Source organism: Sulfuriferula sp., from assembly GCF_054605375.1.
Genome location: NZ_JBTSEG010000020.1, coordinates 1 through 54,289, shown reverse-complemented (window position 1 = coordinate 54,289; position 54,289 = coordinate 1). Strand labels below are relative to the sequence as shown.

Below are 54,289 nucleotides of genomic sequence, written 5' to 3'. Positions count from 1 at the left end.
CCTCGACATGCTTGCCGCATTTTTGGCAGAAACTATCCAGCGTGGAAACGCTGATGGCTCGATACCGTTCGGTTTTGAGCCGGCGCACAGCGCCGATATGCTGCTTAATTTGATTGCCGGTATCCAGGTGCTGGCCAAGGGTGGTGTGGAGCCGCACAGACTGGCGGCCATTATTGATGTGCAATTGGAATGCCTGCTAGGGCCTTCGCATTAAGTAATACGGTTTTTTTAATCATTTTGGACTGTTCAGTCCGTAACTACAGGAGCCAGTAATGACTACCCAGCACCCAGGCAATCCCGATGTATCGACCATGACTGACCTGTTTCAACCTTACAATCTGGGCTCGCTGACGCTGGCCAACCGTATTGTCATGGCACCGCTTACCCGCAGCCGCGCACTGGCTGGCGATGTGCCCGGCCCGCTTGCGGTAACGTATTACACGCAGCGTGCCAGCGCCGGATTGATTATCAGCGAGGCGACACAAATTTCCCAGCAGGGCAAAGGCTATATCCAGACGCCCGGCATCTATAGCCCGGAACAGATCGCTGGATGGCGCAAGGTGACGAATGCGGTGCATGGCGCGGGCGGAAAAATATTCCTTCAGCTCTGGCATGTCGGACGCATTTCGCACCCCGATTTTCAGCCTGACGGCGGACTGCCTGTTGCGCCTTCGGCGATCAAGCCGGTCGGCACGGTGTATACCGACAAGGGCAAGAAGGATCTGGTCACGCCAAGAGCGTTGGAAACAGCCGAGATTGCCGGCATCGTTGCCGATTACCGCAACGCGGCCCAGAATGCCCGCGATGCAGGTTTCGACGGCGTGGAGATTCATGGCGCGAATGGTTACCTGCTCGACCAGTTCATGCGCGACAAAACCAATCAGCGTACCGATATTTACGGTGGCAGCATCGAAAACCGCGCCCGCCTGTTGCTCGAAGTCACCGATGCCGTGCTCTCGGTTTGGGATGCCGATCGTGTAGGGGTGCGCCTGTCGCCGCTGAGCACGTTCAATGACATCGACGACAGTGATCCTGTTGCTCTGTATGGCTATGTCGTTGACCAGCTAGCAGCTCGGAAACTGGGTTTTCTGCACATGATCGAGGGCAATACCGGCGGCCCGCGCGAAACCGGCCGCGATTTCGATTTCAACGCCCTGCGCAAGCGTTTCCCGAATACCTATATGGCCAATAATTGCTACACACGCGAGATGGCGCTCGCTGCAAGGGCTGACAATGCGGTTGATCTCATCGCCTTCGGCCGGCCGTTCATTTCCAACCCGGATCTGGTCGAGCGCCTGCGCCGCAATGCGCCACTCAATGAGCTGGACCCCGCGACGCTTTATGGTGGTGATGAGCACGGCTACACCGACTATCCTTTTCTGGATCATTAAGCAGGGCTGAGTGATAGCCGGGCAGTGACGTCAGAAACCATGCTGCAATGCCCGCGCAACAACCCAGCATTGCACTTCCGCTGCACCGCCCTTGAGCAATGTCTCCGCCAGCGCATCCAGTGTGCTGCCGCTGGTCATCACGTCATCCACTATCGCGAGGCGCTTGCCGCGAATGCGGCTGTCGCAGGCAAATGCGCCGCGCAGGTTTTTGCGCCGCTCCTTGAGCGGCAGACTGGCCTGCGGTGGTGTGTCAAGGATGCGTGTAGCGGCGTGTGGCCATACTGGCAGATGCAAGTTGCCGGCAATATGCCGGGCGATTTCGTAAGCCTGATTAAAGCCGCGCTGTCTGAGCCGGTTGGGGTGTAGCGGCATGGGGATGAGTGCATCGGGTAAGGGCAGGCTCGTGGCGCGCGCCGCCAGCGCGTCTGCCAACACCGAGACGATGGCGAAATTGTGGCTGTATTTGAGCGACTGAACCAGGCGATCCAGCGGAAAAGCATAGGTAAAGGCGGCGCAGGTACCGGCAAAGTGGGGCGCACGTTGAAGGCAGTGTCCGCATATCTGGGCATCCAGAGCAGGAAGTGCGCAAACCGGGCAACAGGATCGCGGATGCCAGGGCAGGTCGTTCGCACATTTTAAGCAAAGCTTGCTGTGGCCAGAGAATGTCCCACATAACAGGCAATCCTGAGGCAATAAACGTTGTATAAAGTTTGTGCAGATGTTCAATATGGCTTTGGCTGAAATTGACTATCGAGCCGGAATAAAAGACAATTCATCATTCTAACGCGCCAACACGTGCATGAAAGTCAAAAAGCTTATTACCGCTGAGCAATCCCGATTTGCCGCACAGCTATTCAGTATCGCCAGCGTGATTGCCACGCTGTTTCCGCCTTTGCTGATGATCTGGATTGCGGCCTCGATTTTTGTCTATGCCTCGATCGCCCATCATCCGAACCCGCGCACGGCTGAATACAACCGTTTTTCCGGCTATCGATTCTATGGCGCAGCCGGGACGATGATGGTGTTCGGTCAGCCGATATATGTCCTGTTCGGCAACTGGCATGGCCTGGTGGCAGTATGGGCGATCCTGGTCATCGTGGTGGTGCCGTGGGGGCTATGGAGTATTTACAAGGCAGGCCATGAACCATGGCAGGATATGATAATAGAGGTAGACACCAATGAATGATATGACCCAACCCGCAGCCTTGAGCGCTGCCGCAAATGAAAAATGGCGCGTGGCCGATGTGGAGGCCTTGTTCGGGCTGCCATTCAGCGATTTGATGTTTCGCGCGCAAAGCGTGCATCGCGAGCATTTCGATCCCAATACCGTGCAGTTGTCGACTTTGCTGTCCATCAAGACCGGTGGCTGTTCCGAGGACTGCGGCTATTGTCCGCAGGCCGCGCGCTACGATACCGGTGTGGAAAATCAGGGCTTGCTGGAAATGGATGCCGTGCTGGACGCAGCGCGCGCTGCCAAGGCCGCCGGTGCGACGCGCTTTTGCATGGGCGCCGCCTGGCGCGGGCCCAAACAGCGCGACCTGGATCCGGTGCTGGACATGGTGCGCGAGGTCAAGGCGCTCGGGCTGGAAACCTGCGCCACGCTGGGCATGCTGAAAGACGGTCAGGCCGAGCAGCTCAAAGACGCCGGGCTGGATTACTACAACCACAATCTCGATACCGCGCCGGAATTTTACGGCGAGGTCATCACCACGCGCGCCTATCAGGACCGGCTCGACACGCTGGATCGCGTGCGCGGTGCCGACCTGCATGTATGCTGCGGCGGCATTGTCGGCATGGGTGAATCACGCACCCAGCGCGCCGGGCTGATTGCACAGCTCGCCAACCTCGACCCGCAGCCGGAATCGGTGCCGATCAACATGCTGGTGCAGGTGGAAGGCACACCGTTGCAGGACACCGAGGCGCTCGACCCGCTCGAATTCGTGCGCACCATCGCGGTGGCGCGCATCGCCTTGTCGAAAAGTTATGTGCGGCTATCCGCCGGGCGGCAGGAGATGTCCGAAGCCATACAGGCGCTGTGTTTTCTGGCGGGCGCCAACTCGATTTTTTATGGCGAAAAACTGCTGACTACCGGCAACCCGGATGTGACGCGCGACCGTGATCTGCTGGCCAAGCTGGGCATACGGCCGCAGGGCGAAGCGCATTGATACAGGCAGGTTGAAGGCCGCATGCGGCTGGATGTTCTGACGCCTGCCACCCTGGTGGTTTCATGGATCAAGCGATGACAACGCCTCCCTCCTTCAATGCGCTGGAGCGCATTCGTACCGAACTGGCGCACCTAGAGGCGCAAGGTCTGCGGCGTAACCGGCGTTTGCTCGAATCGCCGCAAGGCGCGCATGTGCGTGTTGACGGCCGCGACTTGCTGTCCTTTTGCAGCAATGATTATCTCGGGCTGGCCAACCACCCTGCGCTGAGTGCGGCGGCCAGCCAGGCTGTACTCAGCATGGGTGTGGGTGCTGGTGCTTCGCATCTCATCACCGGCCACCATGCGCTCCATCATGCATTGGAAACGCGCATTGCCGAATTCGTCGGCTTGCCTGCCGCGTTGCTATTTTCCACCGGTTACATGGCCAATATCGGCGTGGTGACGGCGCTGATCGGGCGCGACGGCGAGGTATTTGCCGACCGTCTCAACCATGCCTCGCTCAACGATGCCGCGCTGTTATCGCGTGCAAAATTCACGCGCTACCCGCACAACGATCTGCTTGTGCTGGAACGCCAGCTGGCGGCCAGCCGGGCGACGCAAAAGCTGGTGCTGGTGGATGCCGTCTTCAGTATGGACGGCGATCTGGCACCGCTGCCCGATCTGCAGGCGCTGTGCGAACGTTACGACGCCTGGCTGCTGGTGGATGATGCGCACGGTTTTGGTGTGCTGGGCGAGGGTGGGCGCGGTGTGTTGTCGCACTTCAAGCTGGCTTCGCCGCGCATCGTTTATATGACCACGCTGGGCAAAGCCGCGGGCGTGTTTGGAGCGGCGGCGGCGGGTGAGGAGGAGGTGATTGAATACCTGCTGCAAAAGGCGCGAACCTACATCTACACCACTGCCACACCACCGCTGTTGTCTGCGAGCTTGCTTGCCAGTATTGATCTGATCGAAGCAGGCGACGAACGACGCATGCATCTGCAAAAATTAATCATGCAACTGCGTAGCGGTTTGCGTACCCAAAATTGGCAACTCATGGATTCTTTTACACCCATCCAGCCGTTGCTGATCGGTGGTAATGAAGCCGCCTTGGCAGCCAGTCAGCGCTTGCTTGAATGCGGCATTCTGGTACCGGCGATTCGTCCGCCCACCGTCCCTGCCAACAGCGCGCGTCTGCGCATCTCGCTGAGTGCCGCGCACACAGAATCCGATGTAGCGCAGTTGGTGGATGCGCTGAACAATATTCATGCACGGGGCTGAATTGCATATCGAGATGCACGGTCAAGGCGCACCGTTGGTGCTGCTGCACGGTTGGGGCATGCACGGGGGTGTCTGGGCAGGAGTAGTCGATGAATTGGCCCGGCATTATCAATTGCATGTTGTGGATTTGCCCGGCTATGGCGGCAGTGCGGCGCTTACTCCTTACACGCTGGAAATCTTGGCAGCGCGTTTAATCGATACATTGCCGCCGCATTTCAATGTGTGTGGCTGGTCGCTGGGCGGTCAGGTGGCACTGACCTTGGCGCATTTATATCCGGCGCGCGTGAGCGGACTGATTACCGTGGGTACCACTCCATGCTTTGTGACGCGCGCCGGCTGGCCGCATGGTATTCAACGCGAAGTATTGCAGCTTTTCGCGGAAAGTCTGGTTGCCGATTATGAAGGTACGCTGAAGCGTTTCCTTGCATTGCAGGCCAGAGGAGACGAGTCGGCGCGCGCTGTGCTGGCCCACCTGCGCGAGTTGCTGTTTGTTCGTGGGCGGCCGGATCAATCTGTACTTGAGGCGGGGCTGGATATTTTACTCAATAGCGATCTGCGTGCGGCGGTGCCAGACATCGCTCAGCGTGCATTGGTGATACACGGTACGCACGATGCGCTGGCTCCGGTTGCCGCTGGCGAATGGCTGGCGCAGCACTTGCCAGGCGGTCACTTGTGTCGCATTGCCAGTGCTTCACACGCCCCTTTTCTCTCGCATAGCGCCGAGTTTGTAACGGCCCTGACGGATTTTTTGCATGACTGACACAATTTACGATCTTGACAAGCGGCGCGTGCGTAGCGCCTTCGGCCGCGCTGCAGTGAGCTATGACGCCCATGCGGTGTTGCAGCGCGAAATAGGCGACCGCATGCTGGAACGGCTCGATTATGTGAAGCACACGCCGGGCATTTTGCTGGATGCGGGTGCTGGTACGGGTTACGGCGCGACGGCTTTGCGCAGCCGGTATCCTGAGGCGCATCTGGTAGCACTGGATCTGGCTGAATCCATGTTGCAGATCGCCCGGCCCAAACCCAGCCTGTGGCAGCGCATCAGCCGTGCTGCCCCGTTTAGCGCAGTGTGCGCGGACATTGACCGGCTGCCACTGAAAACTTCCAGCGTGGATATGGTGTGGTCCAATCTCGCGCTGCAATGGTGCAACGATCTCAACGTGAGCTTTGCGGAATTGCACCGGGTACTGGCGCCCAATGGTTTGCTGATGTTTTCCACTTTTGGTCCGGATACGCTCAAGGAATTGCGCCAGGCGTTCAACACGGTGGATGGCTACAGCCACGTCAACCGTTTCGTGGATATGCACGACATCGGCGATGTGCTGGTACATGCGGGGTTCAGTACGCCGGTGATGGACATGGAATACATCACGCTGACTTATGACGATCTGAAAACGCTGATGCGGGAGCTCAAGGCAATCGGCGCGCACAACGTCACGGCGGGGCGCAATCCCGGACTGATGGGGCGCGCGCGCTGGCAGGCGCTGGAAACGGCATATGAAAAATTTCGTCATGAAGGCCGCCTGCCGTCAACTTACGAAGTGATCTATGGCCACGCCTGGGTGAACCAGAAAACCCGTAGCGCCGATGGCCAGCAAATCATCCAGATGAACATCCAGCGGCGCCGCACGGAGAAAGGTCTGCCATGACGGCGCGGGGCTACTTCGTCACCGGCACCGACACCGGTGTGGGCAAGACGCTGATAACGGCTGCCTTGCTCCGCTTTTTTGCCCAGCGCGGATTGCGCGCGACCGGAATGAAACCGGTGGCGGCGGGATGCGAGTGGCGTGATGGGGTGGCGTATTGGGATGATGTAGAGCAACTGCGCGCCGCAGGCAATGCGGATGCAGCGCAAGCGCTGGTGAATCCCTACCATTTCGAGGCTGCCATCGCGCCGCACATCGCGGCTGCGCAGGCCGGGATGACAATCCAGCTGGATGTGATCGCGCGGACTTGTGATGCGTTGCACGCGCAGGCTGATGTCGTGATAGTGGAAGGCGCAGGCGGTTTTCGCGTGCCGTTGAATGATCATCAGGATATGGCCGATCTCGCGCGCAAGCTGTCCTTACCGGTGATTCTGGTGGTTGGAATGCGCCTGGGTTGCATCAACCATGCGTTGCTTAGCGCCGAAGCCATCCGTCAGACCGGGCTGCCACTGGCGGGTTGGGTGGCCAACCGGATTGATCCCGCCATGGCGCAATTTGACGCCAGTCTGGCGACGCTACAGCAGCGCCTCAATATGCCTTTGCTGGGCGTAGTGCCGTGGCTGGCCAGTATGGATTTTTCAGCGCTTTCCACCCATCTCACGTTCGAAAAATTGATCTAACAGCAAATTCGAATAGTGTTATTTAATTAATAAATTACATAGATATTTCAAATGCTTGCATAATATATTTGATTGTTTTCGCCGTTATGCTGTGCTACTTTAGCCAGCGCGACACAAAGATCGCAGGGCATCCGACTTAAAACGGCAATAAGCGGGATTTGCAACAGAATGTACGGCGGCATACAAATCACACAGACTGGCGCAGTGGATTGTTGTATCACTGCGCGACCCAATTGCTCGCTGTCGCGGTCGGGCAAAATTCTTGTTTTAGCTTCTCTCTTTCTGATTCTGTCGGTCACCGCCTGGGTGTTTGCCATGATGGGCGCTTGGCCGGTTCTGCCTTTTGCCGGGCTGGAAATGCTGGTTGTCTTGCTGGCGTTTTATCAAATTTCCTGTCACGAGCGCGACTACGAGCGCATCACGATAGCCGGCAACAGACTGGTGCTTGAGCGCCGCGACAATGTGCGTGTTGAGCGTTCCGAGTACAACCGTTGCTGGGCGCAGGTCGTGCTGCAGTGTCAGACGGTCGGCCAGCAGTGCCGGGTGGCGCTGCGTTCGCACGGCGCCGAGCAGGAATTGGGACGTCATCTTAACGATGAGCAACGTACCGAACTGGCACACCAGCTGGAATGGCGGCTTGGGTGTCAATAAATAAGCAGAATCATGAGGATAGGGGAGAAGGCATGAAAATAAAACGAATGTTGGGATCGGCCGCAGGTATGGCGCTGGGTTTGACGACAAATTTGGCGCATGCGGCTTATGAACTGAATCTGCAGGCACCGGAATCGCCCATTGCCGACCAGATTTATCATCTGCACACGCTGATAATGTATGTTGTGCTGGCGATATTTGTGGTGGTGTTTGGCGTCATGTTTTATTCGATATATGCGCATCGAAAATCCAAGGGCCATCAGGCCGCCCACTTCCATGAAAATACGACGGTCGAAGTCATCTGGACCATTATTCCGTTTTTTATTCTGATCGGTATGGCGTTCCCAGCGAGCAAGACCATCCTGGCCATGAAAGATACTTCCAGCCCGGACATGACGATCAAGGTAACCGGCTTTCAATGGAAATGGGAATACGATTATCTGCAGGAGGGCATACATTTTTTCAGTACGCTCTCTACGCCACGCGACCAGATTGATAATAAGGCACAGAAAGATGCGCACTATCTGCTTGAGGTGGATCACCCGCTGGTTGTACCCACCGGTAAAAAAATTCGCATGCTGGTCACTGCCGATGATGTCATCCACTCCTGGTCGGTGCCGGCCTTCGGGGTGAAGCAGGACGCGATCCCGGGATTTATCAGGGATACCTGGTTCAAGGTTGAAAAGCCCGGTATTTACAGGGGGCAGTGTTCCGAGCTATGCGGTAAGGATCACGGCTTCATGCCGATAGTGGTCGATGCCAAAACCCCGGAAGACTATGCCAAGTGGCTGGCCGGCCAGAAGGCGAAACAGGCGGCTGTGGTAGAGGATCCCAACAAGGTCTATACCCTGGATGAAATGAAGAGCAAGGGCGAAAAGGTATTCACCGCTCATTGCGCGGCTTGCCACCAGGCCTCCGGCATGGGCATCCCCGGCGCATTTCCGGCGCTCAATGGTTCCAAAATTGCAACGGGTGACAAGGCCGCGCATATTCATATTGTGATGAACGGAAAACCGGGTACGGCAATGGCTGCGTTTGCGGCGCAATTGACCGATACAGAAATTGCTGCGGTGATCACGTATGAACGCAACGCCTGGAGCAATCATACCGGCGATGTGATTCAGCCGTCTGAAATCAAGGCACTGCGTAAATAATCAAGCGAGCAAGAAGAGGAGACTCGATATGGATGCGACACACGCTCACGACCATGGTCATGATCATCACCCCAGGGGTTTGATGCGCTGGGTAAAAACAACCAACCATAAGGACATCGGTACGCTGTACCTGTGGTTTGCGCTGATCATGTTCTTCTTTGCCGGCAGTCTGGCAATGCTGATCCGTGCTGAGCTTTTTGAACCGGGCATGCAGTTTGTGCATCCTGAATTCTTCAATCAGCTCACCACCATGCATGGCCTGATCATGATTTTTGGTGTGATCATGCCGGCCTTTACCGGATTGGCTAACTGGCAAGTACCTTTGATGATTGGTGCGCCGGATATGGCGTTCCCGCGCATGAACAACTGGAGTTTCTGGTTGTTGCCAGTGGCTGCGATCTTCCTGATTGGCTCGTTTTTCCTGCCGGGCGGCGCTGTGGCGGGTGGCTGGACCATGTATCCGCCGCTGTTCATTCAGGGCGGGATGTCTTATGACCTGACCATCTTCGCCATACATATCATGGGCGCTTCGTCCATTATGGGTTCGATCAACATCATTACTACCATTCTTAACATGCGTGCGCCCGGCATGACCATGATGAAGATGCCGATGTTTGTGTGGACCTGGCTGATTACCGCGTATCTACTGATTGCTGTGATGCCGGTACTGGCTGGCGCGGTGACCATGCTGCTGACCGACCGCCACTTCGGTACGCATTTTTTTAATGCGGCGGGCGGCGGCGATCCGGTCATGTTCCAGCATATTTTCTGGTTCTTCGGACACCCCGAGGTGTACATCATGATTTTGCCGGCCTTTGGCATCATCTCCCAGGTCATCCCTACTTTCGCGCGCAAACCGTTGTTCGGTTACTCATCCATGGTGTATGCAACGGCATCGATTGCCGTTCTGTCGTTCATCGTGTGGGCGCATCACATGTTCACCGTGGGCATGCCGGCCGCTGCGCAGTTGTTCTTCATGTACTCCACCATGCTGATTTCAGTACCCACCGGCGTGAAAGTATTTAACTGGGTCGCCACGATGTGGAAGGGTTCGATGACTTTCGAGACGCCGATGCTGTTTGCGGTGGCTTTTGTCTGTCTGTTCACCATAGGTGGATTCTCCGGACTGGTGCTGGCCATTACACCGGTCGACATCCAGCTCCAGGATACCTATTACGTGGTGGCGCATTTCCATTACGTGTTGGTATCGGGTGCACTGTTCTCGATTTTTGCGGCCGTGTATTACTGGCTGCCCAAATGGACTGGGCATATGTATGATGAAAAACTGGCTAAACTGCATTTCTGGCTCTCTGTCATCGCGATGAATGTCCTGTTCTTTCCGATGCATTTCCTTGGGTTGGCGGGTATGCCTCGACGTGTTCCAGACTATGCGTTGCAGTTTACCCAGTTCAACCAGATTGCTTCCATTGGCGGATTCGTCTTTGGCGCGAGCCAGTTGATTTTCCTGGTCGTGGTATTGAAAGCAGTGCGCGGCGGTGTCAAGGCAACCGACAAAGTCTGGGAAGGCGCTGAAGGGCTGGAATGGACGGTGCCCTCTCCGGCACCGTATCACACGTTTGAAACTGCGCCGATGGTGAAATAAATGTTGCCGGGCAGGGCGTCCGCCCTGCTCAAACCGGAATGGGTGAATACGTTGAACAATGAAGTTAAAAAGTATTTCACGGCGATTGCGCTTGCTTTGATAGCGGTCGGCTTGTTTCTTTACACTATTTTTGATCATTGGCAATGACCACGGAGAAGGCCAACCGGGTAATGCTGAGAAAACTGGGCATTGTTGCCGTTGCAATGTTCGGGTTCGGTTTTCTGCTGATACCGTTCTATAACAAGATTTGCGAAGTCAGCGGTTTAAACAAGGGCGGAGAGCAGGAACTGGCCAGAAATACCCAGATAGATAAAAGCCGGAAAATCCGGCTTGAACTGGATGCCAATATCAACGAAAACATGCCGTGGAGATTTACCTCGACGCGGCCCATCGTGGAAGTGCATCCGGGCCAATTGATGCAGGTAGACTACAAGGTGGTCAATAACAGCGATTTGCCAGTTACCGGACAGGCTGTGCCGAGTTATGCACCTGCGCTGGCTGTGCAGTATTTCAAGAAAATCGAGTGTTTTTGTTTTACGAAGCAAGTGCTTCAGCCGCATGAAACCAGGATCATGCCAGTACTTTTTGTGATTGATCCAATGTTGCCGAAGGATGTGAAGACCATTACTTTATCGTATACGTTTTTTAATTTGAATCCGAATGCCCAGGCTGTCGCGGTAAATGACAAGGAATTGCGTGGTTAAGGATGAGCAGCGCAAAACACTCACTGGCTGGCGTGCAGCCAAGACGGTGTTCTGGAGTTTTCTGGGCATCCGGCGCAAATCGGATTACCAGTCAGATGTAAACCATCTGAAGCCTGCGCAGGTGATCGTCGCAGGGTTGATTGGTGCCGCGTTATTGGTAGGTGCGATTTTATTATTGGTCTATTTGGTGACCAGGTAAAATAAATTTTAGGCGTGTGAAAAAATAAAATAGCGAAGGAGGAACACAGTCATGGAAACGCATCAGGATAGGTATTACCTCGCACCACCATCGCATTGGCCTATTATGGGATCGATAGCATTGATGTTGCTGGCATTCGGATTTGTCATGGTTCTCAATCACATGGGTCACGGCAAGCTGGTCATGCTTGCCGGAACAGGCGTGTTGCTGGTGATGCTGTTTGGCTGGTTCGGTACGGTAATTCGAGAAAGCGAAGCCGGAAAATATAACGATCAGGTGGATTTGTCATTTCGCTGGGGCATGAGCTGGTTTATTTTCTCCGAAGTGATGTTTTTTGCGGCTTTTTTTGGCGCCCTGTTCTATACGCGTACGATCTCGGTTCCGGGTTTGGGCTCAGGTGAAACGATGCAGCAACTATGGCCGCACTTTACTGCGACCTGGCCAACCGCCGGTCCTGGTTTGGCAGCGAAATTTACCCCGATGGAAGCTTGGGGTATCCCTGCGATCAATACATTATTACTGCTGACCTCAGGTTTGACCGTGACCTGGGCGCACTGGGGATTGAAGAAAAACAACCGTGCCCAGTTGATACTGGGCCTGATCTTGACGGTAGCGTTAGGTATAGGCTTTCTGAGTTTACAGGCGCATGAATACCATGTGGCTTACACCGAGTTGGGTTTGACGCTAGGGGCGGGGGTGTATGGTGCAACATTTTTTATGCTGACTGGTTTTCATGGATTACATGTAACCATTGGCACAATCATGCTGATTGTGACCCTGTTCCGTTCCATGGCCGGCCACTTCAAACCAAGTCATCATTTTGCATTTGAGGCGGTATCCTGGTACTGGCACTTTGTGGACGTGGTCTGGCTGCTGCTGTTTGTGGTGGTGTATTGGTTATAAGGGCAGGACGGGGATAAAGGGGACTGCGCCGCACGCGTATGTGTGCGGCGCTTTTATTCCGGGTTATACACTGCGTTGCGGCAACCAGCCGAAATGGAAGCCGAGCATCAGTAGAGCGAACAGGGAAAGTGACAATACAATCCGTACCGTGAGTGCCTTGACGGTACGTTCAGATTGGCCTTTGTCCTTGATGAGGTAGTAGAGTGCGCTGAACAGACTGGTGAGAATCAGGAAAATAAAAATCAACACAATGATGCGCATGACGGTCTCCCGGTACAATTGTTTTAGTCTATCCCAGCCCACCGAGACATGCCAGTGAGACATTAGCAAGATGAGATTTGGAGTATATCAATTCAAGCCGACACTGGTGCCAACTGTGGCGATGATCATAATGATCGCGTTGACCTTGTTTTTAGCCAACTGGCAGTTGAATAGAGCAGATCAAAAGCGAGCGCTACAGGCACGCTACGATTTGATGCAGAAAGACCCCGCAGCGACGCTGCCCGGCAGGCAGGCGGATAGTTCGAGTCTGTTATATCAGAAGGTATCGTTATATGGCCGTTTCGATTTCGGTCATCAGATTTATATCGATAACAAACTGTATAAGGGGCGTGCTGGTTATTATGTCATTACGCCGTTTCATGATGACAATAGTGGAGGTTACGTGTTGGTCAACCGTGGATGGCTGGCCGCAGGTAATCGCGCCATTCCGCCGCAGGCAGAACAGGTGCCCGGGCAAGTGACTATCGAAGGTATCGTAACCAACCCGTACAGTCGTTTCCTGGAATTGTCGGCGGCAACGATACAAGGGCGAGTGTGGGAGAACCTGCATTTCAAGCGCTACGCGGCAACCTTGCCTTATGCCGTACAGGCGGTGCTGATACAACAGCTTAATGACACCCGGGATGGTTTGGTGAGAGTATGGGACCGCCCTGATGCCGGCGCAGCAATGCATATGGGTTATGCCGTACAGTGGTTCGCAATCGCAACGGCAATTCTAATTATTTATCTGGTGCTCAATGTCAAACGTATCCCCACCTGAGAACAAAATTTCCCGCATCAAGCTGCTATTGTTGTTTGCGCTTTTTGCATTGCCCGTAATGGTTTCATATGTTGCGTATTATTTCTGGACACCCAGCGGAAAAACATCCAACTATGGCGAATTATTGCCGGTGAAAATGTTGACGGGTGTGACGGGCGTACAGGCAGATGGAGCGCCATTCAGTCTTGAGCAATTAAAAGGCAAGTGGGTAATGGTGGAATTCGATAGCGGAAAGTGTGATGAGTATTGTCGCGAAAAACTTTATACCCTGCGCCAGGTGCGTATGGCGCAGGGGGCAGAACGCGACAGAGTGCAGCGGCTTTGGCTGATCACGGATAATGTAGTACCGGCTGCGGAACTGATGACGGATTATGCGGGTACGATAGTGGCCACTACGGGCCAGAGTGTCCGCGAAAAATTTCCTGCGAATGGGCATATAGAGAATTATATTTATCTGGTCGACCCGTTGGGCAACCTGATGTTGCGTTTCCCTAAAAATCCGAATCCGAGCGGCATGATCAAGGACATCAAGCATTTGCTCAAGACATCACAAATAGGCTGAATAAAAACGCGCGGTGCGATTTAGCGCCCAATGGATGGAGGTAAAGAAGGATGACAAGCAGCCTGATTTTGCAAGTAAGCGTTTGTCGCTGTCAGCAGTTTTTGCGGTTATGCAAACTGCGTGTGGTATCGCTGATTGTGTTTACCGCAGTAATTGGTATGTTTCTCGCGGTCCCGGGATGGCCGCCGTTACTGCCGATGCTGGCCGCCACGCTGGGCATCGCATTGGTGGCGGGTGCTGCCGCTGCATTCAACTGTCTGGTTGAGCAGAAGATCGACGCTAAAATGGCGCGGACGCGTGCCCGCCCGCTCCCTACCGGCGAGGTGAACAGTACACAAACCCTGATATTCGCCGGTTTGGTAGGTGGTACGGGTATGTATTTGCTGCATGCCTACGTTAATCCGCTGACGGCCTGGTTAACCCTGGCCACATTTGTAGGCTATGCGGTGGTGTATACAATATTTCTAAAACCGGCCACACCACAGAATATTGTGATTGGCGGCGCATCGGGCGCGATGCCGCCCGTGCTGGGTTGGGCCGCAGTGACTGGCGAGGTGAGCAGCGATGCGCTGCTGTTATTCCTGATTGTTTTTGTCTGGACACCGCCACATTTCTGGGCTCTGGCCTTGTATCGCCGCAAGGAATATGAGAAAGCCGGATTGCCCATGCTGCCGATAACGCATGGAGAAGAATATACGCGCCTGCAAGTGTTGCTCTATACCGTGGCACTGACTGCGGTCACGCTGCTGCCTTTTGTGACCGGAATGAGCGGCCTGATTTATCTGGTTGGTGCGTTAATGCTGGATGGCATCTTCCTCTATTATGCCGTGTCCATTTATCGGCATTACAGCGATGCACTGGCGCAGAAGACATTTCGCTATTCCATCCTGTATCTGAGCCTGTTGTTTGCGTTGTTATTGATCGACCACTACTGGATCATCAAGTTTACGCGACCCATCGGCTGATTTTGCCCGGGGTTTCCCTCATCCGGACAGCAGGAATACAATCGGAAGATGTCCGATTACTAATCGCGGCAAACTTTCCTGAGTCCGATGAGGCAATATGATTAACCGGCGTCTGACCTATTTCCTGTTTTTGTTTGTGGTGCTTGTTCTGGGCGGATGCGAGACGAAACAGGCGCCCCAATATCATGCTACGGATATCACCGGTGTCGATTACGGGCGTGATTTTCGCCTGACTGACCAAACCGGCAAGGTGAGGACACTGGCCGATTTTCGTGGCAAGGTCGTCGCTATTTTCTTTGGCTACACGCACTGCCCGGATGTGTGTCCGACAACACTGTCGGATTTTGCCATGGCGATGAAACTGCTCGGTAAGGATGCGGCGAACGTACAAGTCATTTTTGTGACAGTGGATCCCGAGCGGGATACCCGCGCCGTGCTTGCCCAGTATGTGCCTGCTTTCAATCCCAGTTTTCTGGGGATGTATGCCAGTCCCGCAGATACCGCCGCATTGGCCAAATCGTTCAAAATCTTCTATCAAAAACAGCCGCCAGATGGGCACGGGGGCTATACGGTAGACCATAGCGCCGGGACTTATATCTATGATCCACACGGCCGTCTGCGACTCTATATGGCCTATGGGCAAGGGCCGCAGGCCATCGCGCACGACATCGCATTATTGCTCAAAAACTGAACATATCTTGCGCGTGACAACAGGTCGCTGGTAAAATCCGAAAATTCGTAATATTCCAATTTACTAACACTAGCTATTTAGACTAGGCGCGCAGGAGAGTACTCATGGCGGTTACGGCACTAAGCAGTACCGAACAATACAATTTCGATATTGTGAAAAAGTTCTCCATCATGACCATGGTGTGGGGCGTGCTTGCCATGACGGCGGGCGTCTACATAGCGTCCGAACTGGCATGGCCGTTCCTGAATTTCGATATTCCATATATCACATTCGGACGCCTACGTCCGGTGCACACCACCAGTGCGATATTCGGTTTCGGGGGCAGTGCGTTGTTTGCAACGTCCTATTACATTGTGCAGCGTACCTGCCAGGCACGTCTGTTCAGTGATGGCATGGCCAGCTTCACCTTTTGGGGCTGGCAGGCGATTGTTGTACTGGCAGATATCAGTTATATGTTGGGCCACACCCAGTCGCGCGAATATGCGGAAATGGAGTGGCCGATCGACATCCTGATCGAGATTGTATGGGTTACTTATCTTGCTGTGTTCGTCGGCACCATCATGCGACGCAAGCAGCCACATATCTATGTAGCAAACTGGTTTTTCCTGGCCTTCATTCTTGCCACAGCATTGCTGCATACCTTCAACAATCTGGCAGTGCCGGTCAGCCTGTTCTCAATGAAATCCTATAGCCTGTTTTCGGGTGTGCAGGATGCGATGACGGAATGGTGGTATGGCCACAACTCGGTTGGTTTCTTCCTGACAGCAGCGTTCCTGGGCATGATGTATTACTTCGTGCCCAAGCAGGCTGGCCGACCGATCTACTCTTATCGCTTGTCGATTGTTCACTTCTGGGCGCTGACTTTCCTGTATATGTGGGTCGGAGCGCATCACCTGCACTGGACCGCGTTACCTGACTGGACTTCCACGTTGGCGGCGACATTCTCCATCATGCTGTTGCTGCCTTCCTGGGGCGGTATGATTAACGGCATCATGACTTTGTCCGGCGCGTGGGATAAATTGCGCACCGACCCGATCATGCGTTTCCTGATCGTCGCACTCTCGTTCTATGGTATGGCGACCTTTGAAGGGCCGCTACTGGCGCTGAAAGATGTGAATGCGCTGTCGCATTACACCGACTGGACCATCGGTCACGTGCACTCCGGTACTTTGGGTTGGGTATCAATGATCACGTTTGGTTCCATGTATCACATGATTCCAAAACTGTGGGATACCAAAATCTGGAGCCAGAAGATGGTGAGCGTGCATTTCTGGTTTGCCACCATTGGTGTGCTCCTGTATATCACTGCAATGTGGATATCCGGCATTCTTCAGGGTCTCATGTGGCGCGCCTTTGATCAATACGGGAATCTTCAGTATTCCTTCGTCGAGTCAGTGGCTGCCGTACATCCGTTCTATGTGATGCGCGCAGTGGGTGGCATGTTCTTCCTGACGGGTATGGTGATGATGTTCGTGAACGTCGCCATGACTATTCGCCGTGCTAAAGGCGAAGCCGCTGCATTGGAAGCAAAAATGTCCGCCAAAATGGTGAAATCCGGCATGGCCGGCGCTTAAAAGTTCAAGGAAACAGCTATGTTCAATTTCAAGCACGAATGGATTGAAACCAATGTGGGCCTTCTGCTGGTGCTTACCATGCTGGCCGTCAGTATTGGTGGTCTGGTCGAGATCGCGCCGTTATTTCTTATCAAGAGCACCGTGGAAAAGGTGGACGGCGTGCGTCCTTATACACCACTGGAATTACGCGGGCGCGATATTTATCAGCGTGAAGGTTGCTACCTGTGTCACTCCCAGATGATACGCCCGTTCCGGGATGAAGCGTTGCGTTACGGTCACTATTCATTAGCTGCCGAGTCGGAATACGATCATCCATTCCAGTGGGGTTCCAAGCGTACCGGCCCGGATCTTGCGCGCGTCGGCAAAAAATATTCTAACGAATGGCATGTCGCTCACTTGATTAGCCCGCGCTCCATGGTGCCTGAATCCGTGATGCCGAATTTTCCATGGCTGGAAAAGAACGAATTGAATATCTCCGATATCAAGGAACGTATGGAAGCCTTGCGTAAAGTCGGTGTGCCCTATTCTCTTACCAAGTCTGAATACCAGGCTAACGTTAAAGAATTCGGACCGGCAACGGCGGAGATGCTGAGCATTCCTGATGCACGTAAAAACCTGATCGCTCAAGCAGAGTCCGGCAATTATGACGGTGATCGCAGCAGGATTACGGAAATGGATGCGCTGGTCGCCTACTTGCAAGTGCTGGGTACCATGGTCGATTTCAGCAAGTATGACGACGATGCGTTTGTGAAATACCGTTAATTATTAGGGCCGCCCATGGACATGAACTGGTTGAACTGGTTTGCTTCATATGAGCATACCAAGCCCTTGGCGCTAGTGATTCTGTTCGTCACTTTTGTATTGATAGTGCTGTATGTATACGGCAGCAAGAAACGCGGCGAGCGTTTGGAGACCTATAAATACATGCCATTCATGGACGATGAATCTGAAAGCAAGGAAGACAAGAAATGAGTCAGGAAAAATTACAGTCGCATACCGTGCAGACTACCGGCCATGCGTGGGACGGTGACCTGCAGGAATACAACAATCCGATTCCGGACTGGTGGCTATATGCATTCTATATCTCGGTGCTGGCTGCGGTCGTGTACTGGTTCATATACCCGGCCTGGCCTGTAGGTAAAGGTTTTACTACCGGTTTTGATACGATTACCTACGTTAATGACAAAGGAGTGAAAAAAACCACTCACTGGAATACGCGTGCCTTGTTCATCAAGGAAAATAACGAAGCGATCGCAGCCCAGAAGCCTTATTTCGACAAGGTTGCGTCGATGCCGTTTGACCAGATTGCCAAGGATCCTGAATTAAACAGTTTTGTGTTATCTGCCGGCAAGCAGCTATTTTCCGACAACTGCGCTGCCTGTCATCAGCAGGGTGGCGGTGGCAAAATGGACTTTGCTCCCAACCTGACTGATGACGATTGGCTCTACGGCGGTCATTACGCGAACATCCAGCAGACCATTACCAATGGGCGGCATGGATATATGCCGCCGTTTGCCGAGGTATTGACGGATACGCAAATGACCCAACTGGCTGATTATGTGCTGAGCCTTTCGCACAATGCAGTCAACCCGGAAAGTGCAAAGGCGGGTGACGTGTTGTTTCATTCCGAGACAGCTGCATGTTATTACTGTCATGGAGTCGATGCGAAAGGGCGGCAGGTACTGGGTTCCGCCAACCTGACCGATAGTATCTGGTTGTGGGCCGATGTGCCCGATGCCAAAACGATTCCTCTGAAAGAAGCGGCAGTGAAGAATGTAATTCGTACGGGCCTGAATAAAGGTGTCATGCCCACGTGGAAAGATCGCCTGTCAGCTGAACAAATCAAGTTGTTGACGGTCTATGTTCACGAATTGGGTGGTGGTAAGTAAGAAGTCATTGACCCCTGACCCGGTTTCGACCGGTCTCGCGGCCTCAATAAAACCCCTGCCAAACCGCGGGGGTTTTTTCATGGAGAACATACTTGAACGTTGGTATTGAAGAACCACGGGCGCTATATCAGAAGCGTATCCCAATTGTTACACGTTCAGTCAAGGGGCGTTTCCGCAATTTCAAATGGGGGGTGATGGTACTCGCCTATACGGTGTACTTCGGACTGCCATGGTTGCCATGGACGCGAGAAGGCGTGGCTTCCCAGGCAATCATGTTCGACCTGGCGCAACGCCGGTTTTTTATTTTTGATCTGGTCATGTATCCGCAGAATGTTTTCTGGCTGGCATTGCTGCTATTTATTGCGGCAGTCATGCTTTTTTTTGCCACCACCTTGATTGGCCGGGCGTTTTGTGGCTACTTTTGCTTTCAGACTTTGTGGACGGATATATTCGTCCGGATAGAAAAACTTGTTCAGGGTGAACGTCCGGCACGTATTCGCCTGCAGCGCCAACCCTGGGATAAAGAAAAAATCCTGAAATTGGGTGCGACGCATGCCCTATGGGTATTGTTGTCATTCTGGACGGGTATGACATTCGTGCTTTATTACGGATATGCGCCCGATATATTAGTACGATTCTTTACTGGTCATGCCGCTTATGCGGCCTATGTCACGGTATTTTCACTGACTGTTAGCACCTACGCTGCCGCGGGGCTGATGCGTGAGCAAATCTGCGCTTACGTATGCCCGTATGGCCGCTTCCAGAGTGTGATGTATGACCCTGAAACGATGGCCGTTGCCTATGATGCAAAACGTGGAGACGCCAAGCTTGGCAGGGCCGCTCCGAAAGGTGAACTGAAAATACACGAAATCCGCCAGAATAAAGGCTATGGTGACTGCATTGATTGCGGGTTCTGCGTCCAGGTCTGTCCCACGGGGATCGATATTCGGGACGGTTTACAATACGCATGCATCTCTTGCGGGTTATGTATCGACGCGTGCAATATCATTATGGACTCAGTGGGCTATCCGCGTGGCCTGATCCGCTACGATTCAGAAGCCAATATGGCTAAACCTGTACCTGCCAAGCCCCATATTCACTGGATGCGGCCCAAAGTTCTGGGTTATTCCATCATTCTCAGCGTAATGACAGGTGCACTGATATACAGTATTACCTCACGTACCACTTTCGAACATGATGTCCATCAAATACGCCAGCCGCTCTATGTGGTGCTATCCAATGGCGACATCCGCAATCGCTATCAGATTCGGTTGACCAACAAGAGTGGCAAAGATATGCGCTATCGCATTACGACGCAAGGCTTGCCGCGTGGTGCTCTGGATCTGGATGAGGGCCAGGCGGTCACCGTCCACAGTGGCAATAGTGTCGTGGTACAGGCCAGTATCAAGCTCACGCCACAGCAGGTGGGCAAATACCCCCGTTTTGATTTCGTAATCACGCCATTATCGCAGCCGAAAGACAAGGCGATAGAGCAGGTAAACTTTTATTCAAGGAAGAACGAACAATGAGCTTGCTGGAAACACTGTTTGGCGGCACTGTAATCGTGGTGATACTGCATTTGTTGTTGGGTCGCCTGGGTTTGGCGAATTACTGGCGCGGGGTGATTTCCGGTGCAATTCCTACCATTGCTTATGCCTTTTATGCGGTAATGAATGGTGATGAGCTGGATGTGATTGCCATTCACGTCGCAATTTTCCTGGCTACGGCGACAGTGCTCAGCTTGCTTGCAAGCGATAAGCGCAATTCCGGCAAGCGCATGCACTGGGCGCCGAAAGCATTAATGACATTTTTTGCGATCCTTGCCATCACCGATGGCATTTTTGTGACGATATCCACCCAGGGGGTGCCACCCTGGGTGGCGAGCCTGATCATGCCGCGTGCCAAGAATCACACGGTTTATTCGGGCTTCTCGGGTGTGACTGAACATACTGACCAAGCGTCGAAAGCGATCAACTCACATCTTAAAATGCTTTCGGATGAACAAAAGCTGGGCTGGGATGTGGAGATAGCGGGTCTGGATACCCTGAAGGCAGGTACCGTAGCCAATAAGCTTGTGATGAACCTGCGTGACAGCCAGAAACAGCCTATACAAAATGCTGTCATTACGCTGCATTTCTTCCGTCCAGGTTATGTGCAAACACTTCCTCTGATGCATCTGCAACAGCGTAATCCGGGTGAATATACGGGTGACATCAGTATTGCTGGCGCAGGCTCATGGGTGATCAAACTGGAGATAGAGGCAGATGGTCAACGCATCGAACGCGAGCATGATGTGACTGTGTCTGCTTCCTGAGCAACGGATGGCATCGCCAGAATCCTGCTACCACTGTGGCCAGGTTGTTCCTGATGGCATAGAACTGAGCGTCAATATCGCACAACAATCCCGGATCATGTGCTGCCGCGGTTGTCAGGCGGTCGCCCAGGCGATTGTGGATAATGGACTCGGCGAGTATTACTCCAATCGTACCGCGTTGCCGGGCCAGGGGCACGAAGTGTTGCCGGACGAACTGAAAAAGCTTGCGCTTTACGACCATCCGGATATCCAGCGCAGCTTTGTAATAGACAGCGGTGAGGATCAGCGCGAAGCGGTGCTGATACTGGAAGGCATCACTTGTGCCGCCTGTGTGTGGCTCAACGAACGTCATCTCAAGCAGTTACCCGGCATACGCATGGTGCAGGTCAATTATGCCAATCATCGCGCCCGGGTTGCCTGGAACAGCAGTGAAATCTCATTGTCGCGCATACTCCAGGAAATCCAGTTACTCGGTTATAACGCTCATCCTTACAGCGCTTTGCAAGCCGACGCCCTGCGCCAAAAAAAACGCAAAAAGGATTTGCAGCGACTTGCCATTGCCGGGATCGGTTCGGCACAGGCAATGATGCTGTCGGTGGGCCTCTATGCGGGCAAGTGGGAGGGCATTGATCCCAATACCGTCATGTTATTACGCTGGTTCGGGTTGTTGCTGACGCTGCCGGTAGTGACCTTCTCCGCCATGCCTTTTTATCGCGCCGCATGGAGTGGCCTCAAGTCCGGCCATCTGAATATGGATGTGCCGGTGGCGTTGGCACTGATTACTGCATTTGCCGGCAGCGTGTGGGTCACCGTGTTTGGGGGAACGCATGTTTATTACGATTCCATCGGCATGTTCGTTCTGTTCCTGTTGGGTACGCGTTTACTGGAGGCGGGTGCGCGCGGGAAGTCGGTAGAAGCCGCGGAAAATCTGCTCAAGCTGCAACCCACCATGGCTGTCCGGCTCCGTGCCGGCCAGCAGGAATATATTCCGGTTATGGACTTGCTGAGTGGTGACAGTATTCTGGCCAAGCCGGGTGAAACCATTGCCGCCGACGGCATCGTGGCAGAAGGTGTGTCCACAGTGGACGAAGCGCTATTAACCGGCGAGCCGCGCCCGGTCGTCAAGCAGCCGGGGGATAGCGTGATCGCCGGCAGTATTAATCTGGAAAGCCCGCTTACGCTGACGGTCACCGGCGTGGGCGAAAATACCATACTGGCCGGTATAGTGCGGATGGTGGATAAGGCGCAATCGGAAAAACCGCGCATAGCCACGCTTGCCGACCGGGCTGCTTCCTGGTTTACCGTTGCGCTGCTGGTTTTTACGGCGGTGGTCGGGGTGGCCTGGTTATTCATTGACCGCTCACAGGTTCTGGACATCGTGCTTGCCGTGCTGGTGGTCACCTGTCCGTGTGCATTGTCACTGGCAGTGCCTGCGGCACTGGCAGCGGCGGGTTCCCACCTCATTAAACGCGGTATTTTGGTGACACGTGGCCATGCACTGGAAACGCTGGCAAGAGTGAATCATGTGGTATTTGACAAGACCGGCACGCTGACGCAAGGCAAACCCGTTATCGTGGACGTGATGGCATTGTCGGATATGCCGGTAGCACAGTGCGATGTTTTGGCTGCCAGCTTGGAGCAAGCCTCGGAGCATCCTCTGGCGGTGGCATTTAAGGGTCGCGTATTGTCAGCCGATTTGCGGGTGGTGCAAAATGCGCGCAACCATCCCGGTCAGGGTGTATCGGGTGAGGTGAACGGGCAAACTTATTACTTGGGTAATCAGGATTTTTCTCCAGCCAGCCAGGTCATGGCTGAAGATTATGCCCTTCGCCATCCCAGTGCGACATTGGTGTGGTTGTGTGATGCGAAGCTCGCATTGGCCGTGTTCGTGTTGGAGGACCCGCTGCGGGAGGATGCCGTTCAAGCCATGGCGAGGCTCAAGGCACGCGGTATCAACATCAGTATTTTGAGCGGGGATAATGAAACCACTGTGCGCCATGTCGGGAATGCGCTCGGTGTGGACAATCTCCACTGGCAGCAAAAACCGCAAGACAAACTGGCTACTTTGCAGGCTCTGCAGCGGGATGGTGCTATCGTGGCAATGGTGGGGGACGGTATTAACGATGCGCCGGTACTGGCCGGTGCCCAGGTATCTTTTGCGATGGCAGCGGGTACCGATGTGGCTAACCAGAGTAGTGACATTGTGTTGCTCTCCAATCGCCTGGACGATGTGTCACAGGCACTGGAAACAGGACGTGACACCCTGGCCGTGATGCGCCAGAATCTGTTTTGGGCAGTGGCGTATAATGTAATTGCATTGCCATTTGCCGCACTGGGTTATATTTCGCCGTGGCTGGCTGCGTTGGGGATGTCCATCAGTTCCATGGTGGTGGTGTTAAATGCTTTGAGGCTCAAATGACTTCTACGTTGGTGTTTTTGCTGGGCTTGACGGTCATATTTATTTTATTGATCGGGTTCGGCATTTTCTGGGCGATTAAAAACGGACAGTTCGAAGATATGGAAGGTCCTGCGCAACGTATTTTGATGGACGAGGATGATCCGATGCTGCCTTCTAATCAATTGAGCGACAAAACGAAATAGTTTAAAATGAATCCAATTTTATATATTCGTGTAAGGATGCATCATGACTCAGCTGTTCAATAAAACCAATCTGCCGATGACCGTGATCGTGAGTCTCATTGTGTTTGCCTGGCTCAGCTTCTTCTCGGTTCTCCTGTTTGCGTGACACGCAAATGTGACCCATAAAAAACCCCGCAAATGCGGGGTTTTTTATGGGTCAGAGCAAGTCTGATAACAACTTAAACCAGCGCAGCCTTCATTTTCTGAAATGCCTTTTGTTCGATCTGGCGTACGCGTTCTGCGGAGATATTGTATTCCGCAGCCAGATCATGCAGGGTGGCATTATCCTCTTCACGCAACCAGCGCGCTTCGACAATGTGACGGCTGCGTGCGTCCAGCGCGTCCAGTGCGGACATCAGGCCGGTGCTGGTCCGTTGCTCGCTTTCGTCACGCGCCAGTATCGTGGACGGCTCATCGTCAGCGTTGCTCAGATATGCCAAAGGCCCGTAACCATCCTCACCATCATCACCCAAAGGCTCCAGATTGATGTCCTGGCCGGAGAAACGCGCTTCCATTTCCAGTACTTCCTCGCGTTTCACGCCCAGCTCTTTAGCCATGGCGCTGGCTTCATCAGGACTCAAACTATTGGAGCTAGTCTTATGACTGCGCAGGTTAAAAAACAGTTTGCGCTGACCTTTGGTGGTGGCGATTTTGACCATGCGCCAGTTGCGCAGGATGTATTCGTGCATTTCAGCCTTGATCCAGTGCATGGCAAATGAGACCAGCCGCACACCGCGTTCCGGGTCAAAGCGCTTGACCGCTTTCATCAGACCGATGTTGCCTTCCTGAATCAGGTCAGCCTGGGGCAGACCGTAGCCGACGTATTTGCGGGCGATACTCACCACGACACGCAGGTGCGACATCACCAGGTGACCGGCTGCTTCCAGGTCATTATTGTCGCGCAGGCGACGCCCCAGTGAAATCTCTTCTTCCAGGCTCAGCATCGGGTAGCTATTGATGGTGTGGATATAGCTGTCCAGGCTGCTGGCACTGTTGCTTAATGCAGGCAATGCAAAAGTGGGTGACATAGCATGTTCCTCCTTGAACTCATTTTAGCACTCTGTATAAGAGAGTGCTAATCGTGTAAAGTTCACCGAAAATATGGATTACCTGGATTCTATCAGGCGCAGGCTGCGGTTTACTGCCAGGAAAGCGCCCAGCCAACCCAGGGCAGCAGCGATTGCCAGGAGTATCCCGGCCTCCATCCAGCCAAGGCCGGCCAAATGTGATGGGGAATTGTAAAGTGCGGCCAGCTTGCTTGCCTGCTGGTCGAGCAACTGTACCGAGACCACTACAATCAACCAGGCGATGAATCCGCCAAATAACCCCTGAATCACGCCGAAATACAGAAATGGGCGACGGATATAGCGATTGGTGGCGCCGATCAGGCGGCTGACTTCGATTTCTTCGCGGCGGGTGAGAATCTGTAACCGGATCGTATTTCCGGATACAGCTACCAGCGCTGCGCCCAGCAGGCTTGCCAGCACCCATACCAGATTCCGCCCCAAGTCCAGCAGCGCGGTAAGGCGCTGGGCCCACTGGCTGTCGTCCTGAACTTCCGCGACTTGCGGCCAACCGCGAATATTCGTGGCGATACGCGCCAGATTTTGGGCATCCGGCTGCGCCGGGATGATGATCCATGAATCGGGCAGCGGATTGTCGCTCAAACCCGCTGTCAGGTCACTGATGCCGGCCTGTTTTGACAAGGCGGCCAGCGCGTCCGCGCGTGGCACAAAACGTACGCTGCTGAGATCGGTGCGCGCCTTCAGGCGTTGCCGTATGGCACTGATATCGCTATCGCTCGCATTTTGTTGCATGAACACGCTGATTTCCGGCTGGGCAGGCAAGCCCGCCGCAAGGCGGGTAACATTCTGCAGCAATACAAACAACCCGGCAGGCAAACTCAGTGCGACGCCAATGGCGATAATGGCAAACAGGGTGGCATAAGGGGTTTTCCCCATGCGCATCAAGGTTACCATGAATGCCTGGCGATGGTGGGAGAGCCAGGTCATCATGGCAGTATCGCCCCTTGTTCCAGATGAATTACCCGGCTGCCGTAGCTCCGGATGGCATTTTCATCATGCGAAGCGATGACCAGCGTGACACCCACCTGGTTGAATGCCTTGAACATGTCCATGATGTCACGCGCATAGTCAGCATCCAGGTTACCGGTGGGCTCATCGGCCAGTACCAGGCTGGGGCGCGATACGATGGCGCGGGCTATGCACAGGCGCTGTTGCTCGCCGCCAGAAAGGGTAATGGGATTGGCTTTCTCGCGTTTAAGTAGCCCCACCTTGTCCAAAGCAGCGCGCGCTCGCCCGGCAGCTTCCTGGCGCGGAAATCCGGCAATCAGCAAGGGCAGCAGGACATTGTGAATAACGCTGCGGTCAAACAGCAATTTATGATCCTGGAATATCAGGCCAATATTACGCCGCAGGTAGGGGACGGCGGCACGCCGCATTTTGCCGACATTCTGGCTATTGACCGTTACCGTGCCGGATGTGGGGCGCTCGATTGCGGCGATCAGCTTGAGCAGCGTGGATTTGCCCGCTCCCGAGGGCCCGGAGAGAAAAACTATTTCGCCGCTGGTAATTTCAAAGCTCGCTTTGGACAGTGCCTCATGGCCGCCCGGGTAGCGTTTAGTCACAGCCTCAAAACGTATCATGGTGCGGGTGCCTCGAATAGTGCATCAACAAAATCCTGCGCCACGAAAGGACGCAAATCATCCAGGCTTTCCCCTACACCAATAAAGCGAATCGGGTGCGGGCGTGTTTTGGCGATGGCCGCAATCACGCCGCCTTTGGCTGTGCCATCCAGCTTGGTGAGTACCAGGCCGGTAACACCCAGCGCATCGTCAAACGCTTTGACCTGGGTGACTGCGTTCTGTCCGGTGTTGGCGTCCAGCACCAGCAAGACTTCATGCGGGGCAGAGGGTTCGGCTTTCTGGATGACGCGTTTGACCTTGCGGATTTCCTCCATCAGGTTGAGCTGGGTGGGCAGCCGTCCGGCCGTATCAGCCAGCACGATATCAATACCGCGGGCGCGCGCTGCGGCAACCGCGTCAAAAATGACGGCTGCGGAATCGCCACCATCCTGGGCAATCACCGCCACATTGTTGCGCTCACCCCAAACCATGAGTTGTTCGCGTGCAGCGGCACGGAACGTATCGCCTGCCGCCAGCAATACCGATTTACCTTGGGCTTGGTAATATTTGGCCAGCTTGCCTATTGTTGTGGTCTTGCCAGCGCCGTTTACGCCCGCCATCATGATGACAAAGGGTTTGTGAGTGCTGATATCCAAAGCTTGTTCGAGTGGCGCGAGCAGGGTGCACAGTACGTCATGCAATGCGGACTGTAATTGAGCAGCATCGGTGAGATGATCTTTTTTGACGCGTTGGCGTAGACTGCCGAGCAGATACTGGCTGGCATCCACGCCCACATCGGCAGTGAGCAAAATGGTTTCCAGTTCGTCGTAAAGATCGGCATCGATTTTCCCGCCACGTGAAAACAGACTGGTCAGTTGTTTGCCAAACTGTTCGCGGGTACGGCTCAAACCCTGTTTCAGACGTTGCGCCCAGGATGGTTTGGGCACAGGCTCGGTGACTGCAACGGGCGCAGCAACGGCTACCGGCGTAGTTGGCTCTGGCGTGGTTTCAGCTGGGGTGGGCTTGTTGCCGGATTTCTTGAAGAAGCTAAACACGATTTTGGCAGTCTTTAAACAGTGTGCGGAAACTCAGCATAGTTGCGACGCTTATTTTATCATGCGTCCTGCCCTAACTTATTCCGGGATTGAAATGAACTTTATAAAATACGTTCTCGTCATCAGCATTGTGAGTCTGGCTACGCCCGCTTTGGCCGCAGTGCAGGAATTTCATCTCGCCAATGGGTTGCGCGTCCTGGTCAAGGAAGACCATCGCGCGCCCATTGTCGTTTCGCAATTATGGTATCGCGCCGGTAGTCTGGATGAGTTCAACGGTACCACGGGCGTTGCCCATGTGCTTGAACATATGATGTTCAAGGGGACCAAAGAAGTTGCTGACGGCCAGTTTTCCAAGCTGATTGCGGCAGCCGGTGGGCGTGAAAATGCGTTCACCGCCCGCGACCACACTGCCTATTTTGAACAATTGCAAAAAGACCGGCTCGGGCTGGCGCTCAAACTGGAGGCGGACCGCATGCAAAATCTCATTTTGTCAGAGGCCGGTTTTACCAAGGAAATCCAGGTGGTAATGGAAGAGCGCCGCATGCGCACCGACGATAAACCCCAGGCACGGGTGTATGAACAATTGATGGCCACTGCATTTCAGGAAAGCCCCTATCGACGCCCGGTGATTGGCTGGATGAATGACTTGCAACACATGACAGTGGATGATGCGCGCGATTGGTATCAGCGCTGGTACGCGCCTAATAATGCCACACTGGTGGTGGTGGGCGATGTTCAGGCGGCCGAGGTAAAACAGCAGGCCGAGCATTATTTCGGAGCAATCCCTGCGAAGACCCTGCCGCTACGCAAACCCCAGCCGGAACCTGCGCAAACCGGCATCAAACGGGTGACAGTCAAAGCGCCTGCCAAGTTGCCCTATCTCATCATGGCCTACCATGCGCCGGTGCTGCGTGACGTGGACAAGGATTGGCAGCCTTATGCGCTGCAAGTACTGGCCGCCGTACTGGACGGCGGGGATGCGGCGCGTCTGACCCGCAATTTGGTACGCGGGCAGCGTATAGCCAGTGAGGCGGGCGCTGATTATGGGGCCGTGGCGCGGGGGCCGGGTCTGTTCCTGCTGGACGGCACGCCTTCCGCAGGAAAGACCGCTGCCGACCTCGAGGCGGCCTTGCGTGCGCAGATCGAACTCATCAAGCATGACGGGATAAGTGCGGATGAACTGACGCGGGTCAAGGCTCAGGTTGTCGCAAGCGATGTCTACCAGCGCGATTCCACGTTTTACCAGGCGATGCAACTGGGTATGTATGCAACAGCGGGTTTACCCACCTCCGAAATTGAGGTGCGTGTAAAAAAACTGCAGGCAGTCACGGCAGAGCAGGTGCGCGATGTGGCACGTCAATACCTGGTGGATAATGAGCTGACCGTGGCGACACTGGATCCGCAGCCATTCGATAACAAGCCTGAGCGCCCCGGAATACCAGGGATGCGGCATAGTGGTGGAGAACTTCGATAATGCGTGCCTTGTTTGTACTGTTTGCTGTTTTCACCACGTTTAGCGTGCACGCGGCGCTGCCTATCCAGCACTGGGTTCTGGATAACGGTGCCAAGGTGTATTTCGTGGAAAGCCATGATCTGCCCATGCTGGATGTCGGCGTCGATTTCCCTGCTGGTACAGCGCTTGAACCAGCCGGTCAGGGAGGAGTGGCCAATCTCACACGTCATTTGCTGAGCTTGGGCGCTGGCGGGATGGATGATAATCAGATCGCGCGCGGGATGGCCGACGTGGGAGCCGAACTGGGGGGGCGTTTCGATGCGGATCGCGCCGGATTGACGCTGCGCACCCTGAGCAATCCGGAACAACGTCATGCCGCCCTGGCAATATTGGCCAAAGTGTTGCAGGAACCGAGCTTTCCAAAGACAGTGCTGGCGCGCGAAAAAGCGCGCGTCATCGCCGCTCTGCAAGAAGCTGAAGCGCAGCCTGCAAGTATTGCTGCCAAGGCGTTCCAGACGGCCGTATTTGGCAGCCATCCCTATGCCCGGCGGGATAGCGGTGAGATCGGCAGTGTGAGTAAGCTCAGGGTGGCCGATTTACAGGGTTTTTATCGTAGCCACTATGCGGCGACGGGTGCTGTCGTGGCATTAATGGGCGACATCAATCGGGTTGAGGCGGACCGCATTGCCCATCAACTCACTGACAAGCTGCCACCCGCCCGCGGTGAGGCCAGCCTCACCCTGGTACCGGTACCCGCATTGCAGCAGGCGGTAACGCGCAGTATCCCCTTTCCCGCCAAACAGAGCCAGGTGCTCATCGGTCAGCCCGGTGTAAAACGGGGTGATCCCGACTATTTCGCCCTGTATGTGGGCAATTATATTCTGGGAGGCGGCGGCTTCGATTCACGCCTGTTGAACGAAGTGCGGCAAAAACGCGGTTTGGCGTACAGTGCGTACAGCTATTTCATGCCCATGCGCGAGGCGGGTGCATTTCAGATCGGGTTGCAAACCCGCACCGACCAGACTAAGGAGGCATTGCAGGTCGTGCGCGAGACGCTGGCGAATTTTGTCACCAACGGGGTGACCGAAGCGGAACTGAGTCAAGCCAGGAACAATATTGCCGGCGGTTTTCCGTTGCGTATAGACAGCAATAAAAAAATTCTCGAATACCTTGCAGTGATTGGTTTTTATGATCTTCCGCTGAATTATCTGGACGAATTTCCGCAGCGGGTTGAAGCGGTGACTGCGGAACAAATTCAGGCTGCTTTCAAACGCCATATCCATCCAGACAAACTGGTTACCGTGGTGGTGGGTGGTAATTGACAATGAATCAGGCCAATGCCACGCGTAATCGGGTGCGTATTATCGGCGGCCACTGGCGCAGGCGATTAATCAATTTCCCAGAAGCAGATGGTTTGCGCCCCACCCCGGATGCCGTGCGTGAAAAACTGTTCAACTGGCTGGGTCAGGAACTGCATGGCCTGGATTGTCTCGATTTGTTCGCCGGCAGCGGCGCGCTTGGCTTTGAGGCGGCTTCACGGGGTGCTCGCCGCGTGGTGATGGTGGAAAAAAATCGTATGGTTGTGGACGCGTTGCAACGCAGCGCAGCTACGTTGGCAGCCAACAATGTCATTGTGATGCGGGGGGATGGAGTAAAATTCCTGACCGGGCAAGCCGACGGTTTTGATGTGGTATTCCTCGACCCGCCCTATGCCGCAGGTATGCAGGCTCAGATACTGTCCGTGCTGCCACCGTATCTGAATGCCGGTGCCAGCGTGTATGTGGAGCATGATGGCAGCCTGGCCGCACCGGCAGGCTGGACGGTGTGGCGCGAAGGTCGCGCTGGCAAGGCACATTTTTGCCTGCTTAAACGGAACCAGGAACAGGACGATGACCATGTATAAGATCGCAGTATATCCAGGCACCTTTGATCCGGTAACGCGCGGGCACGAAGACCTGGTTCGCCGCGCACTGCGTATTTTTGACGAGGTCGTGGTGGCTGTCGCCGCCGGTAGCCATAAGCGCCCGTTTTTTGATTTAAACGAGCGCGTGGAGATGGCGCAGCAGGTGTTCGCCGATGCGCCGCAGGTTCGCGTAGTAGGTTTTTCCGGACTGCTGATGCAGTTGGTGGCCGAACAGGAGGCTCACATTATTTTGCGCGGCTTGCGTGCGGTGTCGGATTTTGAGTATGAATTTCAGCTCGCCGGTATGAACCGCCACCTCAATCCCGAGGTCGAAACGGTGTTTATGACCCCGGCCGAGCAATTGATGTTTATTTCCGCCAGCATGGTGCGTGAAATCGCCCTGCTGGGCGGTGATGTCGGCCAGTTTGTGCCACACTTGGTCGCACAACGACTTCAGGCTAAAATTGCATCAACCAAGTAAAGGATAATGAAATGTCTCTGTTAATTACGGATGAATGCATCAATTGTGACGTGTGCGAGCCGGAATGCCCCAATGAGGCGATCTATCAGGGCGACAGCATTTACGAAATCGACCCGAATAAATGCACGGAGTGCGTGGGCCATTACGACGCACCGCAATGTGTGGAGGTGTGTCCGGTGGACTGTATCCCGCTGGGGATTGAGGAAACTCAGGAGCAGTTAATGGATCGTTATCTGTTACTGACGGGACGCCAGGCGTCGGTCTGAGATGGCCTCCCAAATAAAAAGCCCCGCGAGCGGGGCTTTTTATTTGGCGGTAGCAGCCAGGCAATCAGGCTACAGCAGCGCTGACTTCAGTCAGGCCTGGGTTGAGTACCGTCGTGACATGTGACTGCATCCCATCCAGCTCGTCCAGTTGTCTGCGCAGGGTGACCTGCATCTGCTGCAGTTCGGCGATACGATCTTCCAGCGTATCGGTGGCCTTGTGGATACGCTTGATGCTTTCCAGACGACGACGCAGCTGCATCTGGTGTTCGCGGACTTGCGTTTCCATGGGGGCCATCACTGCCTTGAGCCAGTTGTCGGCTTCGCGATTGGCCACTTCATAAATATTGACCACGCGGCTTGCCAGCGTCTCGAAGAATTTGGTGGTCAGCGTGTACTGCTCGTTGGTCAGCATGTTGATCAAGGTGTTGAAATGCTCGTTGTAGCTTTTTTCCAGCCGCTCCATCTCCTTTTTATATTTGAAGGTGGAGTAGTTCGGCGGCGTGATTTCGATCAGGCCATGTTCCTCGTTGAACTTCCTGTACATCGCCGTCATCATGGATTTGATCTCTTCGATCTGTTCCGCTGAGTGGGTAATATTAGCGTCCACATGAATGAAGAAAGCACTCATCGCCTCGCGCAGGCCTTTGGTGAAGCGGCTGTTTTCCATGGCAATACGGGTTTCACGGACCTCGCTCTTGATGCGATCCATACCCAGATAATCGAACAGGGCATTGGATTGCTGCGAGAATACGCTGCGCAGCGCCTGGAACTGCTGCAGGCCTTTTTCAAAGTGGGTTTTTTCTTCCTCCACTTTGGTCATCATATGCTGCACGACTTCTTCGTTTTTGCCGCGCAGGCCGGTCAGTTCTCCCAGCTGTTCGTTGATATTGGTCATTCGCGCAGTGAGCAAGGCGCGCGTGCCGGACATCAGGTCCTGCATTTCGTTTTCGGTATTGTCGCGCACAATTTCGCGTTTGGACGGGATCAGCTCATCGCTTAACGCCCGTTCAAATTCACTCAGGCGGCTTTTGGCCAGCAGGGCTGCATCGCCATTAACCTTGGCAAGCAGGCCCTTCTGTGCGGATATTGGATAAATCTGGGCGGCATCCAGCCCCAGCAGATTGGCGCAGCTGTTGATCTGGCTGGTGATTTCCTGCTCGATCGCATCGGCCTGCTTGAGATCGTCCCACAGTCCATCGATCTTGTTGAGCACAACCAGCCGCCCTTTATTGCGGCTATGCAGCGTGGCAATATGGTCGCGCCATACTTCGATATCGGACTTGGTCACGCCGGTATCCGCTGCAAGAATGAACACGATGGCGTGGGCGTTGGGCAGCAGGTTGAGGGTAAGTTCCGGTTCGGTACCGATGGCGTTCAGTCCCGGCGTGTCGAGGATGACCAGGCCTTTTTTCAGCAGCGGATGCGGAAAGTTGATGATGGCGTGACGCCAGCGCGGAATTTCCACCCGGCCATCCGCATCCACGGTGAGCAGGGCATCCACATCCCCTTCGTGATAAAGGCCGTATTTTGTCGCTTCATCCTTGGAGACCTTACGGGTTTCACCGACTTGCAGCATGGCCGCTGTCATTGCGTCAGCCGAATCAATATTCAGCGGCGTGGTGATCCATTCCTCCGGATAGCGTTTGTACTCGGCGGTGGTTACGCTGCCGCCGCGGGTCTCGATGGGCAGCAACTGGATCGAGGGCGGCCGTTCCGGGTCGTAGAGCAGTTCGGTCGGGCACATGGTGGTACGCCCGGCTGTAGAAGGCAGGAGCCGCTGCTTGTAATCGGCAAAGAAGATCGCGTTGATAAGCTCCGACTTGCCGCGCGAAAATTCGGCGACAAAAGCCACATTCAGCTTGTCCTCGGCCAGCCGGTCAAGCAGATGCTGCAAGCGCAGATCAATCTGACCATCGTTGATTTCCTGTTCGCTGAGCCAGTCGCGGTAACCCGCGATGCTATGGGCCAGACGTTCGCGCCAGGCACTGTAATGCTCGAACTGTTCGACCAGGGTATTGTTGGACATGGTGCGCTCTCCTGAATGGGCGTTTTTGTATTTTGCCGGGTCATTATCGGCCAAATATTTAGCCGCTTCAATGGTTTGTAAATTTATCTATGAATAAAGCATAGCAAAGCCCATGCCTGGTCAAGTCTGGCAACACGGACAGTAAAATGTGGAGCGTTGCCCCTGGCGTATTTGTTTGATGGAACTGCTGCATACCCGGCATGATTCTCCAGCGCGTCCGTACACCGTGTATTGTTGCTGGAAATAGCCAGCCTCGCCTGCGCTGTTGACGAAATCGCGCAGCGTGCTGCCGCCGGCTTCGATTGCGCGCTCCAGGGTGGTACGGATGGCCACAACCAGCTTGGTGTAGCGTACCAGCGAAACTCGCCCGGCAGGTGTGGCGGGACGGATACCCGCGTGGAACAAGGCTTCATTGGCATAAATATTTCCTACGCCCACCACGACGTGGCTGTCCATCAGAAAAGTTTTGATGGGGACTTTACGCCCGCGCGAATGGTCATGCAGATAATGTCCGTCAAATAATTCCGATAAAGGCTCCGGCCCCAGATTTTCCAGCAAGGGGTGACGCAGAACGTCGTTTTCTGTCCACAACACGGCACCAAAGCGGCGCGGGTCGCGCAGGCGGATACAGGTGCCATTGTCGAGTACCAGATCTACATGGTCATGAACGCCAGCGGGTGAATTGTTGTCCATGATACGCAGGCTGCCCGACATGCCCAGATGCAGGATGATGGAACCATGGGGTAGCGCCATGATCAGATATTTGGCGCGTCGTGTCAGGCCAAGAATGGGTTGACCTGACACTTGTTGAGCCAGGTTTGCAGGTATCGGCCAGCGTAATTTTGAGTTGCGCACCACCGCAGTAACGATGCTGCGCCCGGTACAATGCGGAGCCAGCCCGCGACAGGTGGTTTCAACTTCGGGAAGCTCGGGCATGAATAATATCGGGCGTTATTATGAAAAGACGGTTCAGTACAGGGTGATTGGCAGTGCCGATCAATTTTAACGCGAAATTCCAGTTCGTGACGCCTCCATGCCTGGGGCGCTGCGTTCTCGATAGGAATCAAGAAAGGGAAAGTCATGCGCATGTTGCACACCATGCTCCGCGTCGGGGAACTGGAGCGCTCGATCCATTTTTACACTGAAGTATTAGGCATGAAATTGCTGCGCCGCAAGGATTATCCTGAAGGCAGGTTTACGCTGGCATTTGTCGGCTATGGCGATGAATCAGACCACACTGTGCTGGAACTCACTCACAACTGGGACACGCCTGCTTACGATCTGGGCAATGGTTTTGGCCATCTCGCCGTGGAGGTGGACGATGCCTATCAGGCCTGTGCCGAAGTCAAGCGCCTGGGCGGCACGGTCAACCGCGAAGCCGGACCGATGAAGCATGGCACGACAGTGATCGCTTTTGCGGAAGACCCGGATGGTTACAAGATCGAGTTCATTCAGAAAAAATCCTGATTCTGTCGGGGCCGTGCAATTCCGGATTGCGATCATGAAGGTGCGCGCAGCAACACATCACAATCACTTTGCAGGTGCTGGCCGCCGTCCACGGTGATGAGTTGACCGGTAATCCAGCGCTGTTGCAGCAGGAACAGCACGGCGTCGGCAATATCGGTCGGCGCGAGCCCCGCACCTAGTGGAAATGCGGATTGTGCCGTGTGGAAGCCAGCCTCGGTCTGCCCGCCGCTGGGCAAGGTTAACCCCGGCGCCACGCCATTCACGCGCAGTTTCGGCGCCAGTGCTTGCGCCAGAAAAGGGATGCTGACCGCCAGGTTGAGTTTGCTCAGCGTATAGGCGTAATGATCCGGATTGAGACGCTGCACTTTTTGATCTACAAGTGCCACGAACGCACCGCGTTGCATGGTATCCGCACATTGCATCCAGGCGCTTGCGGCGGCAACAAAACTGTCATAGTTAATGCGGCGGTGTGCTTCAATGGCTGCCCATGAGCTGGTATCGGCAGTGTCATGTTCGAACAGGGAGGCAGCATGCACCAGTGCCTCCGGTAACCGCCCGAAGCGCTCGCGCAAACGCGGCCAGAGATCAAACCATACTGCGGGATCGGCAATGTCTTGCTCGATAATGTGCACGGGCCGGCCGGATGCGGCCAACGCGTCGAGCGCAGTACTGGGTTGGCGTACCAATGCAAGAATTTCCCAGTTGTTTTCCAGCAGTGTCCGGGTGATAGCCAGGCCGAGACGCTTGCCGGCTCCGGTGACCACAGCCAGAGGGTGCTGCGCGTTCATGCTGCGCTCCGGCTGGCGCGTAGCTGCTGGTAATCCGCGCGCGTTACGCGCATCCCTACACCTACTGCATTGGCTTGTGCGATCACCGTAGGCTTGAGAATTTCCACGTCGACACGGGTCACTCGGGTATCGGCAAAGCAGAATTCCACCACATCGAACAGCAGGGTTTCCACCAGTTCCGTGTGCGAACGATCTTTCCAGGCGTGGACGAAATCACACATGCGCGTGTAATCAAGGCACTCGCCAATTTCACGCGGGCGATAAGGCAGCATCGCTTCGGCCTCGACGTTCACAATCACGGTCTGCGGTGTCTGATACTCGAAATCGCAGATGCCGACATACATTTCCACCGCAATGCCACGAGCAATCATGCGCAGAGACATCTCTTCGCCACCTATTTAATGACGACCTTGGTGGGACCGTCTATGGCTTCCAGTGCGGCCTTGGCATCGCTGCCATCAATGGCTGCGCGGAGGCCGGGCAGGTAGCGATTGGCGCATTCCATGGCAAATACCAGCAGGGTTTTTACCATGGCTTCAGTCAACTCGCCACCGCTCACATCAAGGCTGTTTTTGAAGTTCATCTCGCCATCGTTCATGTCGATTTCCCAATTACCCAATGGCAAACCATAGTTGGCCCGGGTGAGAAATTCGGCCACGGTGGGAATGCGTTCGATTGGTACCAGCATGTCCTGCGGGCGGACGTAAACAAAAACACGCGCAGCATCTTCATGGGCGTGAACAAAAATATTCAGTTTCCCGTTCTCGATTTCCACCGGCAGGTTGATGACCGGCAGGTTGGGTACGCGGGTAGCAGGTAGTTGCATGTGTTCCAGGCATGTCTGGACTGTATCAATCAGGTTCATTGCGATTCCTTAGCATGTAAATAATTGGCGATACCTATGAAATCTTCCACCGCCAGTGTTTCGGCACGACGGCCTGGATCAATGCCCAGTCGTTCAAATTCGGTTGCAGATAGCACGCCGCCCAGTGTATTGCGCAAGGTTTTGCGCCGCTGGCTGAAGGCGCGCGCGACCACCTTTTCCAGCTGCCCAAGATTCATTGCAGACATTTCATCCGGTTTGCGCGGCATCATGCGCACGATGGCGGAATTAACTTTGGGTGGCGGGTCGAATGCATCGGGCGGCACATCGAACAAGGTCTCCATATTAAAGCGATATTGCAGCATGACGGTGAGACGGCCAAAGTCCCTGCTGTCAGGGAGAGCTGTCATGCGCTCGACCACTTCCTTTTGCAGCATGAAATGCATGTCTTCGATAGAAGGTGAAAATTCGGCCAGATGAAACAACAGCGGGGTGGAAATATTGTAGGGCAGGTTGCCGACGATGCGTAGATTTTCGCCCAGGCTGGCGAAATCAAACGCCAATGCATCGCCCGCATGAATTGTCACGCGCTCCGGGCTATGTTCACGCGTCAGACGGGCAATGATGTCACGATCAAGTTCGACGACATGCAGGTGATCCAGATGCGCTAGCAGGGGTCGTGTCAGCGCTCCCAGGCCGGGACCAATTTCAACCATGTTATCGGCATGTTGCGGGCGAATGGCGTGAATAATCGCGGCGATGATATCCGCATCACAGAGAAAGTGCTGGCCGAAGCGTTTACGCGGAATGTGTCGGGACATGCAGGTAGGCCTGGTCAAGTATGACTGTGTGCAACCAGTTGCATTGCCATATCAAGTGCGGCCTGCAAACTGCCGGTATGGGCGCGGCCGGTGCCTGCCAGTTCAAGTGCGGTGCCATGGTCTACCGAGGTGCGAATAATGGGCAGGCCCAGAGTGATGTTCACGCCGCCGCCGAAGCTGGCATATTTGAGTACCGGCAAGCCCTGATCGTGATACATCGCCAGTACGCAATCGGCCTCGGCCAGTCGTGCCGGATTAAATAGCGTATCGGCTGGCAAGGGGCCGGTCAGGTGCATTCCTTGCGCGCGCAATTCATTGAGTACCGGACTGATAATATTGATTTCTTCCTGGCCGAGATGACCTGATTCACCTGCATGCGGATTCAGTCCGGCAACCAGAATATGCGGCTTCTGGATACCGAAGCGTTGCGCCAGATCATGATGCAGAATGCGCAAGGTGGTGGTGAGTGATTCGCGTGTGATGGCAGCCACGACGTGGGCAAGCGGCAGATGTATGGTGGCAAGTGCCACGCGCAATCCACCCCCTGCCAGCATCATCACAACGTGCGATGTATTGGTTTCTTCGGCAAGAAATTCGGTATGGCCGGTGAAAGGGATGCCGGCGTCATTGATGACTGCCTTGTTGATGGGTGCGGTGACCATGGCGGCGAATTCGCCGTCCATACAGCCCTGCACCGCGAGTTTCAGGGTTTGTAATACATAATGGCCATTGGCCGGGTCAAGCAGGCCGGGGGTTGTATGCGCATGCAATGGCTCATGCAGGACAGTCAGTGTACCGGCCGCACGGCTGACCGGTGTTTTGCCATACGGCTGAAGCGTCAACGGTAGACCGAGTAAACCGGCGCGCTGGACCAGCAGATCATGATCGGCGATGACGATCCAGGCTTGATCCCGTGACTGCTGCGCCAGCTGTATGCACAGATCGGGACCGATGCCGGCAGGCTCGCCGGCTGTGATGGCAATAACGGGTGCAGTCACAGCCGGATTTATTCCGCGTTACGGTATTCAACGTAGGCACTGTCGCGTAGCTGACGCAACCATTCTTCCTTGGCTTCTTCTATCTTGCGCTCGCGCAACGCCTGGCGTGCCAGCAGGCGTTGACGTTCCTTGGTGACGTCCTGATCGCGCCGCGCCAGTACCTCAATCAGATGGAAACCGAAGGGTGTTTGCACGGGTTGGCTGATCTGGCCGGGTTGCAGCGCATTCATGGCATGTTCGAATTCAGGCACGGTCTCGCCGGGTGAGACCCAGCCCAGATCACCGCCTTTGGAAGCCGAGCTATCGTCCGAGTACTGACGCGCCATATCTGCGAAGCTGGCGCCATTGAGCAGACGTTCACGGATTTGCAGTAAACGATTCTTGGCGTCGGTCGCCGATACCAGTTCATTGGTCTTGATCAGAATGTGCCGCACATGCGTTTGCTGGACGACCATTTTGGAATTCTGTCCGCGCTTGTCGACCAGCTTGATGATATGAAAACCATTGCTGCTACGAATGATGTCGGATACCTGGCCAGATTGCATCTTGGCCAGAGCGTCGGCAAACGGTTGCGGTAGTTGCGACGCGCGGCGCCAGCCTACATTGCCGCCATCCAGCGCATTGGAAGCATCGGAATAGCTGGCAGACAATTGGGCAAAGTCCGCGCCCTTCCGGAGCTGGTCCAGGATCATCTGTGCGCGAGCGCGTTGTTGCTGGATTTGTTCAGTGGTGGCTGCCTCGGGAATGCGAACAAGGATGTGGTCAAAGTTGTATTCATCTTCCTGGCCTTGTTTGGCCTGATTTTCCAGGTAGGTATCCACTTCGGCTTCAGTGACGTTGACTTTACTGTCGACTTCACGCTCCTGTAACCGCTGCAAAATGATTTCATTGCGGATGTCGCCGCGGAATTTATCGAAAGGAATGCCTTCCTTGGCCAAAGCGCTTCTAAACTGCTCCAGGTTCATGTTGTTCTGGGCTGCGATACGATCCAGCGCCTTGTCCAGCGTGGGCCCGTCCACGCGAATGCCGGTCTGATTGGCGAATTGCAGCTGGATGCGGTCGTTGATCATGCGTTCCAGTAATTGTTTCTCCAGCACCGGGCGCGCTGGTAACGGTATGTTGCGTGCTTTTAATTGCTGTACGGCGCGATCGTAGTGCTCATCGAGGTCGTATCGGGTGATGACATCATCATTGACCACGGCGACGATGCTGTCGAGCGGTTTGATGGGTAGCGCAGTACGCTTGTTTGTTGCGCTGAGAGGGGTGTCGGACGGTGTTCTGGCGGCGCCGTCAGGTGCTGCATGCGCTGCCCCCGCCAATAAAAAGGCAAGCAGGGTGAATAAATGTAGGGTGCGATTAAGGGTTTTGGAGTTCATTGGTATTCACGTAGCCAGAAATGCTTTGTTTGAGGACATCGAGCGGATTAGAACCGAGTCGGCCAATACCGTTCAATTCGAGCTGGATGAAGAATGAATTGCTGGTCGTGCTCGTGGCTGTGGCGATGCGTTGCAAAACGCCGCGGATCGCCCAGCAGCCGGCATTGTATTCCAGCCCCGCCAAACCTTCCACCAGACGGCCATCCACAAAAGAATAATTGTAACGCATCAGGCCATACCAGCGCGGCGCCAGAGGCCATTGGGCAGAGATGTCCACTTGGCGGATGGCGTCATTGTTGGAAGCGCCCAGACTGTTATAGGTGCCGCGAATACTGCGATAGCTCAGATTAAGCGCTTTGCCGGGCTCCGGATGATAATTTGCGGAGATGCTGTTGCGGATACTTGCACCCTGGCTGGTATTGAATTGCACGGCCGCCTCGGCGCGCCACGCCTGGCTGATCTGGCCGCCGATGCTGGCGAGCACGTCGGAAGAAGTGCTATTGGTAGGCGTGCCGCCAGGCAAAACGACTTTCTGGGGAGCGAAATAAAAACGCTGTCCCAGCGAGACGCGCAGGCGTTCCAGGCCACTGTCCGGTTCGATCAGGCGCGAAGTCACGGCCGTAGTGATCTGGTTGGCGTCGTTGATGCGGTCGCCACCGGCAAAACGGTTTTCGGTGAACATCTGGGCAAAATTGAAATCGATCTCGCCGCTGTCGAAGTTGGGTATCTGGCTCTGGTCGCGATACGGGATGTATACGTAAAAAATTCGCGGTTCCAGCGTTTGATGGTAATTGCGGCCAAACAGCCGGGTCGTGCGGTCCATGTAAAAGCCGCTGTCCACGCTGGTAATCGGTACTGTGCGCACGCTATTCGGCAACGTGCTCGAATCCAGATAGTAATTTGTCTGGCTCACACCGAACTTGGGCGTGATGTAGGCGAAATTATTGGCCATCGGCAGGCTGACGCTCGGATAAGCGGATACCCGGGTGCCGTTGACCAGCGTCGGGTGCTCGAAGTGCACGGCTTCACCGGCGAAGCTGAAATCCACTCCGTGCCAATCGTAGGTATTGGCGTTAAGGGTAAGCTGCGGCAGGATATTGTAGGGTGGCACAATGGGCGCCAGCGGATCCTGCAGGGTCTGGAAATTTTGCGCGCGAATGCCGGCATTCCACCAGCCTCCGGAGTAGTTGACGCTGCCATCCTGTGACAGGGTGGTCAGCGAGGTGGTGTTGATCTGGTTGGATAGATCACGGAAATAGCTGTTATCCGATACGCGTTCGTAATGCAGGTGACCGCTCCATCCTGGCGCGAAAGTCTGGTCGTGATTGACGAACACGCTCCAGCGATTGGTGTGGGTAACCTGGTCGGGCAGGAATTCGCCATTGAGTATGCCGTGATAACTTTCGGACAAATAGCGGAACTCTCCGCCCAATTGCAGCCCGCGTTTGGTCATGATGCGGGGGCTGATGGTGGCATCGTAATTCGGTGCAATGTTCCAGTAATACGGCAGGCGAAATTCCAGGCCGCTACTGCCGGTGGTGCCGAAAGTGGGTGCAAGCAGTCCGGATTTGCGCTGGTTATTCAGCGGGAAATCGATATAGGGCGTATACAGAATGGGCACGCCCTTGAATTCAAGATAGGCATTGTATGCAGTACCGACTTCGCGTCCGCGATCAAGGTTCAGATCCTTCACATGCAGGTACCAGTCATCGTTATTGACCGGACAGGTCGTATAGGTCGCGTCTTTGAGGCGGTACTGGTTTTTGCCCTCGAAATCCAGCACGCGTGCCGCGCCACGCGCTTTGCGTGCTGATTCTGCCTTGGTATCGGAGATCAGTTCACTCAGGCTATATACCGGCTGCTGCATCTCTCCCACCTGATCGGCCAGCCGCAAACTCAGTTCCGGGCCACGCACCCTTAATCCAGGCTGTACCAATGTGACATCGCCTGTGGCGAAGGCCTGGTCGATATCGAATGTGTATTGCAGGTAGTCACTGGTCAGCACGGCATCATTGCGCTGTAACTCAACATTGCCTTTGGCTTTCACTTGCTGGTTTGCAACCCCCTCAATCTGGTTGGCATGCAGGTAAAGCGGGGCATCTTCCGATTTTTGTGCGGGCAACAGGACCGAACTGGGTTGGGTTGCAGGCGGGTCTTGTGCCAGCGCAACGCCGCAAAACAGCGTCAGACAGGTGGTCAGGCAACATTTGAAATGAGATGGTGGCATGGGGTCTGGTCAGCGAATAATGCTAGAATCGTGGCTCAATATATATCATCGTCCGGAGATCGTTTGGAACGTCAACACCGCATTCAGGCTTGGCTCAAGAGTCTGTTTCCAGAACAGGTCATCAGTCTGGCGCCCGCTTCAGCGGATGCCAGTTTTCGGCGCTATTTTCGCGCCGTATTGTCGAATGGCGACCATTATATCGTTATGGACGCTCCACCGCAGTACGAAGATTGCCATTCTTTTATTGCGGTTGCCGAACTGTTTGGCGCGGCGGGCGCCAATACGCCCAAGGTGCTGGCTCAGGACCTGGCCCAGGGTTTTCTGTTATTGACCGATTTGGGTGATGTCACCTACTTGTCGGTACTCAATGCAGAGAATGCCGGCGCACTTTATAACGATGCGCTGGATGCCCTGATCGCTATCCAGCGCAGCAGCCGCCCCGGTATATTGCCTGAATATGATCGCGTTCTGCTGGAGCGTGAGCTGCGACTGCTTCCGGAATGGTACATCACACGGCATCTGGGGGTGGAATTGAATGCGCAGCAGGCGCGCACACTGGATGGCGTATTCGAAGTGATCCTTGCCAATAACCTGGCGCAGGCGAAAGTGTTCGTGCATCGCGATTATCACAGCCGTAATCTGATGTTGACCGAACCGAACCCGGGTGTGCTGGATTTTCAGGATGCGGTCTATGGACCCATTACTTATGATCTTGCGTCGCTATTCAAGGATGCCTACATCTGCTGGGATGAAGAAATCATGCTGGACTGGGTGATTCGTTATTGGGAAAAAGCGCGGCAAGCCGGATTGCCTGTCAATACCGATTTCGGTGCGTTTTATCGCGATTTCGAATGGATGGGAGTGCAACGCCATATCAAGGTGTTGGGCATTTTTGCGCGTTTATATCATCGTGATGGAAAAACCGGCTATCTCAAGGATATGCCATTGGTGATGACATATCTGCGCAATACCTGCGCACGCTATCGTGAACTGGAGCCCTTGTTGCAATTACTCGATACATTACAGGGGCAGGCTCCTGAACCCGTCGGATATACTTTTTGAGCTGCGCAATGATTCTGGCTGCCGGGCGTGGTGAACGCATGCGCCCGCTTACTGATCACACTCCCAAGCCATTGCTGACGGCGGGCGGCAAGCCGCTTATTGTGTGGCACCTGGAAAAACTGGCGCAAGCAGGATTTACCAACGTGGTCATCAATCATGCGCATCTGGGTGAGCAGATCGAGACAATGCTGGGCACTGGCAGCAGCTTTGGTTTGAGTATCCGCTATTCGCACGAGGAGCAGGCGTTGGAGACTGCCGGCGGGATAGTCAAGGCATTGCCATTGCTCAACGATGCACCATTTCTGGTCATCAATGCGGATATCTGGACCGACTACGATTTTCGGCAAATCCTGCCGCGCCTTGATGCCATGAAGGCTCATCGTGCGACCGACTGTCTGGCGCATCTGGTGATGGTGGATAATCCACCGCAGCACAGTCGTGGTGATTTTGCCTTGTCTGCCAATACTGTACACAGTGACGGCAGCAGCCTGCTGACCTTCAGCGGCATCGGCATTTATCGTCCGGCATTGTTTGCCGGAATGGTTCCCGGCAGACCGGCCAAACTTGCGCCGCTGTTGCGCTGGGCGATGCAACGCGAGCAAGTCAGCGGCGAATACTATGCCGGATGCTGGCGCGATATTGGTACGCCGGCGCGATTGGCTGCATTGAATAGTGAGTTGTCGGGATAATTATGGATAAAGCGGCAGTGCGTCAGGCAGTCACGCTGGACCCGGCATGGGTCGCGGAACTTCGTGTCCAATGGACGGCTCTGATGGAAATGGCGGTGTGGGGTGAAGTCAAGTCCTCGCGCATGGGGGCGGCCACGCGGATGCGCAAACGCTTGCTGGATGTCGGCGAAAAATTGCGATCGCTGGCTGCCGACCGGGACTGGATTCCACATCCGCGTGAACAGGTGAAAAATGCGCTGGGCTCCGCTTTCAGCCTGAAGGATGCGTTATTGCAGTTTGAACGTGCCGCGCAGGACATGGATGGCGGCACCGATTGCGCCGTGTTCGGTGCGCGTGCGGTGCAACTGCACCAATCGTTGCTGGCGCGGCTGCCGGAACTGGAAAACACCTGGGCAGCCTTGCTCGATTCACAATATCTAGACGAAGACACCGATGACTGACACCACGCCTTTCAGCATGCGCCGTACCCGACTGATGCAACAAATGGGCAGCGGAGTTGCCGTGCTTGCCACCGCCCCGGAGCAGGTGCGCAACCGCGATAGTCACTACCCGTATCGCTTTGACAGTCATTTTTACTACCTGACCGGTTTTACCGAGCCGGAAGCGGTGGTGGTGCTGCTGGCCAGCACGCACCGCGCTGTGCTGTTCTGCCGCGACAAGGATATGGAGCGCGAAATATGGGATGGTTTCCGTTACGGACCGGAGGCGGCAAGTGCCACTTTTCATTTTGACGAAGCCTATTCCATCGGTGAACTCGACTCTCGATTGCCGGGACTGCTGGCCGATCAGCCCGCGCTGCATTACGCGCTCGGACAGGATGCCGGCTGGGATGCGCGCATATTGGGCTGGCTCAACAGCGTGCGCGAGCAGGCGCGCAGCGGGGTGACTGCCCCTGCCAGTTTGCGCGATGTACGCGAGTTGGTGGATGAAATGCGCCTGTTTAAAGACGAAGCGGAGCAAGCCACCATGCGGAATGCGGCCGCGATTGCCTGTGCTGCTCACAGCCGTGCCATGCAGGCCACAGCACCGGGGCGTTTCGAGTACGAAATCGAAGCCGAATTGCTGCACCATTTCCGCGCCAATGGCAGTCAGGCGCCGGCCTACACATCGATAGTCGCTGGGGGCGCCAATGCCTGCGTGCTTCACTATGTGGAAAATAATGCACAACTGCATGCTGGTGACTTGCTGCTGATTGATGCCGGCTGCGAACTGGATGGCTATGCGTCCGACATCACCCGCACCTTCCCGGTGAGCGGCAGCTTCAGCGCCGCACAAAAAGATGTGTATGAAATGGTGCTGGCCGCGCAATCCGCTGCGCTGGATGCAGTGAAGCCCGGTAATCACTGGAACCAGCCGCATGAAGCTGCGTTAAGCGTTCTGGTGCAGGGCATGATCGATCTGAAACTATGCACCGGCAGTGTGGATGGCGTGCTTGAATCCGGCGATTACCGGCGTTTCTACATGCATCGTACCGGTCACTGGCTTGGTCTGGATGTGCATGATGCAGGCAGCTACAAGACCGATGGCAGCTGGCGCGCATTGCAGCCCGGCATGGCGCTGACCGTCGAGCCCGGATGTTATATCCGTCCTGCAGACAATGTGCCGGAGGCTTTGTGGAATATCGGTATTCGCATTGAAGACGACGTCCTGGTCACAGCCAGCGGCTGTGAGGTCATCACCGCCGCTGCGCCCAAAACCGTGGCAGAGATCGAGGCAGCAATGCGCCATGCGTGAGCATAGCGACATTGTCATCGCCGGTGGGGGGCCGGTAGGCACGACGCTGGCGTTGCTGTTGGCGGATAGCGATTTTTCCATTCAGGTACTTGAAGCGCGAGCCGATCTAAGTCGCCCCGCGCATCGCCGCACGTTGGCGCTCTCCTATGGTAGTCGTCTGATACTGGAACGGCTTGGTGTCTGGACCGGCCTCAGTGAAGTGACTCCCATCACTACCATACACATTTCTCAGCGTGGCGGCCTGGGCATGGCGTGGTTGCGTGCAGAGGAAGAAAAGCTGCCGGCATTGGGCTATGTGCTGGACTACGCCGAGCTTGATGCGGCATTGCATGCACGCCTGCGCGACAGCAATGTGAGCATCGTCACTGGCGCACGTGTGGATGAGGTGCGTGCTGCCAGCGGATATGCCACGATGAAAGTCAATCGTGGCAGCGACATTACACCGGTAACGGCACGTCTGGCCGTCGTGGCCGACGGCGGAGACGGTAGTGCGCAGCGAATAAGTCGCGACTACGATCAGCATGCGTTGATTGCGACAGTGACTGCCGAGTTGGCACACAATGGCTGTGCCTATGAGCGTTTTACGTCCGATGGCCCGGCAGCGTTACTGCCGCAAGGCGATGGGTTTGCGCTGGTGTGGACAGCCAGCCCGGCACAAGTGCAGGCATTGCTGGCGTTGCCGGATGCTGAATTCCTGGAGGCGCTGCATCAGCATTTTGGCGATCGTGTCGGTCGCTTTTTGAACGTCGCACAACGGGCGAGCTTTCCGCTGGGATTGCGTTATGCCGCTCGGGCGACGCGCCCGCATACCGTGATGATAGGCAATGCTGCGCAAATGTTGCATCCGGTGGCTGGCCAGGGTTTCAATCTGGGTCTGCGCGATGCATGGGAACTGGCTGCACGGATCCGGACCAGTACGCGCGTTGCGCTGGGTAGTGCCGCCATGCTGGCTGACTACAGCAGCGCACGGCGGTTGGATACCCGTGGCGGAATTTTCTTTACGGATTTTCTGGTGCGAGTGTTTTCCAATGACAATTCGTTGTTGCATCATGGCCGCAGTATTGGCCTTGCGGCGCTGCAGATGTTGCCGCCGGTGAAACGTTTCGTGGCGCGGCGCATGATTTTCGGGGTGCGTGGATGACCGTCGCAACCTACGATGTCATCGTGATTGGTGCCGGTATTGTCGGCGCCGCATTTTGCGCAGCCCTCAAAGGCAGCGGGCTCGAGATTGCGCTGGTGGAGGCTCATCCGCCGGTAGCGCCAGCCGCGCAATGGGATACGCGTATTTACGCGATCAGTCCGGGGAGTGCACGTTTCCTTGAGGCGCTGGGTGTATGGCAAGACTTCGATGCGGCGCGCATCGCGCCGGTATATGGCATGGAAATCAGTGGCGACGCCGGCGCGCAGCTGACGTTTGACGCTTACGCGGCAGGTTTGCCGCAGCTCGCCTGGATCATGGAGAGCAATCGCATCCAGCATGGTTTGTGGACTGCATTGCAGCAGCAATCCAATCTGACGCTGTTTGCCGGCATCAGATGCGCTGAATTGGACTGGTTGGCTGAAGCTGAAGGCGCACGGCTGGCGCTCGCGGATGGTACGGTTCTGCACGGCAAGCTCATTGTGGCGGCGGATGGTGGTAATTCCTGGGTACGCCAGCAGACAGATGTGGTGGTGGATCGCCGGGATTACGGTCAATTGGGTGTCGTCGCCAATTTCGAATGTGCTCACCCTCATGCGCATATTGCGCGTCAATGGTTTCGTGCGGACGGCGTACTGGCATGGCTGCCATTACCGGATCGACGTTTCTCCATGGTGTGGGCAACGGATGAGGCGCATGCTCGGACGCTATTATCATTGCCGGCCGCTGAACTGGCCGAACGCGTGGCACAGGCCGGTGGTCATGCATTGGGCTCCCTGAATTTGCTGGGCGCGCCGGCGGCTTTTCCGCTGGCACTGACGCGTGTGGATACGTTGGTTAAACCTGGTTTGGCGCTGATCGGCGATGCTGCGCACGGCGTGCATCCGCTAGCCGGGCAGGGCGTCAATCTGGGTTTGCGCGATGCGCGCGAACTGGCGCAAGTGCTGCGTGAGCGTAAATTGGCCGGCTGTGGCGAGTTGCCGCTACTGCGTCGATATGAGCGCGCGCGCAAGGAAGATATTCTTGCCATGCAAGGCGTGACAGATGGTTTGCATGTCCTGTTTTCCAGCACCCGGCCGGGACTGGCCCGGTTACGCAATGCAGGTCTGGACTTCACTAATCGGCTGAGCCTGGTCAAAAATCTGCTGATACAACATGCATTGGCCTGAGCCGTTTCCGTTAATAATTCTGGGGTAAACATGTTTAAACTTATTCTGATATCCACCGTACTGCTGACCAGTGTGTTGGCGTGTACGGCCAACGCGGATGAATCCACCATCAAGAAAACGCTGCTGGAAAAATTCCCCGGTGCCGCCATTGCCAGCATTGCCAAGACACCTTATTCCGGGCTTTACGAAGTGCTGATAGACGGCCAGATTATCTATGTGGATGAAAATGCCAAATATCTGTTTGTGGGGAGTGTTGTCGATGTCAAAACCCGCCAGAACCTGACCAACGAGCGTCTGGAGAAGCTCAATGCCGTGAAATTCGACAGCCTGCCTTTCGCGGATGCGATCAAGACTGTGAAGGGTGACGGTACGCGCAAGCTGGCGATTTTTTCGGATCCGGATTGCCCGTACTGCAGAAAGCTGGAACAGGAGCTGACCAAGGTCAGCAACGTCACCATTTATACCTTTCTCTACCCCATTGTCAGCCTGCATCCGGAGGCCAATGCCAATGCCAAAGCCATCTGGTGTGCACCGGATCGCAACAAGGCATGGGACGATGCAATGTTGCGCGGCGTGATGCCGAAAAACAAGGGTAGTTGCAAAAATCCGGTTGAATCGAATATTGCACTGGGTAATAAATATCGCGTTACGGGTACCCCCACCATTATTTTTGAAAATGGTCAGCGTGTTCCCGGGATGGTGCCGGCCGATAAGCTTAATGAGTTACTTGATACAGTAGGTAAGGGTAAATAATATGCCAACATTGTGGGATGAGCGTTACGCAGGCGAAGCTTATATTTTCGGCACGGCGCCGAACGCTTTTCTGAAATCACAGGCAGCACGCCTGCAGTCCGGGCAATCTGCATTGGCTGTCGCAGATGGCGAAGGCCGCAATGGCGTGTGGCTGGCGCAACAAGGTTTGCAGGTGTGGTCAGTCGATAGTTCCAGCGTGGCGCAGGCCAAGGCAAAAAAACTGGCTGCGGAACGCGGCGTGACGCTGCAATTTGAAGTTGCCGATCTGCTTGCATGGGATTGGGGTGATGCGCGCTTTGACATCATTGCCGCCATATTCATCCAGTTTACGGATCCGGCAGGCCGTGCGCTCCAGTTCGAAGGTATCCGCCGTGCGCTCAAGCCGGGCGGTATGCTGCTGTTGCAGGGCTATACGCCGCGGCAGCTTGAATACAAAACGGGCGGCCCGCCCTCGGTGGAAAATCTCTACACCGAATCCATGCTGCGCGAATGGTTTGGCGGCTGGGATATTCAGCATCTGCGCGAACACGACGAGGTGATCAACGAAGGCAGCCATCATGCCGGGATGTCGGCGCTGATCGACCTGGTAGCGTATAAACCCGGGAAATAAGTCAGGTATTGAACAGCCGGGCCAGTTCTGTCCCCGGATCGCTGGCACGCATGAAAGCTTCGCCCACCAGAAACGCATTGACGCCATGCTCGCGCATCAGCACCACATCGTCACGACTATGGATGCCGCTCTCGGTAATGGCGATGTGCCGATCGCCAAGCGTCGTTAGCAGGTCGAGCGTAGTTTGCAATGAGGTAGCAAAAGTGCGCAGGTTGCGATTGTTGATGCCCTGCAATGGGGTGGCAAGCTGTAGCGCCTGTTGCAGTTCCGTGACGTCGTGCGATTCCACCAGCACTGCCATGCCGAGTTCATTCGCGATGCCTTCCATCTCCTGCATTTCGGCCAGACTTAACGCTGCGACAATGAGCAGGATGCAGTCTGCCCCCATCGCGCGGGCTTCGTACACCTGATACGGCGCGATCATGAAATCCTTGCGCAATACCGGTAGCTTGCAGGCGTTGCGCGCTTCGATCAGATACTTTGCGTCACCCTGAAAATATTGCTTGTCGGTGAGTACCGATAAACACGCTGCGCCGTGTTCAGCATAACTACCAGCAATGCTTGCAGCTTGAAAATCGGCACGTAGCAGCCCTTTGGAAGGGCTGGCTTTTTTGATCTCGGCGATGACTGCAGCGTGCCCTGCCGTTATCTTGCTGCGCATCGCGCCAACGAAATCACGTGTGGGCGCAGCATTGCGGGCAGCAGCCTGAATTTCTGCCAGGTTGGTATGTGTGAGCGCTGCACTGATTTCTTCACGCTTGGTAGCGAGGATACGATTGAGAATGTCTGACATGTCAGGCGGACTGTTGGGTAAACGTGATGAGTTGGTCGAGTTTGGTGCGAGCCGCCCCCGAGGTGATTTGCTGGCGAGCCAGGGAAATGCCGTCTGCCAGCGTGGCCGTCAACCCGGCAACGTAAATCGCCGCGCCGGCGTTAAGCGTCACAATGTCGGCAGCGGCAACGTGTCGATTTTCCAGCGCTGCCAGCAGCATGGCGGTGGCCTCGGCTACGCTGTGCACTGCCAGGTCGGCGGCATCGCAACGTGCGCAGCCGAATTCTTCAGGCGTGACGGTATATTCGCGAATCGCACCATCCTTCAATTCTGCGATGAAGGTCGCGCCGCCCAGGCTGATTTCGTCCATCCCGTCGGCGGCATGCACCACCATTACATGTTGACTGCCGAGTGTTTTCAGAACCTGGGCGAGTTTGCCGGTAAGGTCACGATCAAACACGCCCATCACCTGATTCGGCGCGCCGGCAGGGTTGGTCAATGGTCCCAGCAGGTTGAACAGGGTGCGCACGCCCAGTTCGCGCCGCACCGGGGCAGCATGTTTCATCGCGCTGTGATGGTTGGGTGCAAACATGAAGCCCACGCCGATTTCGCGTACGGCCTGTGCCACCTTGTCAGGCGTGAGATTGACGTTTACCCCAAGGGCTTCCAGCACATCTGCGCTGCCTGAAGTGGACGACACCGACCGGCCGCCGTGTTTGGCAACCTTGGCCCCGGCCGCAGCCGCTACCAATGTGGAAGCGGTGGAGATATTGAAGGTATGCGCCCCGTCACCACCGGTGCCGCAGGTATCCACCAGATGCGCCACGTCTGCAAGCGGCACCTTGGTGGATAGCTCGCGCATGACTTCAGCTGCGGCAGCAATTTCGGTCACACTCTCGCCCTTGCAGCGCAAGGCCACCAGTAAGCCGGCGATCTGTACGGAGGTGAGTTCACCGCGCATGATGGCGCGCATGATGGCGAGCATGTCCTGGTGTTCGAGATCGCGTTTTTCCAGTAGATGATTCAGCGCGTCGCGTGGGTTCATCATGCGGCTTTTTCCCTGCCTTCGTCTGGTGGAGAGTGTGCCAGGAAATTCGCCAGCATTTCATGCCCGTATTCAGTGAGAATGGACTCCGGATGAAACTGCACGCCCTCGATGGGCAAGGTTTTGTGGCGTATGCCCATGATTTCCCCATCTTCGGTCCAGGCGGTAATTTCCAGACAGTCAGGCAGACTGGCGCGTTCGATTACCAGTGAGTGGTAACGGGTCGCCCGAAACGGATTGGACAATCCCTGAAATACACCAGCATTATGGTGATGAATCATTGAGGTTTTGCCATGCATCAATTGTTGGGCGTGGACAATTTTTCCGCCGAATGCCTGGCCGATACTCTGATGGCCAAGGCATACGCCGAGTAGCGGTATTTTCCCGGCAAACGCCTTGATCAACGGCACCGAGATACCCGCCTCGTTAGGCGTGCACGGACCTGGCGAAATCACGATATGACCGGGTTGCAAAGCAGCAATCGCGGCCAGATCAATTTCATCGTTTCGGTAGACGCGTACGTCCTCACCCAGCTCGCCGAAATATTGCACCAGGTTATAGGTGAATGAGTCATAGTTATCGATCATCAGCAACATATTTGCACCATATTATTGATTTTCAACATATTTATCTTGAATAATGTCGATTGATACCCGCTTTTATACCCGCTATTTTTCGCGCTGTAAGTTTGCCGGTGCGTACGGCACCAGAGAAAATGCAGAGCTAAGCGGCGCGGTGCTTTTTACTGCGACCGCTTGAGCGTAGTTATATCGAATCTACGATAACGGATGAAAAAGAAAAATCAAAATTCTTAAACGCCTCAACAATCTTGAGTCGACCGTTTTTAGCCTCAAGAGCTTTTGCCTCTTGAATAACGTGATGAGAGATAGAGCCGGCCATTGATTCCAGTTTCCCTGCAACAGCGTTTATTTGAAAGACCACATGACCATATTTGCTTTCAACCGTTTTCCTATAATTGTCATGACCTTCAAATGTCTGCGGATGAAACCAATTATTTGCGGGCATAGTAACGATGAAATCAAAAAAGTATACGTAATCCCAGCCCTCTTTCTCTAGGGCTTTAACCTGCTTATTGTGTTTCAGAAGTTTTTCCGACTTGAATTTTCCGCCATGTTCAAGAAAAAGCGATTTAATTTCAATTCCAATCAATTTTTGATTTTCAGAATTTGGATTTTTCCATACCGCAATATCAACATCCCCGCTTGCCCCATATTTTGATTTTTGAAGCTCAACAACGACTTTGTCACCTTGGCTTAAGCCAAGCACCTGACAGAGAGTACTTTGATGGATATCTACAAAGTCTCTTGTGAGCTTCTTTTCTCTAGATTGCGGATCTTCGTAGTAGTGCATATTCAGCATATTTAATATTATCTCTTGTCTGCACTACGTGAACAAGAAAAACACGAAAAACGCAGCACCATATCTCCTAACAGCCCAACGGCGGCTTGCATTGCTGCCTGAAAGCACACTGCTCGCACAGACCGGACGAGCTAGCGTACTGCGCCTCTTTCCGATCGTCCAGAATGGCCTCTCGCCGTTTAGCCAGCGAGATTACTTCCTCGTGCGTCAGCAGTTGCACGCGATGGAGCGTCCTCCGCCCGCTTCCGGGTTGTTGGACGAGCACATAGCCGTGGGTCGCAATGAGTCCCTGGGTTTGTGCCGCCAACGCGGATCTTTGCGCAGATAGCTCGATCACGTCGGATAGATAGGGTCGATCGACGCGCCGTGTCTTGAGTTCTACCAAGGTGATGACACCTCGCACGTCACGATAGCCGCGATCCACCTTCGCAACCAGCGTTACAGGCCCGTTCGCTTTGAATACCTGCTCCGCATAAACCAATTCAGCGTCCTGCAGCTCCCTTGGCAGCCACGCTTTCTCCGAGGCCACCAGGCGAGCACGCCGAACCCAACGAATAAGGATCAGCAGGACGACAGCAGCGAATGCAAACAAGGGCAGTTCGCTAGATGGCATGATCGCCTCCATTGCCACGTAGCGCGCGATCGGTCAACCACACAATCGGTCTCAGCATCGTCCGGACAACGGGTTGCAGCCACGGGCAGCGCTCCAGTACCATGCACACCCCGGGCGCCGTTCGGTAGTACACCCCGATCAACCAGCGCCCCGTTGCGTTGGGACGCAATACCCGGTCACGAAACATTCTGAGCGCGGTGACCTCACGACCCGGCCCGAAGGTGAGCGTCGCGATGTAACAGCGCCCTTTCTTTTCAGATGTCTGGACTCTGTCCCGGTAAAACCGGTCGTGTTCTTTCAATCCGCGCCGGATCGCTGTGCGTTGAGATGCGGTGCTGCGCTTGCCATATCGGTGTTCAAAAACCACCAGACGTTCGCAAACCCCCATCTGCGCCAGTTCGGACGCGCTCACGGCTCTCGATTTTTTCTGCCGGGTTTTCCTATTCATGGAAAAAATTTCCTTGGCGCTTTCCATTTGCTTTGGCGTCCACGTCCCACCGCTATTCGGTGATGGGTTCGTCGAACACCTGGTTGGTGATCGAAGCGTCGCCCCTATCGCGAGGCGTCGTTTCACTCTTGGCTTCAGCCATGTGTCCGGCAAATCCTATCGGCCAGTGCTGGGCCAGCAACCCTTCCTGCGCCAAAGTCCGAAGCCGATTCACCCGCTTGGTACCCTTCTTGAACCGGATCAGCTCGTCGTAAAGACGCGGGTTGTCGGCGCGCTCCAACTCAAATACCAGCCGGATAGGCTCTAGCGGAATCGACATGCCATCGTTCATATCGACTCTCCATCCATTTTGGATTCCGCCGCGTCGATACGCGCATCCTTTTCAAGCATGCTGCGGGCATAGTTCATTCCGGCGATCTGGAAGCCTTTCACGTTGGCGTAGATCGGATCCTTGATCTCGTGAATCTTGTGCTTCGGGAACGCATCCTTGACCGCCTTCTTGAACAGGAATGCTCC

General features: G+C 55.0%; 64 protein-coding genes and 1 pseudogene (1 of these 65 cut by a window edge). 40 read left to right on the top strand and 25 right to left on the bottom strand.

Features of this window, described 5'->3' with window-relative positions; translation table 11 throughout:
* Positions 1 to 214: the final stretch of a TetR/AcrR family transcriptional regulator gene (locus ACYCZJ_RS11840; RefSeq protein ID WP_461554428.1), read on the top strand. 383 nt of this gene lie to the left of the window's left edge; only the last 214 of its 597 coding nucleotides appear in the window; its start codon lies beyond the left edge, outside the window; the stop codon is at positions 212 to 214.
* Between the two features lie 97 nt (positions 215 to 311).
* Positions 312 to 1,391 (top strand): alkene reductase, encoded by a 1,080-nt coding sequence (locus tag ACYCZJ_RS11835; protein ID WP_461554441.1) that lies wholly within the window; start codon positions 312 to 314, stop codon positions 1,389 to 1,391.
* Between the two features lie 30 nt (positions 1,392 to 1,421).
* Here ACYCZJ_RS11835 and ACYCZJ_RS11830 read toward each other — a convergent pair whose 3' ends face one another.
* Together ACYCZJ_RS11830 and ACYCZJ_RS11825 are read right to left on the bottom strand one after the other, a co-directional pair.
* On the bottom strand, positions 1,422 to 1,823 hold the full coding sequence (locus ACYCZJ_RS11830) for a ComF family protein (RefSeq protein ID WP_461554440.1): 402 nt from the start codon (positions 1,821 to 1,823) through the stop codon (positions 1,422 to 1,424).
* A 123-nt stretch (positions 1,824 to 1,946) separates the two neighbouring features.
* Positions 1,947 to 2,084: pseudogene (locus ACYCZJ_RS11825) on the bottom strand (double zinc ribbon domain-containing protein); the annotation flags it as partial.
* Between the two features lie 106 nt (positions 2,085 to 2,190).
* Between ACYCZJ_RS11825 and ACYCZJ_RS11820 the strand changes: the two are divergent.
* The 6 genes from ACYCZJ_RS11820 (at position 2,191) to bioD (ending at position 7,141) form a co-directional block, all read left to right on the top strand.
* Complete coding sequence (locus ACYCZJ_RS11820; protein WP_461554427.1) at positions 2,191 to 2,577, top strand: hypothetical protein; 387 nt, start codon at positions 2,191 to 2,193, stop codon at positions 2,575 to 2,577.
* Positions 2,570 to 3,556 (top strand): biotin synthase BioB, encoded by a 987-nt coding sequence (bioB, locus tag ACYCZJ_RS11815; RefSeq protein WP_461554426.1) that lies wholly within the window; start codon positions 2,570 to 2,572, stop codon positions 3,554 to 3,556. Before ACYCZJ_RS11820 ends, bioB begins: the two co-directional genes overlap by 8 nt.
* Before the next feature lie 74 nt (positions 3,557 to 3,630).
* On the top strand, positions 3,631 to 4,812 hold the full coding sequence (gene bioF, locus ACYCZJ_RS11810) for an 8-amino-7-oxononanoate synthase (protein WP_461554425.1): 1,182 nt from the start codon (positions 3,631 to 3,633) through the stop codon (positions 4,810 to 4,812).
* Positions 4,799 to 5,572 carry a pimeloyl-ACP methyl ester esterase BioH gene (gene bioH / locus ACYCZJ_RS11805; protein WP_461554424.1) on the top strand — a complete coding sequence of 258 codons (774 nt, stop codon included), beginning with the start codon at positions 4,799 to 4,801 and terminating at the stop codon, positions 5,570 to 5,572. Before bioF ends, bioH begins: the two co-directional genes overlap by 14 nt.
* Positions 5,565 to 6,464: a malonyl-ACP O-methyltransferase BioC gene (gene bioC / locus ACYCZJ_RS11800; protein WP_461554423.1), complete on the top strand. Its 900-nt coding sequence runs from the start codon at positions 5,565 to 5,567 to the stop codon at positions 6,462 to 6,464. Before bioH ends, bioC begins: the two co-directional genes overlap by 8 nt.
* Positions 6,461 to 7,141, top strand: coding sequence for a dethiobiotin synthase (gene bioD / locus ACYCZJ_RS11795; protein WP_461554422.1), 681 nt, complete (start codon positions 6,461 to 6,463; stop codon positions 7,139 to 7,141). Before bioC ends, bioD begins: the two co-directional genes overlap by 4 nt.
* Before the next feature lie 47 nt (positions 7,142 to 7,188).
* On the opposite strand, the gene ACYCZJ_RS11790 is transcribed toward bioD, so the two are convergent.
* Positions 7,189 to 7,458, bottom strand: coding sequence for a hypothetical protein (locus ACYCZJ_RS11790; protein WP_461554442.1), 270 nt, complete (start codon positions 7,456 to 7,458; stop codon positions 7,189 to 7,191).
* Between ACYCZJ_RS11790 and ACYCZJ_RS11785 the strand changes: the two genes are divergently transcribed.
* The 6 genes from ACYCZJ_RS11785 to ACYCZJ_RS11760 all read left to right on the top strand — a co-directional run bounded on the left by ACYCZJ_RS11785 (position 7,346) and on the right by ACYCZJ_RS11760 (position 12,355).
* The gene (locus ACYCZJ_RS11785; RefSeq protein WP_461554439.1) at positions 7,346 to 7,792 is read left to right on the top strand and encodes a DUF2244 domain-containing protein; all 447 of its coding nucleotides are present in this window, start codon (positions 7,346 to 7,348) and stop codon (positions 7,790 to 7,792) included. The genes ACYCZJ_RS11790 and ACYCZJ_RS11785 overlap by 113 nt on opposite strands.
* Positions 7,793 to 7,824: 32 nt before the next feature.
* Positions 7,825 to 8,946: a cytochrome c oxidase subunit II gene (gene coxB, locus ACYCZJ_RS11780; RefSeq protein ID WP_461554421.1), complete on the top strand. Its 1,122-nt coding sequence runs from the start codon at positions 7,825 to 7,827 to the stop codon at positions 8,944 to 8,946.
* Between the two features lie 28 nt (positions 8,947 to 8,974).
* Positions 8,975 to 10,549, top strand: coding sequence for a cytochrome c oxidase subunit I (ctaD, locus tag ACYCZJ_RS11775; protein ID WP_461554420.1), 1,575 nt, complete (start codon positions 8,975 to 8,977; stop codon positions 10,547 to 10,549).
* 143 nt (positions 10,550 to 10,692) lie between these two features.
* Positions 10,693 to 11,253, top strand: a complete 561-nt coding sequence (locus ACYCZJ_RS11770) for a cytochrome c oxidase assembly protein (protein WP_461554419.1) — start codon at positions 10,693 to 10,695, stop codon at positions 11,251 to 11,253.
* Complete coding sequence (locus ACYCZJ_RS11765) at positions 11,246 to 11,452, top strand: DUF2970 domain-containing protein (RefSeq protein WP_461554418.1); 207 nt, start codon at positions 11,246 to 11,248, stop codon at positions 11,450 to 11,452. The genes ACYCZJ_RS11770 and ACYCZJ_RS11765 overlap by 8 nt, the downstream gene beginning before the upstream one ends.
* A 51-nt stretch (positions 11,453 to 11,503) precedes the next feature.
* On the top strand, positions 11,504 to 12,355 hold the full coding sequence (locus ACYCZJ_RS11760) for a cytochrome c oxidase subunit 3 (RefSeq protein WP_461554417.1): 852 nt from the start codon (positions 11,504 to 11,506) through the stop codon (positions 12,353 to 12,355).
* Positions 12,356 to 12,418: 63 nt separating this feature from the next.
* Here the strand turns inward: ACYCZJ_RS11760 and ACYCZJ_RS11755 are convergent, their stop codons facing one another.
* On the bottom strand, positions 12,419 to 12,616 hold the full coding sequence (locus ACYCZJ_RS11755; RefSeq protein ID WP_461554416.1) for a twin transmembrane helix small protein: 198 nt from the start codon (positions 12,614 to 12,616) through the stop codon (positions 12,419 to 12,421).
* Positions 12,617 to 12,737: 121 nt separating this feature from the next.
* Here ACYCZJ_RS11755 and ACYCZJ_RS11750 point away from each other — a divergent pair, with 121 nt between their 5' ends.
* The 12 genes from ACYCZJ_RS11750 (at position 12,738) to ccoS (ending at position 23,993) form a co-directional block, all read left to right on the top strand.
* The gene (locus ACYCZJ_RS11750; RefSeq protein ID WP_461554438.1) at positions 12,738 to 13,397 is read left to right on the top strand and encodes an SURF1 family protein; all 660 of its coding nucleotides are present in this window, start codon (positions 12,738 to 12,740) and stop codon (positions 13,395 to 13,397) included.
* The gene (locus tag ACYCZJ_RS11745) at positions 13,375 to 13,959 is read left to right on the top strand and encodes an SCO family protein (protein WP_461554415.1); all 585 of its coding nucleotides are present in this window, start codon (positions 13,375 to 13,377) and stop codon (positions 13,957 to 13,959) included. Before ACYCZJ_RS11750 ends, ACYCZJ_RS11745 begins: the two co-directional genes overlap by 23 nt.
* Positions 13,960 to 14,009: 50 nt before the next feature.
* The gene (gene cyoE, locus ACYCZJ_RS11740; protein ID WP_461554414.1) at positions 14,010 to 14,924 is read left to right on the top strand and encodes a heme o synthase; all 915 of its coding nucleotides are present in this window, start codon (positions 14,010 to 14,012) and stop codon (positions 14,922 to 14,924) included.
* Positions 14,925 to 15,021: 97 nt separating this feature from the next.
* Complete coding sequence (locus tag ACYCZJ_RS11735; protein WP_461554413.1) at positions 15,022 to 15,615, top strand: SCO family protein; 594 nt, start codon at positions 15,022 to 15,024, stop codon at positions 15,613 to 15,615.
* Positions 15,616 to 15,719: 104 nt separating this feature from the next.
* Positions 15,720 to 17,189: a cytochrome-c oxidase, cbb3-type subunit I gene (ccoN, locus tag ACYCZJ_RS11730; protein ID WP_461554412.1), complete on the top strand. Its 1,470-nt coding sequence runs from the start codon at positions 15,720 to 15,722 to the stop codon at positions 17,187 to 17,189.
* An 18-nt stretch (positions 17,190 to 17,207) separates the two neighbouring features.
* Complete coding sequence (ccoO, locus tag ACYCZJ_RS11725; RefSeq protein ID WP_461554411.1) at positions 17,208 to 17,951, top strand: cytochrome-c oxidase, cbb3-type subunit II; 744 nt, start codon at positions 17,208 to 17,210, stop codon at positions 17,949 to 17,951.
* A 15-nt stretch (positions 17,952 to 17,966) separates the two neighbouring features.
* The gene (locus ACYCZJ_RS11720) at positions 17,967 to 18,161 is read left to right on the top strand and encodes a cbb3-type cytochrome oxidase subunit 3 (RefSeq protein ID WP_461554410.1); all 195 of its coding nucleotides are present in this window, start codon (positions 17,967 to 17,969) and stop codon (positions 18,159 to 18,161) included.
* Entirely contained in the window at positions 18,158 to 19,078 is a 921-nt protein-coding gene (ccoP, locus tag ACYCZJ_RS11715; RefSeq protein WP_461554409.1) for a cytochrome-c oxidase, cbb3-type subunit III, read from the top strand. Before ACYCZJ_RS11720 ends, ccoP begins: the two co-directional genes overlap by 4 nt.
* Positions 19,079 to 19,170: 92 nt before the next feature.
* Complete coding sequence (gene ccoG / locus ACYCZJ_RS11710; protein ID WP_461554408.1) at positions 19,171 to 20,607, top strand: cytochrome c oxidase accessory protein CcoG; 1,437 nt, start codon at positions 19,171 to 19,173, stop codon at positions 20,605 to 20,607.
* The gene (locus ACYCZJ_RS11705; RefSeq protein WP_461554407.1) at positions 20,604 to 21,392 is read left to right on the top strand and encodes a FixH family protein; all 789 of its coding nucleotides are present in this window, start codon (positions 20,604 to 20,606) and stop codon (positions 21,390 to 21,392) included. Before ccoG ends, ACYCZJ_RS11705 begins: the two co-directional genes overlap by 4 nt.
* A gap of 7 nt (positions 21,393 to 21,399) precedes the next feature.
* Complete coding sequence (locus tag ACYCZJ_RS11700; RefSeq protein ID WP_461554406.1) at positions 21,400 to 23,811, top strand: heavy metal translocating P-type ATPase; 2,412 nt, start codon at positions 21,400 to 21,402, stop codon at positions 23,809 to 23,811.
* A complete protein-coding gene (ccoS, locus tag ACYCZJ_RS11695) occupies positions 23,808 to 23,993 on the top strand; it encodes a cbb3-type cytochrome oxidase assembly protein CcoS (RefSeq protein ID WP_461554405.1) in 186 nt (61 codons plus the stop codon). The genes ACYCZJ_RS11700 and ccoS overlap by 4 nt, the downstream gene beginning before the upstream one ends.
* Positions 23,994 to 24,211: 218 nt before the next feature.
* On the opposite strand, the gene rpoH is transcribed toward ccoS, so the two are convergent.
* From rpoH to ftsY, 4 genes are all read right to left on the bottom strand, one after another.
* Complete coding sequence (gene rpoH / locus ACYCZJ_RS11690; RefSeq protein WP_461554404.1) at positions 24,212 to 25,060, bottom strand: RNA polymerase sigma factor RpoH; 849 nt, start codon at positions 25,058 to 25,060, stop codon at positions 24,212 to 24,214.
* 78 nt (positions 25,061 to 25,138) lie between these two features.
* Complete coding sequence (gene ftsX / locus ACYCZJ_RS11685) at positions 25,139 to 26,047, bottom strand: permease-like cell division protein FtsX (RefSeq protein WP_461554403.1); 909 nt, start codon at positions 26,045 to 26,047, stop codon at positions 25,139 to 25,141.
* The gene (locus tag ACYCZJ_RS11680) at positions 26,044 to 26,697 is read right to left on the bottom strand and encodes a cell division ATP-binding protein FtsE (RefSeq protein ID WP_461554402.1); all 654 of its coding nucleotides are present in this window, start codon (positions 26,695 to 26,697) and stop codon (positions 26,044 to 26,046) included. The genes ftsX and ACYCZJ_RS11680 overlap by 4 nt, the downstream gene beginning before the upstream one ends.
* On the bottom strand, positions 26,694 to 27,731 hold the full coding sequence (ftsY, locus tag ACYCZJ_RS11675; protein ID WP_461554401.1) for a signal recognition particle-docking protein FtsY: 1,038 nt from the start codon (positions 27,729 to 27,731) through the stop codon (positions 26,694 to 26,696). Before ftsY ends, ACYCZJ_RS11680 begins: the two co-directional genes overlap by 4 nt.
* 94 nt (positions 27,732 to 27,825) lie before the next feature.
* Between ftsY and ACYCZJ_RS11670 the strand changes: the two genes are divergently transcribed.
* The 5 genes from ACYCZJ_RS11670 to ACYCZJ_RS11650 are packed head-to-tail and all read left to right on the top strand — an operon-like array spanning position 27,826 to position 31,834.
* Positions 27,826 to 29,205: a M16 family metallopeptidase gene (locus ACYCZJ_RS11670; protein ID WP_461554400.1), complete on the top strand. Its 1,380-nt coding sequence runs from the start codon at positions 27,826 to 27,828 to the stop codon at positions 29,203 to 29,205.
* Positions 29,205 to 30,506, top strand: a complete 1,302-nt coding sequence (locus tag ACYCZJ_RS11665) for a M16 family metallopeptidase (protein ID WP_461554399.1) — start codon at positions 29,205 to 29,207, stop codon at positions 30,504 to 30,506. Before ACYCZJ_RS11670 ends, ACYCZJ_RS11665 begins: the two co-directional genes overlap by 1 nt.
* Before the next feature lie 2 nt (positions 30,507 to 30,508).
* The gene (gene rsmD / locus ACYCZJ_RS11660; RefSeq protein ID WP_461554398.1) at positions 30,509 to 31,087 is read left to right on the top strand and encodes a 16S rRNA (guanine(966)-N(2))-methyltransferase RsmD; all 579 of its coding nucleotides are present in this window, start codon (positions 30,509 to 30,511) and stop codon (positions 31,085 to 31,087) included.
* Positions 31,074 to 31,568: a pantetheine-phosphate adenylyltransferase gene (gene coaD, locus ACYCZJ_RS11655; protein WP_461554397.1), complete on the top strand. Its 495-nt coding sequence runs from the start codon at positions 31,074 to 31,076 to the stop codon at positions 31,566 to 31,568. The genes rsmD and coaD overlap by 14 nt, the downstream gene beginning before the upstream one ends.
* 11 nt (positions 31,569 to 31,579) lie before the next feature.
* Positions 31,580 to 31,834, top strand: a complete 255-nt coding sequence (locus tag ACYCZJ_RS11650) for a YfhL family 4Fe-4S dicluster ferredoxin (protein ID WP_461554396.1) — start codon at positions 31,580 to 31,582, stop codon at positions 31,832 to 31,834.
* Between the two features lie 64 nt (positions 31,835 to 31,898).
* On the opposite strand, the gene ACYCZJ_RS11645 is transcribed toward ACYCZJ_RS11650, so the two are convergent.
* Together ACYCZJ_RS11645 and mutM are read right to left on the bottom strand one after the other, a co-directional pair.
* Positions 31,899 to 33,860: a dynamin family protein gene (locus ACYCZJ_RS11645; RefSeq protein WP_461554395.1), complete on the bottom strand. Its 1,962-nt coding sequence runs from the start codon at positions 33,858 to 33,860 to the stop codon at positions 31,899 to 31,901.
* A gap of 120 nt (positions 33,861 to 33,980) precedes the next feature.
* Entirely contained in the window at positions 33,981 to 34,796 is an 816-nt protein-coding gene (gene mutM, locus ACYCZJ_RS11640) for a bifunctional DNA-formamidopyrimidine glycosylase/DNA-(apurinic or apyrimidinic site) lyase (RefSeq protein ID WP_461554394.1), read from the bottom strand.
* 144 nt (positions 34,797 to 34,940) lie between these two features.
* Between mutM and gloA the strand changes: the two genes are divergently transcribed.
* Positions 34,941 to 35,327 (top strand): lactoylglutathione lyase, encoded by a 387-nt coding sequence (gloA, locus tag ACYCZJ_RS11635; RefSeq protein ID WP_461554393.1) that lies wholly within the window; start codon positions 34,941 to 34,943, stop codon positions 35,325 to 35,327.
* 32 nt (positions 35,328 to 35,359) lie between these two features.
* Here the strand turns inward: gloA and ACYCZJ_RS11630 are convergent, their stop codons facing one another.
* Genes ACYCZJ_RS11630 through ACYCZJ_RS11600 form a run of 7 tightly spaced genes read right to left on the bottom strand, consistent with a single transcriptional unit; the run spans position 35,360 to position 42,360 of the window.
* The gene (locus tag ACYCZJ_RS11630; RefSeq protein ID WP_461554392.1) at positions 35,360 to 36,115 is read right to left on the bottom strand and encodes an SDR family oxidoreductase; all 756 of its coding nucleotides are present in this window, start codon (positions 36,113 to 36,115) and stop codon (positions 35,360 to 35,362) included.
* Positions 36,112 to 36,498: a dihydroneopterin aldolase gene (locus tag ACYCZJ_RS11625; RefSeq protein ID WP_461554391.1), complete on the bottom strand. Its 387-nt coding sequence runs from the start codon at positions 36,496 to 36,498 to the stop codon at positions 36,112 to 36,114. The genes ACYCZJ_RS11630 and ACYCZJ_RS11625 overlap by 4 nt, the downstream gene beginning before the upstream one ends.
* Before the next feature lie 11 nt (positions 36,499 to 36,509).
* Positions 36,510 to 36,980 carry a YbjN domain-containing protein gene (locus ACYCZJ_RS11620; RefSeq protein ID WP_461554390.1) on the bottom strand — a complete coding sequence of 157 codons (471 nt, stop codon included), beginning with the start codon at positions 36,978 to 36,980 and terminating at the stop codon, positions 36,510 to 36,512.
* Positions 36,977 to 37,759 carry a 16S rRNA (adenine(1518)-N(6)/adenine(1519)-N(6))-dimethyltransferase RsmA gene (rsmA, locus tag ACYCZJ_RS11615; protein WP_461554389.1) on the bottom strand — a complete coding sequence of 261 codons (783 nt, stop codon included), beginning with the start codon at positions 37,757 to 37,759 and terminating at the stop codon, positions 36,977 to 36,979. The genes ACYCZJ_RS11620 and rsmA overlap by 4 nt, the downstream gene beginning before the upstream one ends.
* 14 nt (positions 37,760 to 37,773) lie before the next feature.
* The gene (gene pdxA / locus ACYCZJ_RS11610; RefSeq protein ID WP_461554388.1) at positions 37,774 to 38,757 is read right to left on the bottom strand and encodes a 4-hydroxythreonine-4-phosphate dehydrogenase PdxA; all 984 of its coding nucleotides are present in this window, start codon (positions 38,755 to 38,757) and stop codon (positions 37,774 to 37,776) included.
* 8 nt (positions 38,758 to 38,765) lie between these two features.
* Positions 38,766 to 40,133: a peptidylprolyl isomerase gene (locus ACYCZJ_RS11605; RefSeq protein ID WP_461554387.1), complete on the bottom strand. Its 1,368-nt coding sequence runs from the start codon at positions 40,131 to 40,133 to the stop codon at positions 38,766 to 38,768.
* The gene (locus tag ACYCZJ_RS11600) at positions 40,114 to 42,360 is read right to left on the bottom strand and encodes an LPS-assembly protein LptD (protein WP_461554386.1); all 2,247 of its coding nucleotides are present in this window, start codon (positions 42,358 to 42,360) and stop codon (positions 40,114 to 40,116) included. The genes ACYCZJ_RS11605 and ACYCZJ_RS11600 overlap by 20 nt, the downstream gene beginning before the upstream one ends.
* Positions 42,361 to 42,423: 63 nt before the next feature.
* Here ACYCZJ_RS11600 and ACYCZJ_RS11595 point away from each other — a divergent pair, with 63 nt between their 5' ends.
* From ACYCZJ_RS11595 to ACYCZJ_RS11560, 8 genes are read left to right on the top strand one after another with little or no spacing between them, the layout of a single operon-like run.
* Entirely contained in the window at positions 42,424 to 43,422 is a 999-nt protein-coding gene (locus ACYCZJ_RS11595) for an aminoglycoside phosphotransferase family protein (protein WP_461554385.1), read from the top strand.
* Positions 43,423 to 43,430: 8 nt separating this feature from the next.
* Positions 43,431 to 44,111, top strand: a complete 681-nt coding sequence (gene murU / locus ACYCZJ_RS11590; RefSeq protein ID WP_461554437.1) for an N-acetylmuramate alpha-1-phosphate uridylyltransferase MurU — start codon at positions 43,431 to 43,433, stop codon at positions 44,109 to 44,111.
* A 2-nt stretch (positions 44,112 to 44,113) separates the two neighbouring features.
* Positions 44,114 to 44,551 carry a hypothetical protein gene (locus tag ACYCZJ_RS11585; protein WP_461554384.1) on the top strand — a complete coding sequence of 146 codons (438 nt, stop codon included), beginning with the start codon at positions 44,114 to 44,116 and terminating at the stop codon, positions 44,549 to 44,551.
* Positions 44,544 to 45,845 carry an aminopeptidase P N-terminal domain-containing protein gene (locus ACYCZJ_RS11580; RefSeq protein ID WP_461554383.1) on the top strand — a complete coding sequence of 434 codons (1,302 nt, stop codon included), beginning with the start codon at positions 44,544 to 44,546 and terminating at the stop codon, positions 45,843 to 45,845. Before ACYCZJ_RS11585 ends, ACYCZJ_RS11580 begins: the two co-directional genes overlap by 8 nt.
* Entirely contained in the window at positions 45,838 to 46,986 is a 1,149-nt protein-coding gene (locus tag ACYCZJ_RS11575) for an FAD-dependent monooxygenase (RefSeq protein ID WP_461554382.1), read from the top strand. The genes ACYCZJ_RS11580 and ACYCZJ_RS11575 overlap by 8 nt, the downstream gene beginning before the upstream one ends.
* Positions 46,983 to 48,152 (top strand): UbiH/UbiF family hydroxylase, encoded by a 1,170-nt coding sequence (locus tag ACYCZJ_RS11570; protein WP_461554381.1) that lies wholly within the window; start codon positions 46,983 to 46,985, stop codon positions 48,150 to 48,152. Before ACYCZJ_RS11575 ends, ACYCZJ_RS11570 begins: the two co-directional genes overlap by 4 nt.
* A gap of 30 nt (positions 48,153 to 48,182) precedes the next feature.
* Positions 48,183 to 48,905 carry a DsbC family protein gene (locus ACYCZJ_RS11565; protein WP_461554380.1) on the top strand — a complete coding sequence of 241 codons (723 nt, stop codon included), beginning with the start codon at positions 48,183 to 48,185 and terminating at the stop codon, positions 48,903 to 48,905.
* A 1-nt stretch (position 48,906) separates the two neighbouring features.
* Entirely contained in the window at positions 48,907 to 49,515 is a 609-nt protein-coding gene (locus tag ACYCZJ_RS11560) for an SAM-dependent methyltransferase (RefSeq protein WP_461554379.1), read from the top strand.
* Position 49,516: 1 nt separating this feature from the next.
* Here ACYCZJ_RS11560 and trpC read toward each other — a convergent pair whose 3' ends face one another.
* From trpC to ACYCZJ_RS11520, 8 genes are all read right to left on the bottom strand, one after another.
* The gene (gene trpC / locus ACYCZJ_RS11555) at positions 49,517 to 50,308 is read right to left on the bottom strand and encodes an indole-3-glycerol phosphate synthase TrpC (protein WP_461554378.1); all 792 of its coding nucleotides are present in this window, start codon (positions 50,306 to 50,308) and stop codon (positions 49,517 to 49,519) included.
* A gap of 1 nt (position 50,309) precedes the next feature.
* Positions 50,310 to 51,335 carry an anthranilate phosphoribosyltransferase gene (gene trpD / locus ACYCZJ_RS11550; RefSeq protein ID WP_461554377.1) on the bottom strand — a complete coding sequence of 342 codons (1,026 nt, stop codon included), beginning with the start codon at positions 51,333 to 51,335 and terminating at the stop codon, positions 50,310 to 50,312.
* A complete protein-coding gene (locus ACYCZJ_RS11545; RefSeq protein WP_461554376.1) occupies positions 51,332 to 51,928 on the bottom strand; it encodes an anthranilate synthase component II in 597 nt (198 codons plus the stop codon). The genes trpD and ACYCZJ_RS11545 overlap by 4 nt, the downstream gene beginning before the upstream one ends.
* A gap of 169 nt (positions 51,929 to 52,097) precedes the next feature.
* Entirely contained in the window at positions 52,098 to 52,712 is a 615-nt protein-coding gene (locus ACYCZJ_RS11540) for a hypothetical protein (protein WP_461554375.1), read from the bottom strand.
* 67 nt (positions 52,713 to 52,779) lie between these two features.
* Positions 52,780 to 53,325, bottom strand: a complete 546-nt coding sequence (locus tag ACYCZJ_RS11535; protein ID WP_461554374.1) for a PD-(D/E)XK nuclease family protein — start codon at positions 53,323 to 53,325, stop codon at positions 52,780 to 52,782.
* A complete protein-coding gene (locus ACYCZJ_RS11530; RefSeq protein ID WP_461554373.1) occupies positions 53,315 to 53,773 on the bottom strand; it encodes a CFI-box-CTERM domain-containing protein in 459 nt (152 codons plus the stop codon). Before ACYCZJ_RS11530 ends, ACYCZJ_RS11535 begins: the two co-directional genes overlap by 11 nt.
* A gap of 52 nt (positions 53,774 to 53,825) precedes the next feature.
* Positions 53,826 to 54,092, bottom strand: a complete 267-nt coding sequence (locus ACYCZJ_RS11525) for a hypothetical protein (RefSeq protein WP_461554372.1) — start codon at positions 54,090 to 54,092, stop codon at positions 53,826 to 53,828.
* 8 nt (positions 54,093 to 54,100) lie between these two features.
* Positions 54,101 to 54,289 (bottom strand): hypothetical protein (locus ACYCZJ_RS11520; protein ID WP_461554371.1); only part of this gene is annotated, 189 nt, incomplete at its 5' end.

Coding starts and splice junctions, on each gene's coding strand:
- ACYCZJ_RS11600 (WP_461554386.1), bottom strand. CDS start 42,360: ATGCCACCATCTCATTTCAAATGTTGCCTGACCACCTGTCTGACGCTG.
- ACYCZJ_RS11745 (WP_461554415.1), top strand. CDS start 13,375: ATGTCAAACGTATCCCCACCTGAGAACAAAATTTCCCGCATCAAGCTG.
- ACYCZJ_RS11645 (WP_461554395.1), bottom strand. CDS start 33,860: ATGTCCAACAATACCCTGGTCGAACAGTTCGAGCATTACAGTGCCTGG.
- ACYCZJ_RS11525 (WP_461554372.1), bottom strand. CDS start 54,092: ATGTCGATTCCGCTAGAGCCTATCCGGCTGGTATTTGAGTTGGAGCGC.
- rsmA (WP_461554389.1), bottom strand. CDS start 37,759: ATGTCCCGACACATTCCGCGTAAACGCTTCGGCCAGCACTTTCTCTGT.
- ccoN (WP_461554412.1), top strand. CDS start 15,720: ATGGCGGTTACGGCACTAAGCAGTACCGAACAATACAATTTCGATATT.
- ACYCZJ_RS11625 (WP_461554391.1), bottom strand. CDS start 36,498: ATGTCTCTGCGCATGATTGCTCGTGGCATTGCGGTGGAAATGTATGTC.
- ACYCZJ_RS11575 (WP_461554382.1), top strand. CDS start 45,838: ATGCGTGAGCATAGCGACATTGTCATCGCCGGTGGGGGGCCGGTAGGC.
- ACYCZJ_RS11560 (WP_461554379.1), top strand. CDS start 48,907: ATGCCAACATTGTGGGATGAGCGTTACGCAGGCGAAGCTTATATTTTC.
- ACYCZJ_RS11790 (WP_461554442.1), bottom strand. CDS start 7,458: ATGGCAAACACCCAGGCGGTGACCGACAGAATCAGAAAGAGAGAAGCT.
- ACYCZJ_RS11705 (WP_461554407.1), top strand. CDS start 20,604: ATGAGCTTGCTGGAAACACTGTTTGGCGGCACTGTAATCGTGGTGATA.
- ACYCZJ_RS11735 (WP_461554413.1), top strand. CDS start 15,022: ATGATTAACCGGCGTCTGACCTATTTCCTGTTTTTGTTTGTGGTGCTT.
- ccoS (WP_461554405.1), top strand. CDS start 23,808: ATGACTTCTACGTTGGTGTTTTTGCTGGGCTTGACGGTCATATTTATT.
- ccoP (WP_461554409.1), top strand. CDS start 18,158: ATGAGTCAGGAAAAATTACAGTCGCATACCGTGCAGACTACCGGCCAT.
- ACYCZJ_RS11580 (WP_461554383.1), top strand. CDS start 44,544: ATGACTGACACCACGCCTTTCAGCATGCGCCGTACCCGACTGATGCAA.
- ACYCZJ_RS11530 (WP_461554373.1), bottom strand. CDS start 53,773: ATGAATAGGAAAACCCGGCAGAAAAAATCGAGAGCCGTGAGCGCGTCC.
- rsmD (WP_461554398.1), top strand. CDS start 30,509: ATGAATCAGGCCAATGCCACGCGTAATCGGGTGCGTATTATCGGCGGC.
- ACYCZJ_RS11820 (WP_461554427.1), top strand. CDS start 2,191: ATGAAAGTCAAAAAGCTTATTACCGCTGAGCAATCCCGATTTGCCGCA.
- ftsX (WP_461554403.1), bottom strand. CDS start 26,047: ATGATGACCTGGCTCTCCCACCATCGCCAGGCATTCATGGTAACCTTG.
- coaD (WP_461554397.1), top strand. CDS start 31,074: ATGACCATGTATAAGATCGCAGTATATCCAGGCACCTTTGATCCGGTA.
- bioD (WP_461554422.1), top strand. CDS start 6,461: ATGACGGCGCGGGGCTACTTCGTCACCGGCACCGACACCGGTGTGGGC.
- trpD (WP_461554377.1), bottom strand. CDS start 51,335: ATGATGAACCCACGCGACGCGCTGAATCATCTACTGGAAAAACGCGAT.
- ccoO (WP_461554411.1), top strand. CDS start 17,208: ATGTTCAATTTCAAGCACGAATGGATTGAAACCAATGTGGGCCTTCTG.
- mutM (WP_461554394.1), bottom strand. CDS start 34,796: ATGCCCGAGCTTCCCGAAGTTGAAACCACCTGTCGCGGGCTGGCTCCG.
- ACYCZJ_RS11720 (WP_461554410.1), top strand. CDS start 17,967: ATGGACATGAACTGGTTGAACTGGTTTGCTTCATATGAGCATACCAAG.
- ctaD (WP_461554420.1), top strand. CDS start 8,975: ATGGATGCGACACACGCTCACGACCATGGTCATGATCATCACCCCAGG.
- murU (WP_461554437.1), top strand. CDS start 43,431: ATGATTCTGGCTGCCGGGCGTGGTGAACGCATGCGCCCGCTTACTGAT.
- ACYCZJ_RS11760 (WP_461554417.1), top strand. CDS start 11,504: ATGGAAACGCATCAGGATAGGTATTACCTCGCACCACCATCGCATTGG.
- ACYCZJ_RS11755 (WP_461554416.1), bottom strand. CDS start 12,616: ATGCGCATCATTGTGTTGATTTTTATTTTCCTGATTCTCACCAGTCTG.
- ACYCZJ_RS11545 (WP_461554376.1), bottom strand. CDS start 51,928: ATGTTGCTGATGATCGATAACTATGACTCATTCACCTATAACCTGGTG.
- ACYCZJ_RS11770 (WP_461554419.1), top strand. CDS start 10,693: ATGACCACGGAGAAGGCCAACCGGGTAATGCTGAGAAAACTGGGCATT.
- coxB (WP_461554421.1), top strand. CDS start 7,825: ATGAAAATAAAACGAATGTTGGGATCGGCCGCAGGTATGGCGCTGGGT.
- bioF (WP_461554425.1), top strand. CDS start 3,631: ATGACAACGCCTCCCTCCTTCAATGCGCTGGAGCGCATTCGTACCGAA.
- ACYCZJ_RS11670 (WP_461554400.1), top strand. CDS start 27,826: ATGAACTTTATAAAATACGTTCTCGTCATCAGCATTGTGAGTCTGGCT.
- ACYCZJ_RS11680 (WP_461554402.1), bottom strand. CDS start 26,697: ATGATACGTTTTGAGGCTGTGACTAAACGCTACCCGGGCGGCCATGAG.
- ACYCZJ_RS11700 (WP_461554406.1), top strand. CDS start 21,400: ATGGCATCGCCAGAATCCTGCTACCACTGTGGCCAGGTTGTTCCTGAT.
- ACYCZJ_RS11605 (WP_461554387.1), bottom strand. CDS start 40,133: ATGAACTCCAAAACCCTTAATCGCACCCTACATTTATTCACCCTGCTT.
- ACYCZJ_RS11835 (WP_461554441.1), top strand. CDS start 312: ATGACTGACCTGTTTCAACCTTACAATCTGGGCTCGCTGACGCTGGCC.
- ACYCZJ_RS11535 (WP_461554374.1), bottom strand. CDS start 53,325: ATGCCATCTAGCGAACTGCCCTTGTTTGCATTCGCTGCTGTCGTCCTG.
- cyoE (WP_461554414.1), top strand. CDS start 14,010: ATGACAAGCAGCCTGATTTTGCAAGTAAGCGTTTGTCGCTGTCAGCAG.
- rpoH (WP_461554404.1), bottom strand. CDS start 25,060: ATGTCACCCACTTTTGCATTGCCTGCATTAAGCAACAGTGCCAGCAGC.
- trpC (WP_461554378.1), bottom strand. CDS start 50,308: ATGTCAGACATTCTCAATCGTATCCTCGCTACCAAGCGTGAAGAAATC.
- gloA (WP_461554393.1), top strand. CDS start 34,941: ATGCGCATGTTGCACACCATGCTCCGCGTCGGGGAACTGGAGCGCTCG.
- ACYCZJ_RS11630 (WP_461554392.1), bottom strand. CDS start 36,115: ATGAACGCGCAGCACCCTCTGGCTGTGGTCACCGGAGCCGGCAAGCGT.
- ACYCZJ_RS11650 (WP_461554396.1), top strand. CDS start 31,580: ATGTCTCTGTTAATTACGGATGAATGCATCAATTGTGACGTGTGCGAG.
- bioH (WP_461554424.1), top strand. CDS start 4,799: ATGCACGGGGCTGAATTGCATATCGAGATGCACGGTCAAGGCGCACCG.
- ACYCZJ_RS11540 (WP_461554375.1), bottom strand. CDS start 52,712: ATGCTGAATATGCACTACTACGAAGATCCGCAATCTAGAGAAAAGAAG.
- ACYCZJ_RS11565 (WP_461554380.1), top strand. CDS start 48,183: ATGTTTAAACTTATTCTGATATCCACCGTACTGCTGACCAGTGTGTTG.
- ACYCZJ_RS11620 (WP_461554390.1), bottom strand. CDS start 36,980: ATGAACCTGATTGATACAGTCCAGACATGCCTGGAACACATGCAACTA.
- ACYCZJ_RS11570 (WP_461554381.1), top strand. CDS start 46,983: ATGACCGTCGCAACCTACGATGTCATCGTGATTGGTGCCGGTATTGTC.
- ACYCZJ_RS11665 (WP_461554399.1), top strand. CDS start 29,205: ATGCGTGCCTTGTTTGTACTGTTTGCTGTTTTCACCACGTTTAGCGTG.
- ACYCZJ_RS11585 (WP_461554384.1), top strand. CDS start 44,114: ATGGATAAAGCGGCAGTGCGTCAGGCAGTCACGCTGGACCCGGCATGG.
- bioC (WP_461554423.1), top strand. CDS start 5,565: ATGACTGACACAATTTACGATCTTGACAAGCGGCGCGTGCGTAGCGCC.
- ACYCZJ_RS11750 (WP_461554438.1), top strand. CDS start 12,738: ATGATCATAATGATCGCGTTGACCTTGTTTTTAGCCAACTGGCAGTTG.
- bioB (WP_461554426.1), top strand. CDS start 2,570: ATGAATGATATGACCCAACCCGCAGCCTTGAGCGCTGCCGCAAATGAA.